This window comes from Streptomyces fulvorobeus (genome assembly GCF_013167895.1).
Taxonomy (GTDB): Bacteria; Actinomycetota; Actinomycetes; order Streptomycetales; family Streptomycetaceae; genus Streptomyces; species Streptomyces fulvorobeus.
This window is the reverse complement of sequence record NZ_BLWC01000001.1, coordinates 574,392-630,581: the sequence shown is the minus strand read 5'-3', so window position 1 is coordinate 630,581 and position 56,190 is coordinate 574,392. Positions and strand designations below refer to the sequence as shown.

The following is a 56,190-nucleotide window of genomic DNA, read 5'->3' as shown; positions in this document are numbered from 1 at the left end:
GCGGCCCCCACAGCGGCTCCACCGGAATACGCACCGCGTCCAGCAGCGTCATATCGCTCGCGTACGTCAGCGCGCAGGTGTGCACGAGCGGGTCGTCGCCCAGCGGGCCGACCGCCCGCATCCACACCGCGCTGCGCGGGTCCGCGTCCTTGATCTCCTCCTGCGTCCAGCGCAGCCGGTCCACGTAACGGATGTCGAAGGGCTGGCGCCTGGCCATCCGCTCCAGCGCCTCCGGCAGCGCGCCCAGGTGCTCGCGTACCTCATCGGCGACGGCCGGCAGCTCGTCCGGGTCCGGGACCACGCGGGCCGGCGGCAGCTGGTGCTCGAAGCCGCCCTCCTCCGGACGGTGGAACGAGGCCGTCAGATTGAAGATCGTCCGGCCCTCCTGCACGGCCGTGACCCGGCGGGTGGTGAAGGACCGGCCGTCCCGAACCCGCTCCACCTGGTACACGATCGGCACCCCGGGACGTCCGGGCCGCAGGAAGTAGGCGTGCAGCGAGTGGACCGGGCGGTCGCCGTCGGTGGTGCGGCCCGCCGCCACCAGCGCCTGCCCGGCGACCTGGCCGCCGAAGACCCGCTGGAGGGACTCCTGCGGGCTGCGGCCCCGGAAGATGTTCACCTCGATCCGCTCCAGGTCGAGCAGGTCGACCAGACGCTCGGCCGGGTTCGTCATACGGTTCGTCTCCACTCTCGAAGGCGGTTCAGGTCACAGCTGACCCACGGAGGTGACCCGGACGACCGCCCGGCCCTCCTCGTCGGAAGCGGCCAGGTCGACCTCGGCGCTGATGCCCCAGTCGTGGTCCCCCGCCGGATCGGCGAAAGCCTGCCAGACCCGCCACAGACCGTGCTCCCGGTCCTCGTCGATCTTCAGCAGTTTCGGCCCCCGGGCGTCGGGACCGGTGCCCAGCTCCTCGTGCGCGTCCCAGTACCCGTCCATCGCCTCGCCCCAGGCGTCCTCGTCCCAGCCCGACCCGCCGTCCAGCTCACCGAGCTCGCGGACCCGGTCCAGTGCGGCCAGCTCCACCCGGCGGAACATCGCGTTGCGGACCAGGACCCGGAAGGCGCGCGCGTTCGCCGTGACCGGCTTGACCTCGTCCGCCCGCTCCTGCGCCTGCTCGGCGGTCTCCACCTCCGGGTTGGCGAGCTGCTCCCACTCGTCCAGCAGGCTGGAGTCCACCTGGCGCACCAGCTCGCCGAGCCAGGCGGTCAGATCCTCCAGGTCCTCCGACTTCAGGTCGTCCGGGATGGTGTGCTCAAGTGCCTTGTACGCGCCCGCCAGATAGCGCAGGACGATGCCCTCCGTACGTGCCAGCTCGTAGTGCGAGGTGAACTCCGTGAAGGTCATGGCCCGTTCGTACATGTCCCGGACCACCGACTTCGGCGACACCGGGTGGTCGCCGACCCACGGGTGGCTCGTGCGGTACACCTCGTACGCGTGCCACAGCAGCTCGCTCAGCGGCTTCGGGTAGGTGACGTCCTGGAGGAGCTCCATCCGCTCCTCGTACTCGATCCCGTCCGCCTTCATCTGCCCGACCGCCTCACCCCGCGCCTTGTTCTGCTGGGCGGCGAGGATCTGCCGGGGGTCGTCCAGGGTGGACTCGACGACCGAGACCATGTCCAGGGCGTACGACGGTGACTCGACGTCCAGCAGGTCGAACGAGGCCAGCGCGAACGTGGACAGCGGCTGGTTCAGCGCGAAGTTCTGCTGGAGGTCGACGGTCAGCCGTACGATCCGGCCCTCGGCGTCCGGCTTCTCCAGCTGCTCCACCACACCGCCGTCGAGCAGCGAGCGGTAGATGGCGATGGCCCGCCTGATGTGACGCAGCTGCGCCCTGCGCGGCTCGTGGTTGTCCTCCAGCAGGTGCCGCATGGCCTCGAAGGCGTTGCCGGGGCGTGCGATCACGGAGAGCAGCATCGTGTGCGTGACCCGGAAGCGCGAGGTCAGCGGCTCCGGATCGGACTGGATCAGCTTGTCGAAGGTGGTCTCCGACCACGCGACGAAGCCCTCGGGGCCTTCTTGCGGACCACCTTGCGCTTCTTCTTCACGTCGTCGCCCGCCTTCTTGACGGCCTTCTCGTTCTCGATGACGTGCTCGGGGCCTGGGCGACGACGAAGCCCGCCGTGTCGAACCCGGCCCGCCCGGCACGGCCGGCGATCTGGTGGAACTCCCGGGCGCGCAGCGTGCGGACCCGTGTGCCGTCGTACTTGGTGAGGGCGGTGAACAGCACGGTGCGGATGGGGACGTTGACGCCGACGCCGAGGGTGTCCGTACCGCAGATCACCTTCAGCAGCCCCGCCTGGGCGAGCTTCTCCACCAGACGGCGGTACTTGGGCAGCATCCCCGCGTGGTGCACGCCGATGCCGTGGCGTACGTAACGTGAGAGGTTCTGGCCGAACTTGGTGGTGAAGCGGAAGCTGCCGATCAGGTCGGCGATCTTCTCCTTCTCCTCCTTGGTGCACATGTTGATGCTCATCAGGGACTGCGCCCGCTCGACGGCCGCCGCCTGGGTGAAGTGCACGATGTAGACGGGGGCCTGGCGGGTGTCGAGCAGTTCGGTGAGCGTCTCGGTGATCGGCGTCAGCCGGTACTCGTAACTGAGCGGGACGGGCCGGCTGGCCGAGCGCACCACCGAGGTGGGGCGGCCGGTGCGGCGCGTGAGGTCCTTCTCGAACATCGCGACGTCGCCGAGCGTCGCCGACATCAGCACGAACTGGGCCTGCGGCAGCTCCAGGATAGGGATCTGCCAGGCCCAGCCGCGGTCCTGCTCCGCGTAGAAGTGGAACTCGTCCATCACGACCTGGCCGACGTCGGCGTACCTGCCGTCGCGCAGCGCGATCGAGGCCAGTACCTCGGCGGTGCAGCAGATGACCGGGGCGTCGGCGTTGACCGAGGCGTCGCCGGTCAGCATGCCGACGTTCTCCGTGCCGAAGAGCTTGCACAGGTCGAAGAACTTCTCCGAGACCAGCGCCTTGATCGGCGCGGTGTAGAAGGTGACCTTGTCCTGGGCCAGAGCCGTGAAGTGTGCCCCGGCGGCGACCAGACTCTTCCCCGACCCCGTGGGCGTGGAAAGGATCACGTTCGCCCCGGAGACCACCTCGATCAGCGCCTCCTCCTGAGCCGGATAGAGGGTGATGCCCTGGGTTTCGGTCCATGACGAGAACGCCTCGAAGAGGGCGTCCGGGTCGGCGGTCGGGGGCAGCTGATCGATGAGGGTCACGCCCCCATCTTGCCTGTCTTCCGCCCGGATGAGGGAACCGGACGATCAGCTGAAGATCACGGGCGGTACGCTGCCCACGCAACTCGGCCGTCCCGTACGGGCCATGGCCATGCAGGATCTACGGGGGCGGAACGACCATGATGGGACCGGCACACTCTCTGTCAGGGGCAGCGGCCTGGCTGGGGGTGGGCGCGGCGGCCGCGGCCGCCGGCCGGCCGATGCCCTGGCCCGTCCTGGTCGTGGGCGCCCTGATCTGCGCGGGCGCCGCGCTCGCCCCCGACCTCGACCACAAGTCCGCGACCATCTCGCGGGCCTTCGGGCCGATCTCCAAGGGCCTGTGCGGGATCACCGAGAAACTCTCGTGCGCCGTCTACAAGGCGACCAGGGGACCCGGCGACCCGCGCAGGAGCGGCGGCCACCGGACCCTGACCCACACCTGGCTGTGGGCCGTGCTGATCGGCGCCGGCGCCTCGGCGGCGGCGGTCACCGGCGGCCGGTGGGCGGTCCTGGCGCTCCTCTTCGTCCACCTGGTGCTCGCCGTCGAAGGACTGCTGTGGCGGGCCGCGCGGATGTCCAGCGACGTCCTGGTGTGGCTCCTGGGGCGACCAGTGCCTGGATTCTGGCCGGTGTCCTGGACAAGGCGGGCAACGGCTCCGACTGGCTGTTCACCGCCCCGGGCCAGGAGTACCTGTGGCTCGGACTGCCCATCGTCCTGGGAGCGCTCGTCCACGACATCGGTGACGCGCTGACCGTCTCCGGCTGCCCGATCCTGTGGCCGATCCCGCTGGGGCGCAGGCGCTGGTACCCGATCGGACCGCCCAGGATGATGCGGTTCAGGGCCGGCAGCTGGGTGGAGCTGAACGTGCTGATGCCGGCCTTCATGCTGCTCGGGGAGTGGGCGGCGCCGCCGCCCTCAACGTCATCTGACGGTCCGCCCGCCCGCCCTCTGCCCGTACCGGGCGAGCGGCGGGCGGCGAGCCGTAGGACCATGACTGCATGCTGCTTGCCCGGCTCGCCCGTGTGTCCCTGGAAGTCGCCGCGACCTCGGCCCGGTCCCGGAAGGTCGCCCTGCTGGCCGACCTGTTCCGGGACACCGCACCGCAGGACGTCCCGATCGTCATCCCCTACCTCTCAGGCCGCCTTCCGCAGGGGCGGCTCGGCATCGGCTGGAGCACGCTGGGCGACCCGGTGCCGCCCGCCGCCGAGCCCTCCCTCGCCGTGGCGGAGGTGAACGCCGAGCTGACGGCCGTCGGAGCGATGTCGGGCGCGGGTTCCCAGGCCGGCCGCCGCGCACGCCTCCAGCGGCTCCTCGGTGCCGCCACCGCCGACGAGCAGCGTTTCCTGCGGGCCCTGCTCACCGGTGAGGTGCGTCAGGGCGCCCTGGACGCCGTCGCCGCCGACGCACTCGCCCGGGCCGCCGGTGCGCCGCCCGAGGACGTACGGCGGGCGGTGATGCTCGCCGGTTCGTTGCAGGCGGTCGCCCGGGAGCTGCTGGCGCGCGGGCCGGAGGCGCTCGGCGCGTTCCGGCTGACCGTGGGCCGCCCCGTCCTGCCGATGCTCGCGCACACCGCGGGATCGGTCATCGAGGCGCTCGGCAAGCTGGGGCCCTGCGTCGTCGAGGAGAAGCTCGACGGCATCCGCGTCCAGGTACACAGGGACGGCGACGAGGTCCGCCTGTACACCCGGACGCTCGACGACATCACCGGGCGACTGCCGGAAATCGCCGCGGCGGTACGGGACTTCCCCGGTGAGCGGTTCATCCTCGACGGTGAGGTGATCGCGCTCGGCGCGGACGGCCGGCCCCGCCCCTTCCAGGAGACCGCCGCCCGGGTGGGCTCGCGGCGCGATGTCGCCGGGGCGGCGGCCACCGTGCCCGTCGTACCCGTCTTCTTCGACGCGCTGTCGGTCGACGGCCGTGACCTCCTCGACCTGCCCTTCACCGAACGTCACGCCGCGCTGGCCGGACTCGTTCCGGAGCGGATGCGCGTCCGCCGGGTGCTCGCCGCGGACCCGGCCGACGCAGGTACGCGCGAGGCCGCCGACGCGTTCCTGGCCACCACGCTGGCGCTGGGGCACGAGGGCGTGGTGATCAAGAAGCTTGACGCGCCCTACAGCGCGGGCCGGCGCGGGGCCTCCTGGCTGAAGGTGAAGCCGGTGCACACCCTGGACCTCGTCGTGCTCGCGGCCGAATGGGGGCACGGGCGGCGGAGCGGGAAGCTCTCCAACCTGCACCTCGGAGCGCGCGGGCCGGACGGCTCGTACGTGATGCTCGGCAAGACCTTCAAAGGGCTCACCGACACCATGCTCGCCTGGCAGACCGAACGCCTGGGCGAACTGTCCACCGGCGACGACGGCCACGTGGTGACCGTACGCCCGGAACTCGTCGTCGAGATCGCCTACGACGGCCTCCAGCGCTCCACCCGCTACCCGGCCGGTGTCACGCTGCGGTTCGCCCGGGTCCTGCGCTACCGCGAGGACAAGCGGCCCCAGGAGGCGGACACCGTCGAGACGGTCCTCTCCCGGCGGACCTGAGCGAACCGGGTCCGCCGGGAGAGCGGGACTTTCACCACACGCGCTGGTACGGCGTCAGTGGCGGATCACGGTCGCGGCCGTGTGCTCGCGGACCTGCTCCGGCGTGAGATAGGTGTCGGTGTACTCGAAGTCCTTCAGCGTCGCCGGACTGCGGAGCTGGAAACCGGTCCGTACGAAGTCGTCTCCGGCGATGGCGTTCAGCATCCAGTTCGTCATGACCCGGGTCTTGGCGACGTTCGTCCGCAGCGCCGACCAGTGATAGCCGCGGGCCACCGCCTGGGCGGGGAGACCCTTCAGCTCGATGCCGAGCGGCTTGGAGACGGCGTCCCGGCCACCGAGGTCGACGACGAGACCGAGGTCCTTGTGCTCGTACCGCGCCAGCGGCGTGCCGCGCAGGGACGCGATCAGGTTGTCGGCCACGGTGCGGCCCTGGCGCAGGGCGTGCTGGGCCGTGGGCGGGCACACCGCGCCGTCGCCCTTCGCCAGATCGGGCACCGCGGCGGCGTCGCCGAGGGCGAAGACCCCGTCCGAGCCGCGCAGGGAGAGCTCGGGCGTCACGGCGAGGCGGCCGCGTACCGTCTCCGCGCCGAGGGTGGCGATCAGCGGGCTGGCGGCGACGCCCGCCGTCCAGATCAGCGTGCGGCAGGGCAGGACCCTGCCGTCGGTGAACGTCACCCGCTCCGCGGTCGCCTCGGCGATCGAGACGCCGAGCGAGACCTCGATCCCGCGCCTGCGCAGGATCTTCATGGCGTCCCGGCCCAGCTTGTCCCCGAGTTCGGGCATGAGCTTCGGGGCGATGTCGATCAGATGCCACTTGATGAGCTTGGGATCGAGCCTCGGATAGTGCCTGAGCGCGCTGGTGGTGAGCCGTTGCAGACAGGCCGCGGTCTCCGTACCCGCGTACCCGCCGCCGACCACCACGAACTGGAGCCGTGAGGCCCGCTCCTCCTCGTCCTGGCTGGCATCGGCCAGATCGAGCTGGGCGATCACGTGGTCGCGGATGTAGGCGGCCTCGGCGAGGGTCTTCATCCCCCGCGCGTGCTCGACGAGTCCGGGGATGTCGAAGGTCCGGGTGACGCTGCCCGCGGCGAGCACGATGTAGTCGTACGGCTCGTTCACGATCTCGTCAGTGATCTTACGGACGACGCAGACCTTCGCGTCGGTGTCCACTCCGATGGCCCCGCCCGGCACGATCCGGGTGCGGTGGCGGCGGCTGCGGCGCAGCGAGACGGCGACCGACTGGGGGGTCAGTACGCCGGCGGCGACCTGTGGGAGGAGTGGCAGGTAGAGCTGGTACGAGAACGGGGTGACAAGGGTGATCTCCGCTTCTCCGGGGGTCAGCCTGCGTTCCAGTCGGCGTACGCACTCGACGCCGGCGAAGCCGGCGCCGACAACGAGAATCCTGGGTCGTGCCACGGTGTGCGTCCCTTCTCGGTCCTACGCGGTCCTGTCCTCACCTGCCCCTTATTCCGGGTGGGTCACTTCTCATCCTTACCGGAGGCATCCGAGTTCGCCTCCTGACGGTGCTGCCGGCAGCGATCCGGGTCGCTGCCGACAGCACCGGCGCCACCGTCAGGGCGGGTGCGGCCCGGGTGCGGCGGGGTCGGCTCAGCCGTGCCAGGACCGCCACAGCGCCGCGTAGGCGCCGTCCGCCGCGACCAGCTCGTCGTGGCTGCCCAGCTCGCTGATCCGGCCGCTCTCGACGACCGCGATCACATCCGCGTCGTGCGCGGTGTGCAGCCGGTGCGCGATGGCCACCACCGTACGGCCGTCCAGGACCCTGGCCAGCGAGCGCTCCAGATGCCTGGCCGCCCGCGGGTCCAGCAGCGAGGTCGCCTCGTCGAGCACCAGCGTGTGCGGATCGGCGAGCACCAGCCGGGCCAGCGCGATCTGCTGGGCCTGCGCCGGAGTGAGCGCAAGCCCGCCCGAACCGACCTCCGTGTCCAGCCCCTTGTCCAGGGCCTTCGCCCAGCCGTCCGCGTCGACCGCGGCGAGCGACGCCCACAGCTCGGCGTCGTCGGCGCCGGTACGGGCCAGCAGCAGGTTGTCCCGCAGCGAACCCACGAAGACGTGGTGCTCCTGGTTGACCAGGGCGACGTGCCGGCGTACCTGCTCGGCCGTCATCCGGGACAACGCCGCTCCGCCCAGGGTCACGTCACCCGTGCGCGGTGCGTAGATCCCGGCGAGCAGCCGGCCCAGCGTGGACTTGCCGGCCCCGGACGGGCCGACCAGCGCGAGACGCGTACCCGGAGCCACGTCCAGAGTCACCTCGTGCAGGACGTCGACGCCGGCCCGGTAGCCGAAGTGGACGTCGTCCGCCCGCACCGCGCGACCGTCCGGGCCGATCGTGTCGTCCCCGCCGTCCGGCTCGATGTCGCGCACACCGACCAGCCGGGCCAGGGAGACCTGGGCGACCTGCAACTCGTCGTACCAGCGCAGGATGAGACCGATCGGGTCGACCATCATCTGCGCCAGCAGCGCGCCCGTCGTCAGCTGACCGACCGTGAGCCAGCCCTCCAGGACGAACCAGCCGCCGAACATCAGCACCGCGCCCAGGATCGTCACATAGGTGGCGTTGATGACGGGGAAGAGCACCGAGCGAAGGAACAGTGTGTAGCGTTCCCAGGCGGTCCACTCCTTGATCCGCCGGTCCGACAGCGCGACCCGGCGGGCGCCCAGACGGTGTGACTCCACGGTGCGGCCCGCGTCGACGGTCTCGGCGAGCATCGCCGCGACGGAGGCGTATCCGGCGGCCTCCGAGCGGTACGCCGAAGGCGCCCGCCGGAAGTACCAGCGACAGCCGGCGACCAGGACCGGCAGGGCGATCAGGACGGCCAGCGCCAGCGGCGGGGCCGTCACCGTGAGCGCGCCGAGGAGCAGGCCCGCCCACACCACACCGATCGCCAGCTGCGGCACGGCCTCGCGCATCGCGTTCGCCAGCCGGTCGATGTCCGTGGTGATCCGGGACAGCAGATCGCCCGTCCCGGCGCGTTCCAGGACGCCCGGGGGCAGCGCGACCGAGCGTACGAGGAAGTCCTCGCGCAGGTCGGCGAGCATCTCCTCGCCGAGCATCGCCCCGCGCAGCCGCATGGTCCGCGTGAACACGGTCTGTACGACGAGGGCGAGGGCGAACACCGCCGCGGTGCGTTCCAGATGGAGTTCCGTGACCCCGTTCGACAGGTCCTCGACCAGCCCGCCCAGCAGGTAGGGACCGGTGATCGAGGCGATTACCGCGACCGCGTTCACCGTGATGAGCACCGCGAACGGCTTGCGGTGACGCCGCAGCAGATCGCGGACGTAGCCGCGAACGGTCGTCGGTGTGCCGACCGGCAGGGTCGTCGCCGACTCCGGGGCGGCCGGGTCGTACGCCGGTGGTGCGACGCCGATCATGCCCTCTCCTCCATCTTCTCGGTCCCGTCGGCCCGTGCGGCCTGTACGCATGCGTCCCGAGCGGCCAGGGCCGGGATCTCGTCCTCGGTCTCGCGGGTGACGACCGCCCGGTACCGGGGCTCGCCACGCAGCAGCTCGCGGTGCGAACCGACAGCCAGGACAGCGCCGCCGTGCACGAGCACCACCCGGTCGGCGAGGTCGAGCAGCAGCGGCGACGAGGCGAAGGCCACGGTCGTACGCCCGTGGCGCAGCCGCTTGATGCCGGCGGCCACCCGCGCCTCCGTGTGCGAGTCGACGGCCGACGTCGGCTCGTCGAGCACCAGTGCCTCCGGGTCGGTGACCAGGGAACGGGCCAGGGCGAGCCGCTGGCGCTGGCCCCCGGAGAGCGAACGGCCGCGCTCCGTGATCCGGGTCCCCATCGGGTCGCCCTCCGTGTCGGGCGAAGCCTGTGCCAGCGCGTCCAGCACGTCACCGCACTGGGCCGCCGCCAGGGCGTCCCCGGCGCTCACGAGACCGGAGGACGGCACATCGAGCAGCTCGCGCAGGGTGCCCGAGAGGAGGATGGGGTCCTTGTCCTGCACCAGCACCGCCGCCCGGGCGAAGTCCAGCGGCAGTTCGTCCAGCGCCACGCCGCCGAGCAGGACGGAGGGCACCTTCGGCGCCGGCGCGGTGCCGTCGCCCGACGCGTCGTCCTTCGTCTGCACGTGCCCGCCGAGCCGTTCGGCCAGCCGGCCCGCCTCGTCCGGATCGCCGCAGACCACCGCGGTGAACAGACCCCGCGGAGCCATCAGACCGGTGGCCGGGTCGTACAGGTCGCCGGCCGGGGCCATGCCCTCGATCGTGGACGGCTGCGCGCTGCGGTGCAGCGACAGCACCCGGACCGCGCGCTGCGCGGACGGCCGGGAGAAGGAGTACGCCATGGCGATCTCCTCGACGTGCCGCAGCGGGAACAGCATCAGCGTCGCCGCGCTGTAGACGGTGACCAGCTGGCCCACCTCGATGCGGCCGTCCCGGGCCAGGGCCGCTCCGTACACGACCAGGGAGATCAGCAGGATTCCCGGCAGCAGCACCTGGACCGCCGAGATCAGCGCCCACATCCGCGCGCTGCGGACCGCGGCCTCGCGGACTTCCTGGGACGCGCGCCGGTAGCGGCCGAGGAAGAGCTCCTCGCCGCCGATGCCGCGCAGCACCCGCAGGCCGGCGACCGTGTCGGAGGCCAGCTCCGTCGCCTTGCCCGCCTTCTCGCGCTGGACGTCGGCGCGCCGGGTGGCGCGGGGGAGCAGGGGCAGCACGGCCAGGGCCAGCACCGGCATGGCGACCGCGACGAGCACGCCGAGTGCGGGGAGGTAGAGGACGAGGCCGACACAGATCAGTACGAGGGCGGTGGCCGCGGCGGCGAAGCGTGAGAGCGCCTCCACGAACCAGCCGATCTTCTCGACGTCACCCGTGGAGACGGCGACGACCTCGCCGGCGGCGACCCGCCGGGTGAGCGCGGAGCCGAGCTCGGCGGTCTTGCGGGCGAGCAACTGCTGTACCCGCGCCGCGGCGGTGATCCAGTTGGTGACGGCGGTGCGGTGGAGCATCGTGTCTCCCACGGCGATGAGGACGCCGAGGGCCACGATCAGTACGCCGGCCACCACGAGGCCGCGGCCCGAGCGGTCGATGACGGCCTGGACGGCGAGACCCACGGCGAGCGGGAGCCCGGCGATGGCGCACTGGTGGAGCAGGCCCCACGCGAGGGCCTTGAGCTGTCCCGCGAGCTGGTTGCGCCCGAGCCAGAGCAGGAACCGTGGACCTGACCGGACGTCCGGATCGCCAGGATCTGCATACGGAAGATCGCGAATCTGCATGACGTCCCAGGGCTCGGAAGGGCAGAGGTCCGTGGACCTCGCGGAATCGTGAAACGGGTGGGGGGACCAAACCGTGCAAGGTTCGCGTCCTGCCCCGGTCCGAGGCAAACGATTTTCCGCTGCCGGGCCGTGCGCGGAAGGGGTTGCGGCCGGGCCGTCCGCTCCGGCGCGAGTAGTACCGAGTGGTACCGGTGGCCGGTCGCCCGGTCCATGGCGATCTCGCGCATGCGGTACGCACAGCAGTGCCATGACCGGTCCCCTCAGCAGTGCGGCGCTGCCCGCCGTTTCAGCAGCGGCGCTCCGGCATCCCGTCGACCAGGGCGGACAGCAGGCCGCCGAGCACCTCGCGCTGGCCGGCGGTGAGTGGGGCAAGGATCTCCTCCGCGGCTGCCCGGCGCGCGCTGCGCAGGGACCGCAGCGTGGCGAGGCCCTCGTCGGTGATCTCGACGCGCACGACCCGGCGGCTGGCCGGGTCGGGTGCGCGGCGCACGCGGCCGCTCGCCTCCAGGCCGTCGACCAGGCTGGTCACGGCGCGCGGAACGACGTCCAGTCGGTGGGCCAGATCGGCCATCCGGGGCGGGCCGTCGTACTGGGCGACCGTGCGCAGCAGCCGGAACTGGGCGGGTGTGATGCCGACCGGCTCCAGCTGACGGCTCTGGATGCGGTGGAGCCTGCGGGTGAGCCGCAGCAGTTGCTCGGCCAGCAGGCCGTCGGAATCGTGGGAGTCCATGAGGGAACGATATCAGGACTCCGTTCATTGTGAGTACAGGTAACAATGAGCTATGCTCTTCTACGTCACACTCCCGAACGTATGGTTAAGGAGCCCATGAAACCCGACGAACCAGCCTGGACACCCCCGCCACGGGACGACAGGCAGCCGCCCGCCGAGCTGCGCCGCATCTTCCGGCTCTTCCGTCCCTACCGCGGCCGCCTCGCGGTGGTCGGCCTGCTGGTCGGCGCCTCGTCGCTGGTGTCGGTGGCTTCCCCCTTCCTCCTGCGCGAGATCCTGGACACCGCGATCCCCCAGGGCCGCACCGGCCTGCTCTCGCTGCTCGCCCTCGGCATGATCCTCACCGCCGTGATGACCAGCGTCTTCGGCGTGGTGCAGACCTTGATCTCCACGACCGTCGGCCAGCGCGTCATGCACGATCTGCGGACGGCCGTCTACACCCAGCTCCAGCGGATGCCGCTGGCCTTCTTCACCAGGACCCGCACGGGCGAGGTGCAGTCCCGCATCGCCAGTGACATCGGCGGCATGCAGGCGACCGTCACCTCGACCGCGACCTCGCTGGTCTCCAACCTGACCGCGGTCATTGCCACCGTCGTCGCCATGCTCGCGCTCGACTGGCGGCTGACCGTCGTCTCGCTGCTTCTGCTGCCGGTCTTCGTATGGATCAGCCGGCGGGTGGGCCGGGAGCGCAAGAAGATCACGACGCAGCGCCAGAAGCAGATGGCGGCCATGGCGGCCACCGTCACCGAGTCCCTCTCGGTCAGCGGCATCCTCCTCGGCCGCACCATGGGCCGCTCGGAGTCGCTCACCAGGAACTTCGCCGAGGAGTCGGAGCGCCTCGTCGGCCTCGAAGTGCGCTCCAGCATGGCCGGGCGCTGGCGGATGTCGACGATCGGCATTGTGATGGCCGCCATGCCCGCCGTCATCTACTGGGCGGCCGGGATGACGCTCCAGTCGGGCGCCACCGGCGTCTCCCTCGGCACGCTCGTCGCCTTCGTCTCGCTCCAGCAGGGCCTCTTCCGGCCCGTCGTGAGCCTGCTCTCCACCGGAGTGCAGATGCAGACGTCCCTCGCGCTCTTCCAGCGGATCTTCGAGTACCTCGACCTCACGGTGGACATCACCGAGCCGGAGAAGCCCGTGCGGCTGGAGAAGATCCGCGGGGAGGTCGCCTTCGAGGACGTCGACTTCAGCTACGACGAGAAGAGCGGCCCCACCCTCAGCGGCATCGACGTCACCGTGCCCGCGGGCAGCAGCCTGGCCGTCGTCGGTCCCACCGGTTCCGGCAAGTCGACCCTCAGCTACCTGGTACCCCGGCTGTACGACGTGACCGGCGGCCGGGTCACGATCGACGGCGTCGACGTGCGGGAGCTGGAGTTCGACACCCTGGCCAGAGCGGTCGGCGTGGTCTCCCAGGAGACCTACCTCTTCCACGCCTCCGTCGCCGACAACCTCCGCTTCGCGAAACCGGACGCCACTGACGAGGAGATCGAGGCGGCGGCCCGCGCCGCACAGATCCACGACCACATAGCGGCCCTGCCAGAGGGGTACGACACCCTCGTCGGTGAGCGGGGCTACCGCTTCTCCGGCGGCGAGAAGCAGCGACTGGCCATTGCCCGCACCATTCTTCGCGATCCTCCGGTGCTGATCCTCGACGAGGCGACGAGCGCCCTCGACACGCACACGGAACACGCGGTGCAGTCGGCGATCGACGCGCTCTCCGAAGGGCGCACGACGCTCACGATCGCGCACCGGCTCTCCACGGTCCGCGGCGCGGACCAGATCATCGTCCTGGACGCCGGCCGCACGGCGGAGCGCGGCACCCATGAGGAACTGCTCGCCCAGGGCGGCAGGTACGCCGCCCTGATCCGCCGCGACACCCACCTGGCACCGGCTGCCACCCCCTGAGCGGGACGGCCGCCGGATGCTGGCCACCGTGTCATTCCGCGCCTTGCCGGCCTCCACGGCTCCGGCGCTCAACGGCCCACGCCCGAACGACTCGCGTGCGGCCCGTGTCTCGGCGGTGAGGTGCAAGATCAAGGCATATGTCCGGGTTAACGTACCCGTATGGTCAACGAGCCCCCGGGCGCCCCGCCCCGCCGCGGAATCCGCCCGACCAGGCGCGGGCGCCTGGTACTGCTCATCGGCGCCGCGCTCGTCGTGGCAGCGGCCGTGCTGGTGCCGCTCCTGCTGCTCGGGCGGGAGGAGCCGAGGGAGGAGCCCCGGCTGCTGGTGATTCCCGAGGGGTGGCGTGCCTCCCAGGTATACGCGGCGGCGGACAAGGCCCTCCGTCTGGCGCCGGGCAGCACCCGGAAGGCGGTGGACAGGGCCGGGCTTCCCCTTCCGGCCGCAGCCGGCGGCAATCCGGAGGGCTACCTCTTCCCGGCGACGTATCCCGTCGACGACGACACGACACCCGAGAGCCTGCTGCGCTACATGGTGGAGACGGCGGCGAAGCGGTTCGGCGCGGACCACATCACGGCCGGGGCGCAGCGCAACAGCGTCTCCGTCTACCAGACGGTGACGATCGCGTCGATCGTGCAGGCGGAGGCGGACACCGGCTCCGACATGGACAAGGTGGCCAGGGTGATCTACAACCGGCTCTCCCGGGACATGGCTCTCCAGATGGACTCGACGCTCAACTACGCGTTGAAGCGCTCCACCCTGGACACCACCTCGGATGACACGAGGATCGACAGCCCGTACAACAGCTACGCACGCAAAGGGCTGCCACCGACCCCCATCGGGAACCCGGGGGAGCAGGCCATGCGGGCGGCGATCAATCCGCCGAAGGGGCCGTGGCTGTACTTCGTCACGGTCGGGCCGGGGGACACGCGCTTCACCGACAGTTATGACGAACAGCGGACCAATGTCGAGGAGTTCAACCGCGGACGGCGCTCCGCCACCACGGGCTGAGCGGGCCGCCCCGCCTCAGGCCGGAACCGGAACCGGAGCCGGGTGCCCGGCCCCGTCCAGCAGCCGCTTGACCGCCCGGACCGCCGCCCTCCCCGCCCGGTTGGCGCCGATCGTGCTGGCCGACGGGCCGTACCCGACGAGATGGACGCGTGCGTCCCGTACCACCTGAGTGCCGTCGAGCCTGATGCCGCCGCCGGGCTCGCGCAGCTTCAGCGGCGTCAGATGGCCGACAGCCGCCCGGAAACCGGTCGCCCACACGATGACGTCGGCGTCGACGCTCCGGCCGTCGTCCCAGGCCACCCCGTTCGGGGTGATCCGGTCGAACATGTCGATCCGGTCGAGGACTCCCCGCTCCCGGGCATCCCGGACGGCCTCGGTGAGCGGCAGCCCGGTCACGCTCACCACGCTCCGGGGCGGAAGTCCCTGACGTACCCGGTCCTCCACGGTGGCCACGGCGGCGCGCCCCTCCTCCTCGCCGAACGGTCCGTCGCGGAACACCGGCGGCCTGCGCGTCACCCAGAACGTCCCGGCCGCCACCTCCGCGATCTCCATCAGATGCTGGGTGCCCGAAGCGCCGCCCCCACGACGATCACCCGCTGCCCGGCGAACGCGCCGGGCCCCGGATAGTCGGCCGTGTGCAGCTGACGGCCCCGGAAGGTCTCCTGTCCCGGACAGCGCGGCCAGAAGGGCCGGTTCCAGGTGCCCGTGGCGCTGATCAGGGCCCGCGTGGCGTACGCGCCTTCGGAGGTCTCCACGAGCAGCCGTCCGCCGTCCCCCTCCCGGACTGCGCTCACCTCCACCGGCCGGTGCACCCGCAGGTCGAAGCGGTGTTCGTACGCGTGGAAGTACGCGCCGATCACCTCGGACGAGGGCCTGCCGGGATCGGCGCCGGTCAGCTCCATCCCGGGCAGGGCGTGCATGCCGTGCACCTTCCCGTACGTCAGCGAGGGCCAGCGGAACTGCCAGGCGCCGCCCGCCCGGGGCGCGTGATCGAGGACGACGAAGTCGCGGTCCGGCTCCAGCCCGGCTCGCCGCAGGTGGTAGGCGCTGGACAGCCCGGCCTGCCCCGCGCCCACCACGACGACAGCCGGCTCACGTGTCCCGAAGTTGTTCACGCTTCTACCAACTCTGCCGGAGTCCCGGATCTTCCCGCGCGACCAGAGGTGCCGCCCTGCCGGAAGGGTGCTGCCCGCGACTGCGCGGTCCGTTTCCCGTGCCGGGAGAATGGGAGCCATGTCGGAAACCTTCACCACGCGCGTCATCCACATCGCCACCGGAGCGACCGAGACCGTCACCGACCTGACGGCGGAATGCGAACAGTTCCTCGCCTCCGCCGCCCACGGCGGGGACGGCCTCCTGAACATCTTCGTCCCGCATGCGACGGCCGGCATCGCCGTCCTGGAGACGGGCGCGGGCAGCGACGACGACCTGCTGGCCGCGCTCCACACCCTGCTTCCCGCCGACGACCGCTGGCAGCACCGCCACGGCACTCCGGGCCACGGCCGCGACCACGTACTCCCGGCCCTGGTGCCGCCCCACGCCACGCTGCCGGTGATCGGCGGACGACTGGAGCTGGGCACGTGGCAGTCCGTGTGCCTGGTCGACACGAACAAGGACAATCCCGACCGTCAAGTGCGGCTGAGCTTCCTGGGCTGACCAATCGCTTCGGTGGCTATCGAGGCGGGCTCACGCGGAACAGCCCTGGCCCCGGAGAATCCGGGACCAGGGCTGTTCCGCGCGGTGCGGGGGAGGCAGCTCGATGGGCGCCCGCCCGCGCCGGGTTTCCGCCGGCGTCGTCAGCGTCTGCGGGAAGGGCGGTTGGCTCCGACCCCGGCGACGTGCAGGGCAAGGAGTGCCAGGCCCACGAGCATGATGTTCACCGAGGAGAAGAGGTCGTTGGTGGCGATGTCCGCTGCGTTGATCAGGAAGGCGATGACGAACAGGACGGCTGCGGCGATGCCGAGCATGTGGTGCTCCTTTCGAAGGGCGTGAGATGCGTGTGCCCGGACATTCCAGGGACAGACCCCGTTTCCGCTCCGGCTTCGGGACGCCTGCCGGGTCCCCCGGGATGCGGCGTGCGGGGCACACGCTCAGTGACCCCCGCAGGGCTTCCCCCGGATGGCTCCCACAGCCCTGGCCGACCGCTTGACCGTCCTCGGGCGGGGTAGCGAAGTGGCATGGCCACTGACAGAACATCTACCGCCGGGAGCGGTTACGTGCAGCCCGAGGTCGACGTCCGGGCGCTGACCGAGCTGCTCGACGGTGAGTACGCCGAAGTCCGCGACCTTGTCCGGACCAACCTGGTGGCGTACGCCTCCGTCCTCCAGGAGGCCGAAGAGCTCGGCGTCGACGCGTTCCGCGAGCGGGTGCGCGAGATCGTGGTCGAGATGGCCGCGACGGGCCAGACCGGCATGGGTTTCCCGAGCGGATACGGCGGGGGCGGCGACCTCGGGGCCTCGATCGCCGCGTTCGAGACGCTCGCCTTCGGTGACCTGTCGGTGCTCGTGAAGGTCGGCGTGCAGTTCGGCCTCTTCGGCGGCGCGATCCTGCACCTGGGCACCGAGCGTCACCACGACGCCTATCTGCCGGACCTGATCACCGGTCAGCTGATGGGCTGCTTCGCGATGACCGAGACCGGGCACGGCTCCAACGTCCAGGCGCTCGGCACGCTCGCACGGTACGACGCCGCCCGCCAGGAGTTCGTCATCACCACCCACGGCGACCAGGCGCGCAAGGACTACATCGGCAACGCGGCCCGCCACGCCGAGCTGGCGGTCGTCTTCGCCCAGCTGGAGGTGGGCGGGAAGGCCAAGGGCGTGCACGCGTTCGTGGTGCCGGTCCGGGTCGGCGGCGAGGTGGCGCCCGGCGTCCGGATCGAGGACGACGGCCGCAAGATGGGCCTCAACGGCGTGGACAACGGGCGCATCTGGTTCGACGGTGTGCGGGTGCCGCGCGAGGCGCTGCTCAACCGGTTCGCCGACGTCACCGCCGAGGGCGTGTACACGAGCCCGATCGAGAACCCCGACCGTCGCTTCTTCACCATGCTCGGCACGCTGGTGCAGGGCCGGGTGAGTGTCGGCGGCGCCGGGGTCAACGCCGCCAAGGTGGCCCTCACGATCGCCACGAAGTACGCCGTGCGGCGTCGGCAGTTCCCCGCGACGCCGGACGCGGAGGAGCAACTGCTCCTCGACTACGGCCTGCACCAGCGGCGTCTGCTGCCGCTCATCGCGCGTACGTATGCGCTGCACTTCGCACAGGACGTCGTGCGTACGCAGCTGCACGAGATCTTCTCCGGCATCGAGGACGACGCGGACGCACGGCGCCGGCTGGAAGCACGGGCCGCAGGCACCAAGGCACTCGCCACCTGGCACGCCACCCGGGTGATCCAGGAGTGCCGTGAGGCGTGCGGCGGCGCCGGCTATCTCACCGTCAACCGGTTCGCCGCCTTGAAGGCGGACAGCGACATCTTCACCACCTTCGAGGGCGACAACCACGTCCTGCTGCAACTGGTCGCCAAAGGGCTGCTCACCCACTACGCGAGCGAGTTCGAGGATCTGGACCAGCTCGGCATGGTCCGCTTCGTCACCAGCCTCGCCGTCGAGACGGTCATCGAGAGGACGTCCGCCCACAAGCTGCTGGAGCGGGTACGAGACCTGCTGCCCGGCGGCGACGAGTGGGACCAGGAAGCCGGCCTGCTCGACTCGGAGTACCAGCTCGCCATGGTCCGCTACCGGGAGGAGCACATGCTCGCCGGTGTGGTCCGCAGGCTCAAGCGGGGGATCGACCAGAAGCGTGACCCCGGCGTCGTCTTCTCGCAGGTGCAGGACCACGTCATCGCGGTCGCCCACGCACACGTCGAGCGGCTGGTGCTCGAGGCGTTCGTGGACAAGGTGCGTGCGCTGCCTGACGGCGACAACAAGGTCGCGCTGGGCTTGCTGTGCGACCTGCACGCCCTGTCGACGATCGAGGCGGACCGGGCCTGGTTCATGGAGCACGGCCGGCTGACCGTCCAGCGTTCGAAGGCGATCACCCGTGAGGTGAACGACCTCTGCCGCAAGGTCCGGCCCCTGGCGGTCGGCCTCGTCGACGCCTGGGGCATCCCGGCCGAGATGCTGCGCTCGCCGGATCTGGTGGGCTGACCTCCGGCCGTACGCGGACCGCCATGGAGGACGCCGAGATGAACGCCCGCAGGCAGGCGGAGACGGCGCACTTCTGCGGCCGCGGGCGGGGGACCGCGCAAGGCCGGTAAGGGCGGGCGGGGCAGCAGCACTCCCGGCTCCGGACGTGGTCGCACCGAGTCAGGCGATCACGCACCGCTCGCGGACCGCGGGCTCGCCGCGAATCGCGGACCCGCGCTGGTGGGGGCGGTGACTGGGTGATTGGCGGAGCCGATCCGGGGCACGCTGATGCGGCAGATGCGGTAGGGCCCCCTGCGCCCAAAGGTGCGGCAGGGGCCGAGTGGTGCAGGAGTGGCAGGCCGGTGACGTTTGTCCGAGCCTGTAAGCAGTCGTCCAGTGCGGGAGGTGCCGGTGAGCGTTCCAGAGGCCGAAGTGGGGTCGGTGCACGATCTTCCATGGCCGGGCAGGATGGTCTGTCTGCCCGGTGTGTACAGCCCGCAGGCCGACAGCCTGCTGCTGGCGGCGGCGATGCGGCGTGAGGGCATCCGGCCCGGCATGGAGGTTCTGGACCTCTGCACCGGCAGCGGACTGCTGGCACTCCACGCCGCGCGCCTGGGCGCCCGCGTCACCGCTGTGGACATCAGCCGACGGGCTGTGGCCTCGGCCCGGCTGAACTCCGCGCTCACCCGTCTGCCCGTGTCCGTACACCGGGGAGATCTGCTCTCCGCGGTGGAGGGCCGATCGTTCGACGCGGTCGTCAGCAATCCGCCGTACGTGCCCGCGCCGAGCGCGGCACCGCCGCGCCGGGGTGCCCGACGGGCCTGGGACGCGGGCCTCGACGGGCGGATCGTCGTGAACCGGATCTGCGACGAGGCCCCCGCGGTGCTCCGCCCCGGCGGGCTGATGCTGATCGTGCACTCCGCCCTCAGCTGCCCCGAGGAGACCGTGCGCCGGCTGTCGCGGGCCGGGATGGAGGCATCGGTCAACGACCGGATCGTCATCCCGTTCGGGCCCGTGACCCGCAGCCGGCTCGCGTGGCTTCGCGCGCGCGGCCTGCTGGCGACCCATATGGACAAGGAAGAGCTGGTGGTCATCCGTGCCCGCAAGCGCTGAACCCCCGCGTCGCGTGGTGGTGGAACGAGACGGCCCGATCCTGGTGGAGGGGCCGGTCGAAATGACGACGGACGAGGGGGAGTCGGTCGTCTCCGACCGCTTCGTCGTGGCGATCTGCACCTGTCGCCGCAGCCGCATCCACCCCTGGTGCGACACCAGCCACCGCCGCAGGAAACCCGCCGAGGAAGGTGAGGACACATCGCCGTGACGCCCAGCCCTGAAGCACACACCCACCGTCCGGAGACCGAGCCCGCTCTCCCGGACCCCCGGGGACCACTCTCCGAGCGCGTTCTCGCCGCTCTGGCCGGGCGGCCGGGGGCGCTGCCGTCCGAGGACGAGACAGCTCGCGCCGACCCGTACGGAGACGATCTCCAGCTTCTCCTGTACGTCCTCTACGAGCTCCACTACCGCGGCTTCGCGGAGGTGGACGAGGCCCTGGAGTGGGAGCCGCGGCTGCTGGCGGTCCGCGCCGCCGCCGAAGACGTCTTCCTGCGCGCGCTGCGCGAGGGCACCACGGGCGGAAAGGACGTCGAGGAAGCGGTGGGCGCGCTGCTTCTGGAGCCCGTCGGCGACGACGGCCACAGCGTCAGCCACCACCTCCAGCGCGAGGGCACACTCGAACAGCTCCGTGAGTACGCCGCGTTGCGTTCGCTCTACCACCTGAAGGAGGCGGACCCCCATGTGTGGGTGGTGCCGAGGCTCCGGGGCCGGGCGAAAGCGGCCATGGTCGCCGTCGAGTACGACGAGTTCGGTGCCGGCCGGGCCGAGAACATCCACGCCCGGCTGTACGCCGACCTGATGGCGGACCTCGGTCTGGACCCGGCGTACGGCCGTTACCTGGAAACGGCCCCCGCCGAGGCCCTGGCGACCGTGAACCAGATGTCCCTGTTCGGTCTGCACCGGCGCCTGCGCGGTGCGCTGGTCGGCCATTTCGCAGCCGTCGAGATCACCTCCTCACCGGGGTCCCGGCGGCTGGCGAAGGCGTTGCGCCGCGCCGGGGCCGGGGCCGCCGCGCAACGGTTCTACGACGAGCACGTGGAGGCGGACGCGGTCCACGAACAGGTCGTGCGCCGGGACGTGATCGGTGGGCTGCTGGAGGACGAGCCGCAGCTCGCACCGGACATCGTCCTCGGCATCGAGACCACGGGCCTGCTGGAGGACCGGCTGGGGGAGCACCTGCTGGCGAGCTGGCGCGGTGGCCGCACCGCTCTGCGTACGCCGCCTTCCGCGTCCAGCTGAACCGCCGGTCCACCGAACCTCTGAACGTCCTGTTCGGAGATCCTCGGAGTTCAGAGATCCTCGGCCGCCGCGCGTCCACCGGCTCCCAGCAGGCCGGTCGGGGAGAACTCCGAGCGCGTCAGCTCCTGCCGCGAGTAGCGGACGACCACCCCGGGCAGGGCGGCGCGCACCACCTGCACGGCCCGCAGCCACCGGGGTACGTAGACGGTGGCCGAGCGCCGCTCCACGGCCCGCACCAGGGCTTCGGCCACGTACCCGGCGGGGTAGATCTTCCGTGCGGGCGGCGGCATGTGCGCGCGCAGCTCACGCAGGACGGCGTGCTGGTCGGCGTCCCGGATCATGTCCGTGTCGGTCCAGTTGAGGTACCCGGTGCCGACGCCGATCCCCCGGGACTCCACCTCGGCCCGCAAGGACTGGGCGAAGGACTCCACCCCTGCCTTCGACGCGCAGTAGGCGCTCATCATCGGCGCCGCGCCTATCGAGGCCAGGGACGCTATCTGCAGGTAGTAGCCCCGGGTGCGGAGGAGCTGGGGGAGGAAGGAGCGGGCCGTGACGGCGCTCCCCACGAGATTGACCTCGATGACGCGGCGCCAGGTGACCGGGTCGGATTCGAGGAAGGGGCCGCCCTCCGCCACCCCCGCGTTGGCCACCACGACGGAGGCGTCGCCCAGCGTGCGGCGTACCTCTTCGGCCGCGTCGGCCATCGCCGCGTCGTCCGTGACGTCGACGTGCCGGTAGAGCGCGGGAGCGGGCAGCGCGGCGGCCACCGCGGCGAGCGACTCCTCCTCCAGGCCGAGCAGGGCCACCCGGGCCCCCCGCGCGGCCAGCGCCGTGGCGACGGCCGCGCCCACCCCACGTGCGGCACCCGTCACCACGGCGGTACGGCCCCTGAGCACATGCTGTCCAGCGGTCATCGGAGTCTCCTCGCGGTCGAGCGGTCGAGCGGTCGGTCGTCTCGCGGTCGTACCTGCCGGTCCGCCGCCCTCCCGTCCCGCGCCGGACCTCCCCATGGTTCCAGCGCGCGTAGCCGCGCGCATTGCGGGGGCGGCGGGGTCAGGAGGCGGCGGCGGGGAGGCGACCGTCTCCGGCGTCCTGTCCCACCCCGTCCTCGTTGTCGACGGCCTAGAACTCGATCGTCTCCGCGGTCCGGATGGCGGCGCTCATGTTGCGTTCCATCATGTGCAGAGCCGCCTCGGCCAGATCCTTGTGGATATGGGCCACCGAGTCCTCAGGAATGCTTACCCGCAGATGGCGGATGTGTGCGTCGAGAGCGGAGTACAGCACGCACTGCTCGGTGACCTGGCCGCAGAGGACCACGTGATCCACGCCCAGCTGCGAGAGCAGATAACCGAGCGGTGTCTCGTAGAAGATGGAGTGCCTGGCCTTCACGACGAACAGGGAATCGTCGTCCGGGAGTACCGGTTCGACCAGTTCCGCGTACCTGCCGGACAGCGCGGTCTCGACGATCTCACCGTGGTGGGACCGCCATTCCCCGAAGTTGTCGTTGACGTAGATGACGGTGACGCCCTCCTCACGGGCGCGTTCGATGAGGCGGGTCACACGTGGCAGCGCGGTCCGCACGGACGGGAGCAGGAGTTCCGCGTCCGGGTGGTCATAGGTATTGATCATGTCGACGACGACGAGAGCGCTCTTTCCCATGACTCCATGTTCCCATCGTGCCGCCCGGCTTTCCGGATGGAATGCACTCTCGCCCTTCACGTTTTGCCGTTGTTCTCCGGGGAACCCGGCACGCGTCCGTAGCGGGGGAAATCGGCGACCGACCGTGGAAAGCGAGCCGCACCATGCGCGCACTGACTTATCAGGGAAAGCGGGACGTCCGGGTCGAGACCGTCCCCGACCCCCGGATCCAGGACCCGACCGACGTCATCGTGAGGATCACCTCCACCGGGATCTGCGGTTCCGATCTGCATCTCTACGAGGTGCTCGGCCCCTATCTCGATCCCGGTGACATCCTGGGCCACGAGCCGATGGGTGTGGTGGAGGAGGTCGGCCCGGAGGTGACCGCCCTCGTCCCCGGGGACAGGGTCGTCGTCCCTTTCAACGTCTCGTGCGGCCACTGCTTCATGTGTGACCAGGGGCTCCAGTCCCAGTGCGAGACCACCCAGGTGCACAAGTACGGCACGGGTGCCTCCCTCTTCGGCTACACGAAGCTGTACGGCCAGGTGCCGGGGGGACAGGCGGAGTTCCTGCGGGTCCCGTTCGGCAACACGCTTCCGGTGAAGGTCCCGCACGGGCCGCCGGACGACCGCTTCGTCTACCTCTCGGACGTGCTCCCCACCGCGTGGCAGGCCGTGGAGTACGCCGCCGTTCCGCCCGGAGGCTCGGTCACCGTGCTCGGTCTCGGCCCGATCGGAGCGATGGCCGCGCGGATCGCGCTGCACCGGGGCGCCGAACTGGTCGTGGGCGTGGACCTCGTACCCGACCGGCTGAACCGGGCGAGCGAGTACGGGGTGAAGTGCCTGGACCTGCGCAGGCACGGCAAGCACCTGGGCGACGCCATCCGTGACCTCACCGACGGGCGGGGCACCGACGCGGTGATCGACGCGGTCGGCATGGAGGCGCACGGCGCGCCCGTCGCCAAGGCGGGGCACGCGGCGGTCGGGATGCTGCCCGACGCCCTCGCCACCCGCCTGATGGAGACCGTGGGCGTGGACCGGCTGGCGGCCCTGCACACGGCGGTCGACGTGGTGCGCAGGGGTGGCACGATCTCGGTGTCCGGGGTGTACGGCGGGGCCGCCGACCCGATGCCCCTGCTGACCATGTTCGACAAGCAGATCCAGTTCCGCATGGGGCAGGCCAACGTCCTGCGCTGGGTGGACGACATCCTTCCACTGCTCACCGACGACGACCCGCTCGGTGTGGACACCTTCGCCACGCATCGGCTGCCGCTCGAGGAGGGCCCGCAGGCGTACGCCACGTTCCAGAAGAAGGCCGACGGCATGATCAAGACCCTGCTCGTGCCGTGAGACGACGACGCGGCCGGGCGCGCACCCTCCTTGGGTTCTAGTGGTCCTCGCAACACCCCAGCTCCGGGGATGCGATGGACTTCAAGATCCGGGGGATCCGGACTGCTCAGGAGCCGAGGAAGCCGCTGCGTGAGCGGGAGGAATACTTCCGGCTCATGCAGCAGGGCTTCAGCAACGGGCACGCGTGCCAGTCCGTCGGCATCAACACGAAGGCCGGGCGCCGAAGGCGCAACGGTCGCAGCGCCGAGCGCAAGCAGAAGGCGGCACCCCCGGTTCGGCCGGTGGTGCCGCCTTCTGGTCCGTCCAGGTATCTGGGCGGGGCGGACCGGGTCTGCATCGCCGACCGGTTGCGGGAGGAGACGACGGTGCGTGCGATCGCCGTAGAACCGGGCCGCAGCCCGTCCACGCTCAGCCGCGAGATCCGGCGCAACCGCACGAACGGGGCCCGCGGACCGTGGCACTGCCGGCCCCGCGCCGCCCAGGCCCGCGCCGATGCGCGACGGCCACGCCCCAAGCCGGGGAAGATCAGGCAGAACCCAGAACTGCGGGACTTCGTCCAGGCGGGCCTGAACCAGCGGTGGAGCCCTGAACAGATCTGCCAGGCTCCGCGGATGAGCTTCCCCGACCGGCCGAAGATGCACGTGGTCCACGAGACCGTCTACCAGGCCCTCTACGTCCAGGGCCGGGGTGAACTGCGCCGCGAGGCCGCCCGAACCCTGCGTACGGGACGCACCCGCCGCAAGCCCCAGCGGCAGGCCAACTGCCGCCAGCCGCGTTCAAGGACCCCATGGTCACGATCAGCGACCGGCCCGCCGACGCAGAAGACCGGGCGGTTCCCGACCACTGGGAAAGGGACCTGATCATCGGCAAGGACGGCGCCTCGGCAGGCAGGACGGGGAGGTGCTGACGCTGCTGGGCGACAAGGACCTCGTGTTCGCGGGCAGCTTCGGCAGCAGCGCGGAGCAGCAGTGGCAGGTCGAGGTCCTTACCAACGACAACGTCACCCTGGCCAACCCGGCGACGGGCAAGTTCGTCGGCCCCGAAAGTAGAGGTGCCGGTAAGAACCCTGTCACCAGCCGCGAACGACGGTGATCAGTCCTCTGACCTAGAGGGCCGGGGCAGTTCCGCCGTGCTGGTGGTCTCGGCGAGTGCTAGGCGGCCGCCCTTCAGCTCGGGTACGTAGTTGTAGATCGCGTTCCTGGAGACGCCGAGGAGCTTGGCGATCGAGGTGACGGTGTTCTCCGGGCGGCGAGTAGGTCGCGGGCGTGACGTACCTGCTCCTCGGTCATCGCCGGCGGGCGGCCGAGCCGGGCACCGCGGGCGCGGGCGGCGTCCAGACCTTCGTTGGTGCCCTGCACGATGAGTTCGCGGATGAACTCCGCCAGGGCCGCGAACACGTGGAAGACCAGGCGCCCGCCGGGCGTGGTCGTATCGAGCGCCTCGTGCAGCGAGGTGAAGCCGACGCCACGCTTGCACAGGCCGGACACGATCGCGATGAGGTCCTGGATGGAGCGGCCGAGCCGGTCCAGCGACGGGACGACGACATAGCCGCCGATCGCCGGTTACCCAAACCGGCCATCCTGCGCTTGGCCCCTGCCCCTATCGCCTACGGAGAGCCCATCCACAGCGCACCGCTCAAACAGGTAGGTCCCCGCCGCCACAACCGAGGAGTACGCGCTCCGCCCCGGCGGCGCCCAGGGCTGTCCATGGCCGAGGTCGCTGAACTCGAACGCGACAGCCAGCGGCAGCTCGCCAGGGCGGCCTGGCACGACTTCAAGGACAGCCGGATGCCCACCGGCCCCGGCGCTCACCGCGGCTTTCGAGCAAGTCGACGCCCAGCTCGTCCAGACGCCGCCGGGGCCCCCGCACACGTCCTGGACGCCGACCAGCAGCTGGTCGATCTGCTGCGACCGTATGCCGAGCGGCTGCATGTCGGTTCCTTTCGCACCGTTTCCATGATCCGCTGCACCGGCCGCCGGGCTCCCGCAATGCCTTGGGTGCAGACGTGTGGGCCCCGACCTCAGTCACGGTCGGGGCCCGCACGGACAGCTCAGCAGCGGGGTCAGCTCGGCTGGTCGCCGGTGTACCGGAAGATGTCGCCGTTCTTGTTGACGTGCCAGGCGGTACCGTCCGCGCCGGCGGCGATGTCGGTGGCGGTGCCAGGGATGTTGATCCACGGGCTGGCGTCGTTGTTGGTGTACCGGTAGATGGCTCCGGCCGCGTTGACGCCCCACACGTTGGTCCGGGAGCCCACCGCGATGCGGCTGAGTCCGCCGGTGATGTTCTTCCACGGGTTCGAGCCGTCGTGGTCCCCGGTGTAGCGGAAGATCTGGCCGCCGCTGTTGACGCCCCACACGGTGCCGTCGACACCGGCGCCGATGTCGCTCAGTGCCCCAGGGATCTTGATCCACGGGTTGGCGTCGTGGTTCGTGTACCGGTAGATGGCACTGGCGGAGTCCACCCCCCAGACGTTCGTCCGGGAGCCCGCGTCGATGCGGACGAGGCTGCCGTTGATGTGCGTCCACGGATTCGACGCACCCTGGTCTCCGGCGTACCGGAAGATCTGGTTGCCGCCGTTGACGCCCCACACGGTGCCGTCCGCGCCCGCGCCGATGTCACTCAGCCCGCCGGGGATGTTGATCCAGGGGTTGGCGTCGTAGTTCGTGTGGTGGTAGATCGCGCTCGCCGCGTTCACACCCCACACCGTCGTCCTGGACCCCGCCGAGATTGCCGAGAGACCGCCCGCGACCTTCACCCAATCCGCCATGCCGAACACCTTTCCTCGAACCGTTGGTGCGGCCATCCTGCGCGATCGGATAAGGCAATAAGACGCGTGAACGCTTGTCCTAATAGCAAACAAGTCAGTAAGTCGAGGTTTCCGCTCCCACTGGCTTGCAAGGCAAGGGAGGCAACGGCCTGACGGGCGTCCTTTCGACCGGAAGAGCTGTCCTCCCCCGGGGGATCGACAAGATCACCAGTGCGTGTATCCCCTCGGCCGGTCCGACGGTGCGGCTTTGCAGAGACCGGCAAACGCTAGGGCGTGAACGGGTCACTGCCCCCAGGGCGGCCATCCGCCCCTCGATCCGCCGGACTGTTCCTTGACGGCTGTGCGCGACCCACCTCACGCAAATAGCCCATGCCCCGGGATCGTGGGATCACCGGACCCCGCTGTTCCTCCCGCAGATGCGGTTTCAGTGCAGCGACCGGACAAGACCACCAGCGCCGGAAGCTGGCGCATCCGTCCTGCCGGGCGGAACATAGCCGCCGATCGCCGGTTACCCGAACCGGCGATTCTCCGGACCATTGTTCCTCCCACCGCTACACGTCCACATTCAGTGCGGGGAGGACCGCATACCCCTTCCTCAACGCCTACGGAGAGCCCATCCACAACGCACCATCTCCCACCCCCTCTCACCCCTGCCCGGGGTCCGGAGCGCAAGAGTCGGCCGCCGCTACTCACAGCGACCACCAAAAGCACCCGAGCGGAGCGTTATGTTCATGATCGGCACCCGCACACGGTGCTCATCGCGCGCGGAATCCCCCGTTTCCGCAGGAAGCCGTGCTCAGCAGACTGCGGTCCCTACACCTCCACGTCCAGCCGCTCCAGGGGACGGACCGCCGGGCCCTGGAGTACCGCGCCGTCGACCCCGAAGCGCGAGCCGTGGCAGGGGCACTCCCAGGAGGTCTCCGCCTCGTTGAAGGCCACCAGGCACCCGAGGTGCGTACAGCGGGCCGACACGGCCCGCGGCGTACCGTCCTGGTCGCGGTAGACGGCGCAGCGGCGGCCGTTGAGGCGTACCACCGCACCCGTCCCCGGGGCGATGTCGACGACCGAGTCGACGTGGGTGACCTTCAGGCGGTCACCGGCGAAGTGCTTCGCCACCTCGGCCTGCATGCCGAGCAGGGAAGGGGCCTCCCGCAGGGTGCTGCCAACCCGCCGCGGGTCGTAGAGGCCGGCCCACGGCAGGGGTTCTCCCGACCCCGTGATGAGCGAGGCCAGCAGGCGGCCGGAGAGGACCCCGCCGGTCATCCCCCAGCCGCCGAAGCCGGTCGCCACGTACGTGTGACGGGCACCGATGTGGAACGGGCCGACGAGCGGCACGGTGTCGCTCGGAGCGTTGTCCTGTGCTGCCCAGCGGTACGCGGTGGGTCCCACCGGGAAGCGCTCGTGCATCCAGGCGTCCAGCCGGAGGAACGCCTCGCGGGGGTCGCCGGTGCCGGGGGTGAAGCTCTCCCCGGTGACGATGAGGAGCCGCTTCCCGTCGCCGAGCGGTGTCGAGCGGACGGAGCGCTTGCCTTCGTCCTCGGTGATGTACATGCCCTCGGGCGCCCGGTCCGCGTCGATGGGCGCGGCCACCACCAGCTCCCGGTTCGGGGAGAGGCGGGTGAAGAGCATCGCCCGGTCGAAGACGGGGTAGTGCGTGGCGACGACCACGTCATGGGCGGTCACCGAGGCCCCCGACTCGGTCGTCACCCGGCACGGTGAGCCCTCGGACAGGCCGGTGACCCGGCTGCGCTCGAAGACGAGCCCGCCCCGCTCCACCAGGTCGTCGACGAGGGCCAGCAGGTACTTGCGCGGGTGGAACTGGATCTGCCCGTCCAGCCGCACCGCCCCCGCGACGTCGAAGGGCAGCTCGGTCGAGGTGACGTACGACGCGGCGAGACCGGCCTCGGCGGCGGCTTCGGCCTCCGCCTGGACCGCGCCGCGGGACGAGGGGTCGGCGGCGTAGGAGTAGGCGCTGACCCGTTCGAGGTCGCAGTCGATCTCCAGCTCGCGGACGATGTCCGCCACCCGCTCCACCGCGTCCTGCTGCGACAGCGCGTAGAGCCGCGCTCCTTCGACGCCCCGGGTCCGGCGCAGCTGGTCGTAGACCAGTGAGTGCAGCGCGGACACCTTGGCCGTGGTGTATCCGGTGACTCCGGACGCGATGCGGTCGGCCTCCAGCACGGCGACCCGCCGGCCCGCCCGCGTCAGCTCCCACGCGGTGCTCAGCCCCGCGATCCCGCCGCCCACCACGGCCACGTCCACCTCGATGTCCTCGGTGAGGGGTGCGCGCACGGGACTTCCCGTGCTCTCCATCCAGAACGATTCGTCCTGTCCGGGCAGCGGGCTCGGATGCGTCATGGTGTTCTCCCAGGTCGGTGTCGGTTCGGCCGGCGAACTTTGCGAGTGCCCGGCTCGGTCGGCGGCACACTCCGTGAGCTTCCACCCGATGTGGTTTCCGCCCGGTTTCAGGTTATTTCCCTCGGCGACTGGATACCCGGCGGGAAACGCCCGGGCCGACGGGGGAGCCGCAGCCACCGGGGCTGCGGGGACGCCGGCCCGGCAACGGCAGTGAGCGAGCGATCCATGGCACCAGATCCGCCCCCGGCAAACGCGTCGTGGTCACGGGGGCCACCGGCAACGTGGGGACCAGTGTGGTCACCGCACTCGCCCGGGACCCCGAGGTCGGCTCCGTCCTGGGCCTGGCCCGCAGACGGCCGAAGCTGTGGACCGAGGGCGTGCGGTGGGAGACCGTCGACCTCTCGGAGCCCGCGAGCAGCGGTCCGCTGAGGGACCTGCTGCGCGGCGCGGATGCCGTGGTGCACCTGGCGTGGCGCTTCCAGCCGACGCACGATCCCGTGGTCACCTGGCAGAGCAACGTGCTCGGCTCCATCCGGGTCTTCGAGGCGGCTGCCGACGCGGGCGTGCCCGCGCTGGTGCACGCCTCGTCCGTGGGCGCCTACTCGCCGGGTCCGAAGGAGGAACCCGGCGTCGACGAGCAGTGGCCCACGAACGGCTGGCCGGACGCGGCCTACTGCCGGGAGAAGGCGTATCTGGAGCGCGTTCTCGACACCTTCGAGCTGCGCCACCCGGAGATCAGGGTGGTCAGGATGCGGCCCGGCTTCCTCTTCAAGGAGAGCGCGGCGAGCGAACAGCGCCGGATCTTCGCCGGCCGGTACGTCCCCGGCGGCCTGTTCAGGCCCGACCTGCTGCCCTTCGTACCCGATCTGGAGGGCCTGCGTTTCCAGGTGCTCCATACCGACGACGCCGCCGAGGCGTACCGGCTCGCGGTGCTCGGGGACGCGCGGGGCGCGTTCAACCTGACGGCCGACTCCGTGACCGACGCCCGGCAGCTGGCCGAACTGTTCGGTGCCCGAGTCGTCCGTGTGCCCCGGGCCCTCGTGCGGACCGCACTGGCGGCCGCGTGGCAGGCACACGCCGTACCGGCGTCCCCGCATCTGTTCGACGCCGTGCTGCGCCTGCCGGTGCTCGACAGCACGAGGGCACACGAGGTACTGGGATGGCGGCCCGTCCACACGGCGGCCGAGGCGCTGACCGCGTTTCTGAAGGGTGTACGTCAAGGGGCGGGCGAGGACACCGCCCCGCTGGCAGGCAAGCGGGTGGGCTGAACCGACCGGGTGGGGTGACAGAAGGGGAGTAGCGATGAACGTGGCGAAGGCGGCGTACAAGCCGGTCGGCCTGGTCTTCGGGTCCGTGAGCGGCCTGGTGGCCGGGGCTCTCTTCAAGTCCGTGTGGAAGCACGTGAAGAGCGAGGAGGACGCGCCCGACGCGACGGACGAGCACCGGCAGTGGCGCGAGATCCTGCTGGCGGCGGCGGTCCAGGGCGCGATCTTCGCGGCGGTCAAGGCGCTGGCCGACCGGGGCGGCGCGACGGTCATCCGCCGGCTGACGGGAGCCTGGCCGGGCTGAGGACAGGGCGTACGGGAGGCCCGGGGCGGTGCTGTCCGCCCGGGCCCCCGGACCTCCCGTACGCCTGGCGGCCTACTCGCGGCAGAGGCAGAACGGATGGCCCGCCGGGTCCGCGTACACCCGGAATCCGCGTTCGCCGTCCCGGTCGTCCACGTCCAGCGGTGTCGCCCCGGCGGCGAGCACCTGCTCCTCGGCCCGGTCGATGTCCGCCACGTCGAAGTCCAGATGGGCCTGCTGTGAGTTGCGGTCGCCCCGGGGCCACTCCGGGGCCCGGTAGTCGGCGGCCCGCTGGAAGGCGATCCGGGCGCCGCTCGGAACGTGCAGGTCGTACCAGTCGTCGCTGTGCTTCTTGACCTCCCCTCCCAGCACCGTCCGGTAGAAACCGGCGAGTGCCGGCGGGTCGGGGCAGTCGAGAGCGACGAGGGAGTAGGTGGCGATGGGCATGTCCGTCCTTCCGTCCGTGGGTCTCGTCGACAGGGTCCGCCGACAGGTTCAGGGGCCTTCGCCGTCCGCGCGGACGCGGACCGTGGCCGGCGTGGGTCGGCGGGGTCAGGGACGCTCTTCCCCGCCTCGTCACGATGGTTCGCCGGCATACGGCTCGCCTTCCCGGCGCCCTCCCGGCCAATCCCGCTCACGGCAGCGGTGTACCGCCGGTCGCGTTCATGATCTCGCCCGTGATGAACGACGCGTTGGCCGAGGCGAGGAAGACATAGGCGGGCGCCATCTCGGCCGGCTGCGCGGGGCGCCCCAACGGGCTCTGCTTCCCGAACTCCGTGGTGTCGGGCATTGTCGCCGGGATCAGCGGTGTCCAGACGGGCCCCGGCGCCACCGCGTTCACACGGACGCCGGAGGAGGCCAGCATCTGCGCGAGCCCCTGCGTGAAGGTGACGATCGCACCCTTCGTCATCGCGTAGTCGAGCAGATGCGGGCTGGGCTTGTACGCCTGCACCGAGGTGGTGTTGATGATCGAACCACCGGCCGGGATGTGCGGCAGTGCCGTCTTGCACAGCCAGAACATGCCGTACAGGTTGGTGCGCACCACCCGGTCGAACTGGTCGGTCGAGATGGCGGCGATGCCCTCGGGCTGAGACATCTGGTACGCGGCGTTGTTCACCAGGATGTCGATGCGGCCGAACTCCGACACGGCCCGCTCGATCAGGGACCTGCACTGCTTCTCGTCCCGGATGTCACAGACGACGGGCACGGCCTTGCGGCCCTCGCGCTCCACCAGCCGGACGGTCTCCTGGGCGTCGTCCTCCTCGTCGGACAGATAGGTGAACAGGACATCGGCCCCCTCACGGGCGAAGGCGAGGGCGACCGCGCGGCCGATCCCGGAGTCGCCTCCGGTGATGACCGCCTTGCGGTCGAGCAGGAGCTCATGGCCCCGGTAGGAGTCCTCGCCGTGGTCCGGCGGCGGGTCCATCGGCCCCGTCCAGCCCGGATGGTCCTGTTCCTGCTGCGGGAAGTCGGGCTGCGGGAACCGCCGCGTCGGGTCCTGGGGCTGTCCGCTGTCGCTCGTCACGGTGTCCTTCTCCTCGATGGTCGACGGATGGGCGAATTGCGTGCTGCCCGAGTTCCCAGGAGACGGCGGAACAATCACCCCGCTCGGGTGAACGGCGAACAAAACGCCCCCGCGCACGCCCTCGGAGAGGATGGGTCGACAGCACGGAACGGGGGACCCGGAGGGCACGCAGGCAGCGACCCCCAAAGGAGCTGACATGTCCAACCCGCAACCACCGGAACTGCGCCGCAGCGGAAAGGGCGGCGGCCGCCCGCCCGAGCAGCAGCCCGATCACCCCTGAGCACGGCTGGAAGCCAGGCGGCGCCCGCAGGAACCCGGCGGGCGCCGCCCCGTACCGCGACGCGTCGGCCCGGACACCGGCCTGAACCCGGCCGCTGCGCGGAGCAGGGGCGGTGCGGCGCGGCGACCTGGCTGGCCTCGCTCTCACACGGAGGCGGTCAGGAGGTCTCCCCCGCGCGGTCGCGCCGGGCGAGCAGACGTTGGGCCGAGCTCAGTGCCGCGGCGGTGCCACGGGTCGCACGGATCGCGGCCCGCGCGGCATTGGCGCCGGGGGCCCCGTGCACCCCGCCGCCCGGATGTGCGGAGGCCGAGGCCAGATAGAGGCCCTTGACCGGGGTCTCGGGCCGCCCCGTGCCGGGCACCGGGCGGAAGAACAGCTGCTGGTGCAGCGCGGCGGTGCCGCCGTTGATCGCCCCGTCCCGCAGGTTCGCGTCGGCCTCCTGGAGCTGCGGCGGCGCCATGACACGCCGGGCGCGGACCCGATCGCGGAAACCGGGGGCATACCGCTCGACCTGCTGTTCCACCCGGTCCGCCATGGCCTCCCGCTCCCGGGTGCCCCACTCCCCGGAGAGCCCGTCCGCTCCCGCGTCCGCCTTCACCTGCCGGGGCACATGGGTGTACGCCCACGCCGATTCGGTGCCCAGCGGCGAACGGGTCGCATCCGACGTGGTCATCTGGCCCACCAGGCAGAAGGGGCGGTCGGGGATCAGACCGCGGGCGATCTGCGCGGCGAACCGCGTCAACTCGTCCACCCCGTCCGCCAGATGCACCGTGCCCGCCGTCGCTGCCTCCGGGGAGCTCCAGGGGATCGGCCCGTCCAGCGCCCAGTCGACCTTGAAGGTGGCGAAGTCCCACTGGAACCGCCGCAGATCGTCCAGGACCCGCGAGGGCAGGTGCTCCGGGGCGAGCAGTTCCCCGTACAGAGCGGGCGCCGACACATCGGCGAGCACGGCCTTGCGTACGGGAACGGCTTCCCGGGTCGCCGTACGGACCCCCACGGCACGGCCGCGCCGCACGACCACCTCGGTCACCCGCTGACCGCACCTGACCGATCCGCCGCGCCCCTCCAGCCGCCTCACCAGGGCCGCGGTGAGCGCACCCGCCCCGCCGACCGGGACGGGGAAGCCGAAGAACTGCCCCAGCATGGACATCAGCCAGCCGTAGCCGCCGCTTCCCGCGGCCTCGGGGGCCAGGTCCGCGTGCAGCGCGTTGCCCGCGAGCAGCAGCCGGCCGCCGTCCCCGGCGAACTCCTCCTCGCCGAGCCGGCGCACCGGCAGGATCATGCTGCGGGCCAGCCTCAGCCCGCCCACTCCGCGGAGCCGCGCGGCCAGCGCTGCGGTGGAGCGGACCGGCGGGAAGGGGGCGAACAGCGCGCTCACCACGTCGCTGCCGAGCCGGTCCCAGATGTGGCACAGGTCCAGCCAGCTCTGCCCGTCGCCCGGCGCGAACTCCTCGAGCCCCGCGGCGGTCACCGCCCGGTCGCGGTCCAGTACGGCGCACCGGCCGTCCAGCAGGGGATGGGCGAGCACCCGCGGCGCGTGCGTCCAGCGCAGCCCCTCGCGGCCCAGGTCGAGCCGGGAGAGGACGGGCGAGGCGGCGGCGAGGGGATAGAAGGAGCTGAAGAGGTCGCTGACGTAGTCGGGGTGGACGCCCTGGTCGCTGCGTACCGCGCCGCCCGGCACGCTCGCGGCCTCAAGCACCTCCACACTCCAGCCCGCGTCGGCCAGCAGGTTGGCCGCGACCAGACCGTTGGGGCCGCTTCCGATCACCACCGCGTCGACCATCGCGGCTCCCTTCGTCGCAGGAACGGCGGCCGGGCCGTCATTCGGCCGAGCCCGTGCCGGCGCGCGCGCCGGACTCTGTCGTCCAGGATTCGACCACCCGCGCCAGCCGTGCCAGCATCGCCCTGTGGCGGAGCTGTATGGCGGCGTCTATCAGAGTGTTGTGGAGCATGCCGCCGGGCCCGCGCAGCGGGTGCTCGTCGAGGAGCACCAGGGTCTTGTCACCCCAGGGGCGGATGTCGAAGGAGATGCGCGCGCTGCCCAACGGCCCGCTCTCCGCCTCCAGTTCGAGCGCGCGCGGCCGGTCGATGCGCCGGACGACGGTACGGCCCGTGAACTCCTTGCGGCCCAGACGCACGGTGTACGTGATCGCCGATCCGGTCTCCGGCCAGGTGCCCGACTCCCTGCGGGACTCGCTCGTGCCCACGACCCACTTTCCGTACAGCGTCTCCTCCTCAAGCACCGCCCACAGGGCGGAGGGCGGTCGGTCGATGATGTGGTGCCGGACGGCCATGGGTCCTCCTGGCTGGTCGGATCGGATCGTGGGGCCGGGCCGCGTTCACCCGGCCCCCTGCATGACCTGCAGGCGCAGTTGCTCGCAGGACTGGCTGAGCAGGCGGGAGACGTGCATCTGGGAGATGCCGAGCGTCTCCGCGATGCTGACCTGGGTCATGTCACGGAAGTACCGGAGATACAGAATGGTGCGCTCCCGCTCGGGCAGGCGGCGCAGCCCTGGCTTCACCGCTTCACGGTCCACGGCGATCTCCATCGCCTTGTCCCAGCAGCCGAGCGTGTCCCCCAGGGAGAACCCGTCGTCGGCGCCCGGCAGATCGGCGTCCAGCGACAGGGTGCTGTAACTGTCGAGGGCCTCCATGCCCAGCAGTACGTCCTCCTCGCTCAGGCCGGTCTCCGCCGCGATCTCCGCACACGTGGGGACGCGTCCTTCGCCGCTCTGGGTCAGCTCCCGGCGTGCCACCCGGACCCGGTTGCGCAGATCCTGGACACGCCGGGGCACATGGACGTCCCAGGTGTGGTCCCGGAAGTGGCGCTTGAGCTCTCCCACCACCGTGGGCACGGCGTACGTCTCGAACGCCTTCCCCCTGTGCGGGTCGTAGCGGTCGACGGCTTTCACGAGTCCCATCGCCGCGACCTGGCGGAGGTCGTCCATCGCCTCCCCCCGGTTGCGGAACCGGGTCGCCAGCCGATGGGCCATCGGGAGCCAGGCGCAGACCGTCTCCTGGCGCAGCTGGTCCCGTTCGGGTCCGGGCGGAAGGGTACGCAGTCGGCGGAACGCGAGGTCGGTCGACGGGGTGTCGGCGTACGAACGCTCCCTTACGGAAGATGCGTCAGCCATGGTGGTCACTCCTCGACGGTGATGCCTTCGGTCACGTCACCGCGGGAGCGCGGACCTGGACAGGGGCGCCCAGAGTGCAACTCCCACGGGCGTACCTCTTGTCCGAAGCACGAACACACCTATACCCGCCCAATTATAGACCAAACGTGTGATCGCGATCTTGGGAACCGGAGGGTGGCACCATGCCGGGGCGCCCGGATTCCGGGGCCCTCAGCCCGTCCTGCCCGCCCTGATCGCGGACCGCAGGACGAGCCGGGTGGCCGGCGGCAGAGGAACCCCGTGATAGCTCTCGACGAGCTGATGGGCGAGGTCGCGGACCCTGACGTTGCTGTGCTGCGAGGCGTGCACCAGCGTCCGCCACGCCTGCTCACCGGTGCAGGGGCCCAGGGCCATGAGGATGCCGCGCGCGGTGTCGATGACGGGCCTGGAGGCGAGCGCGGTGCGCAGCCCCTCGATCTCGCACCGCAGCGACTCGACGCTCGGCTCGTCCGGCGACGTCGGCGGGGTCCGTACGGGGGCGCTGGGCGAGATGTGCCCCCGTACGTCGGGTGCCAAGGAGTGGTGGTCCTGCATGGGTCCGTCCCATCGCCCTTCCTCACTCTCCCGCCTGCCTGCGTGCGGGTGTCGTCGACGCGGGCCCCGTCCCGGTCGTGGCGGCCGGGGCGTGGTGCCGGGCCTGCCCTTTCACGGCAAGGAGCCTAGGAGCGACGCGTACCCGCAACGGGCATCGACACGCGTGCCCTCGCGTTGCGCCCGGCCTGCGGCAGCGCCCCACCCGCGGCGCCCCGGTGCCTGCGAGGGCCCGAAGGGGGCTTGCGGATGTGCGGGGGTCAGGCGCCCTCGGGTGCCTTGGCGTCACGCTCCGCGTTCTTCTCCTTGATGCGGACGGACTCCTTGCGGACCTCCGCCTGGGTCGCGCGCTCCTTCTGCAGCCAGTCGGGGCTGTCCTTCTTGAGCGCGTCGATCTGCTCCGTGGTGAGCGCCTCGGTGACACCGCCACGCGCGAGGCCCGAGATGGAGATGCCCAGCCTGGCCGCGACGACGGGCCGGGGATGCGGGCCGTTGCGTCGCAGTTCCAGCAGCCACTCGGGCGGATCGGCCTGGAGCTCGGTCAGCTCGGTGCGCGAGACGACACCCTCCTGGAACTCGGCGGGGGTGGCTTCGAGGTACACACCCAGCTTCTTCGCCGCTGTCGCGGGCTTCATCGTCTGGGTGTTCTGGTGCGACGTCATGGTGTCAAGACTATCGAGCATGTGCGCCACCTCCGACCACGACCGGTAACCTGGCGGGGTGACAAGCCCGGAAGTACGCCCCTCGTTCCGGCTCGCGTACGTTCCGGGAGTGACACCCACCAAGTGGGTGCGTATCTGGAACGAGCGACTGCCCGACGTCCCGCTGACCCTCGTGGCGGTGGCCCCCGCCGAAGCCCCCGACGCCCTGCGCGGCGGCGCTGCCGACGCCGGATTCGTGCGGCTGCCCATCGACCGCACGTCACTCAGCGCGATCCCGCTGTACACCGAGACGACCGTGGTCGTGGTCCCGAAGGAACACCTCGTGGCGGCGGTGGACGAGGTGACCGCCGCGGATCTGGCCGACGAGATCGTGCTCCACCCCCTCGACGACACCCTCGGATGGGAAGACGGCCTGCCGGGCAGGCCCGCCCTGGAGCGCCCCGCCACGACGGAGGACGCGATCGAACTGGTGGCGGCCGGGGTCGGCGTGCTCGTTGTCCCGCAGTCGCTTGCGCGTCTGCACCACCGTAAGGACCTCACCTACCGACCCCTCCTGGACGCTCCCGAGTCGCGGGTCGCGCTGTCGTGGCCGGAGGAGGAGACCACCGATCTGGTGGAGGAGTTCATCGGAATCGTCCGCGGGCGGACCGTGAACAGCACCCGCGGCCGTGCGCCGACCCCGCCGCAGCCCAAGGGCAAGCGCACCGAGACGACGACCGCCAAGCGGAAGCAGGCCGCCGGCAGGCCGTCGGCCGGCAAGAACCCCCGGGGCGGCTCGGCGAGTACCAAGGGCGCCAAGGGCACCAAGGGTGCCAAGCGGGGCAAGCCCCGCCGTTAGGGGTGTCCGCCGGAACCGACCGTGCCGCGCCTGTACCCCTTGTTTCAGTTTTTGCGGGTGTGTACTTCTTGGGTGAGTTGGGGCAGGACGGTGTGGAGGTCGCCGATGATGCCGTAGTCGGCGAGGTCGAAGATGGGGGCTTCGGGGTCTTTGTTGACGGCGATGATGGTTTTGGAGGTCTGCATGCCTGCGCGGTGCTGGATGGCGCCGGAGATGCCGGAGGCGATGTAGAGCTGGGGGGAGACGGATTTGCCGGTCTGGCCGACCTGGTTGGTGTGGGGGTACCAGCCGGCGTCGACGGCGGCCCGGGAGGCTCCCACGGCTGCGCCGAGGGAGTCGGCGAGGGCTTCGATGACGGCGAAGTTCTCCGCGCCGTTGACGCCGCGTCCCCCCGAGACGACGATCGCGGCTTCGGTCAGCTCGGGGCGTCCGGTGGACTGGCGGGGGGTGCGCGAGACGATGCGGGTGCCGGTCGCGGCGGGGGTGAAGGTGACGGTGAGGGTTTCCACCGTGCCCGGGGCCGGGGCCGGCTGGACGGGGGCGGAGTTCGCCTTGACCGTGATCACGGGGATGCCGTGGGTGATACGGGACTTGGTGGTGTAGGAGGCGGCGAACGCGGCCTGGGTCGCGACGGGGCCCAGGTCACCGGCTTCGATGTCGATGGCGTCGGTGATGATCCCCGACCCGGTGCGCACCGCGAGGCGCGCGGCGATCTCCTTGCCCTCGGCCGAGGAGGGCACCAGCACCGCGGCCGGGGGCTGGGCCAGGGACTGGCAGGCGGCGTGCAGGGCATCGACCTTGGGCACCACCAGGTAGTCGGCGAACTCCGGGGCCTGCGCGGTCAGGACCCTGACCGCACCGTGCTCGGCCAGCACCCCCGCGGTCTCCGCCGCCCCCTCACCCAGCGCCACCGCCACCGGGTCACCCAGACGCCGGGCCAGCGTCAGCAGCTCAAGCGTGGGCTTACGGACAGCACCGCCGACATGATCGACGTAGACAACAACTTCAGCCATGACAAAGATCTCCAGCCAAAAGAGAAGGGGAACAGACGGGGCACACGGGGAAGACGGGGCCAACGACCCAGACGCCGGACAACCGGGACAGCCGGGGCGGCCGTTTGGGGGTTAGATGAACTTCTGGGTGGCGAGGTATTCCGCGAGCTGCCTGCCGCCCTCACCCTCGTCCTTGACGACCGTGCCCGCCGTGCGGGCCGGCCGCTTGACCGCGGAGTCCACGGCCGTCCACGCACCCGCCAGACCCACCTCAGCGGCGTCCAGCTCCAGATCCCGAAGATCCAGCGAGTCCACCGGCTTCTTCTTCGCCGCCATGATCCCCTTGAACGAGGGGTAACGGGCCTCACCCGACTGGTCGGTCACCGAGACCACCGCCGGCAGCGACGCCTCCACCTCCTCCGAGGCACTGTCACCGTCACGCCGCCCCGACACCACACCGCCCTCCACCTTCACCCGCGAGAGCAACGTCACCTGCGGCACACCCAGACGCTCCGCCAGAACCGCCGGAAGCACCCCCATCGTCCCGTCCGTCGACGCCATCCCCGCGATCACCAGATCAAACCCCGCCCGCTCCACCACCCGCGCCAGCACCAGCGACGTCCCCATCACATCACTGCCGTGCAACGCCTCATCCTCCACATGCACCGCCTTGTCCGCACCCATCGACAACGCCTTGCGCAACGCATCCTTCGCATCCCCAGGCCCCACCGTCACCACCGTGACCTCACAACCCTCCACCCCACCCGCAATCTGCAACGCCTGCTCCACCGCATACTCATCCAACTCCGACAACAGACCATCCACACCCTCACGGTCCACCGTCAGATCATCAGCAAACCCCCGATCACCCGACGCATCCGGCACAAACTTCACACACACAACAATCCTCAAACTCACGCCGACTCTCCTAGCTGATGCGATTCGTTGTGACGACGATATGGTACTCAGTACCCTCTTGCAAGGTACGTAGTGCCAATCGACGCTTCCCGGTGTTACGTTCCCGGCATGACTGAAGCGCGCAGAGGACGCAGGGTGGCAGCAGGCCCCGCGTCCGGGAGTTCCCCCGTGAAGGCGCCCATGCGGGAGGCGCTTGCCGAAGCGGCCTTCCAGCTCTTCCTGGAGCGCGGTTTCGAGCGGACCACCGTGGACGACATCGTGGCGCGGGCCGGGGTGGGGCGCCGCTCCTTCTTCCGGTACTTCCCCTCGAAGGAGGACGCGGTCTTCCCCGACCACGAGCGGTGTCTGGCCGACATGACAGCCCTGCTGGAGCGGGGTGACGACCCCGACCCGGTCGGCGCGGTGTGTGACGCGGCGAGACTCGTGATGCGGATGTACGCGGCGAACCCCGAGTTCTCCGTACAGCGGTATGGGCTGACGCAGGAGGTGCCGGGGCTGCGCACGTACGAACTGTCCGTGGTACGCAGATACGAGGGCACGCTCGCCGGCTATCTGCGCCGGCGCTGGGCAAAGGCTCCTGACGGCGGGCTGCGGGCCGACGTGGTGGCCGCCGCGGTGGTGGCCGCGCACAACAACGCCCTTCGTTCGTGGCTGCGTTCGGGCGGCGAGGGGGACGCTGAGGCCGCGGTGGACCACGCCCTCGGTCTGGTGCGCGGCGTATGGGGGGAGCCGGACGGGCCCGGAGGCGGTGAACCGGCCGCGGAGCACGTCGGCGCGGCGGAACGGGAGAAGGCGCCGTTCACGCTCCGGGGCGGCGATCCGGACGTGGACCCGGAGGGCGACGTGATCGTCATGGTCGCCTCCAGGAAGGCCCCGCTGTGGCGCGTGGTGCAGAGCGTCGAGGCGGCCATGGCGGCGGGCTGAACACGTTACGGCACTCAGTACCTTTACGACTCGGCACGCAGTGCCATAGGGTGCGGAGCGCCGCGCGATGGTGCGGCGCTCACAGCCGAGTGCAGGGGGTCCAGACGTGTCCCAGCCAGGAAGCGGCACCGCTACGGCGGCGCGTGAAACAACCGGAATCACCTACCAGCGCTGTCGCTGGTGCGGCACGGCGTCCTTCCGCCGGCTCCTGTGCCCCGTATGCCAGTCGAGCGACCTTCGCACGGAGGTGAGCGAGGGCCACGGCGTCGTCGTCCGGTCGACGGTGGTGCACCGTTACACCGAGTACGCGCGCAACGAATCCCTGGTCCGGTTCCCGGAGGGCTTCATGTTCCGCTGCCGCGTGATCGGGACGCCGCCCCAGCTGATCTGGCCGGGCGCCCGGGTGCGTCCGGCGGCGGGCGCCGACCTCAGCACCGGCGAGGTCGTCCTCGAAACCGTCGAGCAGGTCGAACGCGACCCCTGGCGCTGAACTCCCGTCCGCGTGAACGGCCTTCACCCACTCCGTGTCAGCCGGGGACCAGCACGACCCAGATCTGTCCGCGCGCGAACGTCATCGGCCGGCCGTCCCTGGTGGTGTACTCGGTCGCCGACGCCGCGCTGTCCCGCTTCCAGGTGACGTCGTACGCCTTGCCGTCGCGCAGTGCGACCGCCGAGCCGGACCCCACGGTCTCGGTGAAGGGTGAGGTGTTCCCCCAGCGGTCCCGGAAGCGGGACGGGCCGAGGGTCACGTCCTGTACCAGCACGGTGCCCGCCGCCAGCCTGTCTCCTGCGGCGGTGCGGGACGGCTTGCCGTCCATGGTGACGAGCCACTTCTGCTGCCCGGGCGACCAGGTGAAGGTGAACCGGGCCGACGGGTAGCTCACCGTGCGCGCGTCGGCGGGTGTACCCCCATCGGGCGCCGGGGCGAAGCGGAGTCCCACGGCCTCGGCCGCGTTGACCCCCGTCGCCTTGTGGGGGAGTTCCGCCGGTCGCAGGTAGAGGTTGTGCGGCGCCGGACGGCCGCGTTCCCTGACGTAGGCGTTCGGTGCCTTGGACGGTGGCACGGCGTCGAGCGGAGCCGCCTCGATCGACGGCTGCAGCGCGGACTGGGCGCCCGAGTACGCGAGCGTGGGTCCGTCGAACTGCCGGAGCAGTTCCAGGTCCGTTTCGCGGGCGCTCCGGACCGGGCCGATGACCGGCGGGACGGCGGAGGAGTAGACGGCGAGTATGCGGCTGAGCCCGGCCTCCACCTGCTCCACGTAGACGAGATCGGCCTTCTCCAGCCCGGTGGGCGGTCTGGCGGGCGCGACGTTGTCGATCTTCACGGCGAGGACGTCGGCGCGTCCCGCCGGCGTATCCGGGCTGCCCGGCGGGGGAGAGGCGCCCCCTCCCGCCTGGCATCCGCAGACCGCGGCGACGAGGAGAGCGAGGAGGAACGCGAGGACGGTGACGCGCGTGGCGGCCTGTCTCCTCGGTAGGGAGGTGTGCATGGCGGCCGCCCCTTCCGAGCCGGTTCCGGCCAAGGACGCCGGCTCATGTCCGCTGCGGCGAAGACTCTTCCGTCCATCATCACGCAGAAGACCCGGCAGGAGGTTCCGCCCGGACCCGGATCATCGCCGGGCCCGACCGTACGCACCGGGCCCGGGCGGGAGCGCACACCCGCCCGGGCCCGGCAGCGGTGGCCGCTACCGTCCGCCGGCCCCGCCGTCCGTCTCGCGACCGTCCTGCTCGCTCCACGCCAGGAGCCGCTGCGCCTTCTGCCGAAGCCGTACCCGGTGCTCTGGGTCGGACGTGCGCTCGGCGGCCTGGCTCAGCTCGCTCGCCTTCTGACGCATGTGCTGGTCACGGCCCGAGGGTCCCGGTATGGCGCGCATGATCACTCCTGGGTTCATGGAGAGCGGACAGTGCCAGGGAACCAGCCTCCCGCCATGACTGCACCCGGTGAGGTGACGCTCGGTGATCGGGCGTGGTCAGGGCCGCCCGCCCTCGCCCTGGGCCGGCGGAGGGCCGGTGGCCGACGCGACGCAGAACACCGCACCGCCGGGGTCGCGCAGGGTGGCACCGTCCTCGCGGGCCGAGATCCGGCGTTCCAGCACCCGGCCGCCGTGCCGGACCGCGGTACGCACCGCCGCCTCCACGTCCCGTACAGGGAAGTGCACGTTCCAGCGCGGTCCGCACCCCGGGAGGGTCAGACTGTCCTTCGAGCCCGCGGTGATCAGGGCCGCCACCCGGCCGTCATCGCGCAGCACCACGTCGTCGTGCTCGTAACCGACCTCGCAGAAGCCCGGACGCTCCGAGGCCCAGTCCAGGATCTCCCCGTAGAAGAGCGCGGCCTCGAACGGGTTGCGGGTCGTCAGGTCCAGCCACCAGGGGCGGTGCTCCCGCCAGGCCCGCCAGTCGGCCACGAGGCGCCCCTGCCAGACCCCGAAGCGCGCGCCGTCCCGGTCGGCGGCGACCGCCGCCCGGCCGATCGGGAAGTCGATGGGTCCGACAGCGAGGGTCCCCATGCGCTCCCTGATCCGCGCGGCCGCCTCGTCGGCGTCCGGGACGGCGAAGTACGGCATCCAGTCGTTGGCGATGCGCAGGGCGTCCGTCAGCTCCGCCAGACCGGCCGTCGGAACGCCGTCGTGGAGGGCGACGCCGAACTCCTCGCCCAGGTCCGTACCGCGGAAGGTCCATCCCAGCACGGCCCCGTAGAACTCCCGCGACGCGGCCAGGTTCCGGGTGGTGAGACTTACCCAGCACGGCGCTCCCATACCCGAGGCGTCCGTGGTGGACCTCTGCCGAGCAGAGCGCCGCGGCGGAGTCTCCTGTGGTTGCGAGCCGATCACGGGCGTACACCTCCAGAGCGGACCGGTGCGACGCCTGCCCGGCCCTCGGGGCGCCCGGAGCGCGGGGATAGTCGCGTCCGCGGACGCCGGTCGGCGCGGTGGCCGCCAGTCGCAGGGGGCGACGCCGCCGCGTCGGGGCTGCTGCCATGAACTTGTGCGTCGGTGGCCGGCCGGGCCCTCGCGGAAGTCCGGTGCGCGGCGCGGCCGGTCCTCGCCGACCATGCTGCCCGAAGGCGCGGTGCGGGGCCACTCCTGCGCCCTCTCCTCACCGCGTCATCCCGGGTGGCGTGCGCGGTGGCCGCAGCCTCAGCCGGTGTGCTGCCTCTCCGCGGCCTCGACCTGGTGCAGGGTGCGCCCCGTACGGGCCGAGCGGGCGTGGTACGGGTCGGGGGTGCCGGGCCTGTCGTGGACCGCCTGGTCGTCGTCGGCCTTGACCAGCAGCCAGGCGACATGGCCCGGCCCCTCGTCCCCCACCCGGAAACGAGTCAGGGCGAACTCGCCGTGGAGCTTGGCGCCGTCGAGCCAGAAGGTCGCATGGCCGCGCTCCAGGGCCTCCTCGAACGAGACGCGCGTGCCCCGCTCATCATGGCTGAGCGGCCGGTAGGTGCCCTGGTCCCAGACGATGACCGTGCCGCCGCCCTGTTCGTCCGGCGGGATGACACCCTCGAACTCCTGGTAGGCCAGAGGGTGGTCCTGCGTCGGTACGGCCAGCCGCTTGTCCCGCGGATTCTCCGAGGGCCCCCGGGGCACCGCCCAGGACTTCAGTACGCCGTCGACCTCCAGGCGGAAGTCGAAGTGCATGCGGCGCGCGTCGTGGATCTGCACCACGAAGCGGGGTGCGCCACCGTCCGAGCCGCTCCCGTCCTGCCCCGGACCCGTAGGGGTCCGCCGTACGTCGTCGGTGTCCACGCCAGCTCCTCCCGCCTGCGGCTTCCTCCTCCTCCCACTCTGCGGTCCGGGGCGGCCGCCCGCACGGTGGTGCGCCGGGTCAGCCGGTGTGCCGCGCGAGCACCGCGTCGGCCCCGGCGCGCGTCGGATGCCACCACGTGGTCACCGGTTCCCAGACGCGGATTCCGTCCGGCGCCGCGAGAGAAGCGGCCTCGAACGTCCGGCCTCGGTGCGCGGGGTGCCCGGCCACGGTCACCGCGTCGACCAGCCGCAGCTCGGTCGAGGCGGGGTCCAGCGTGCGTACGGCCGCGTACGCGGACCCGCCCGCCGCCAGCCGGTACGGCGCGCTGCTGGTCTCGGGCACCGGCAGCGCGGCGCCGTCCAGGTCCCCGAAGTTCACGGTGGGAATCCGGTCGACGGCACACGGCCGATGGCCCTGGTTGGTGACGCTGATCAGGACCACGTCAGGGGCGGCGGACGAAGCGGCGGCGGCCACCTCGACGGCGCGTTCGGCGCAGACGGCGGGGCCGGGTGTCGCGGCGGCGGGAGCGCCGGAGGTGGCCAGCAGGGCGAGGACGGCGGTGAAGGAAGCGGCGAGAGCAGGACGGATACGCATCGGAATCCCCGTTCATCGGCGTGGGCGTCGGCACGCGCGGCAGGTCATGCCCGGCGTGCGCCCGACCAGCATCCACCGCGCACCGGCGCTCTGCCGGGCAGGACGCGCTCGGCCGGCCATCGGTTCCTGCGCAGGCGCCCCGGCCGCGCCTCAGTCGTCCTCGTGTCCCTTGTCCTTCTCCCGGTCCTTGCCCCCGCCCCGGCCCTCTTCGTGGCCCTCGTCCCGCCCTTCGTCCCCGGGGGAGCCCTCCTGCGGTACGGACTCCTGCGGCACGGCGTCCCCGGCCGGCGCGTCGGAGGGCGGGACTCCGGGGAAGCTCCGTCCCCGGCCGGGGTCTCGGGCCCCGTCGTCGACGTGGGGTCGCCGACCGGTGTCCCGGCCGAGCTCGGGTCCGGAGCGAACAGGACCATTCCCAGGTACACGGCGGCGATGAAGGCGGCCGTACCCGCGATCGCACTGGCCACCCGGGGCCTGCGGCGGATCGCCTCGCGGGTGCTGCGTCTGCGGACCGGCGCGGGGGCCCGTCTTCGGCCGGTGGCCTGCGGCAGCCGGTACGTAGTGGGGCCCGCGGACCCGCCGGCCGTGTCCGGACCCGGCCGGCGGGTACCACCGGAGACCGGCGAGGTGAGCGGAGTCCGGGCCGGGGGACCCGCCGGCGCCCGCACCGGCCCGGCGGGGGCGACCTGCGGGGGCAGGGGCTCGGGGTGTCCGCGCCAGGCGCCGGCGCGGAACCAGTCGGAGACCTGCTGGGCGCCGGGCCGGTCCTCGGGCTGCTTGGCGAGCAGGCTCAGCAGATACGCGTCGAACGCGGGCGAGATGTCGACGCCCCGCTGCCGCAGCGGCACGGGCGGGGTGTCCACGTGCTGGTAGAGCGTCGCGGTCGCCGTATCGGAACGGAACGGCGGGTGGCCGACCAGGAGTTGGTAGATCACACAGCCCAGTGAGTACATGTCCGACGCAGAGTCGGCCGTGCGGCCGAGAGCGCGCTCCGGGGCCAGATAGAGGCTCGTGCCCACGATCTGCCCGGCGGTGGTCAGGGCCGTGGCGGGATCGTCGACGAACTGGGCTATCCCGAAGTCACCTATCTTGAGCGACCCCTCGCCATCCAGCATGAGGTTCCCGGGCTTGATGTCGCGGTGCACGACACCCTGCCGGTGGGCGGCGGCGAGCCCCGCGGCCGCCTCGCCCGCGATCCGGGCCACCTGCTCCGGATGGACCGTCTCCTGGGTCGCGAGCAGGTCGCTGAGGCTCATGCCCTCGACCAGCTCCATCACGAGGTAGAACCGGTCCTCCCACGCCCCGAAGTCGAACACCGCCACCAGGTGGGGGTGGCTCAGCCGCGCGGCGGTCTGCGCCTCCAGCCGGAACCTGGCGGCCGATGACGCGTCGTCACGGTCGCCCAGGAGCAGCTTCACGGCGACGGCCCGGCCGAGCACTTCGTCCGTCGCGCGCCACACCTCGCCCATGCCGCCGCGGCCGATAGGGGATATCAACCGGTACCGACCTGCTACCAGCACCTGTGCACCAATCTCGAACTGTGGCCCGCTTCGACAGCCGCGGAGGCGACCTCATCGGGCTCATCTCGATCAGGATGAGGAAGGGATGCGCGGCTGGACCAGGATATCGGCCTGTGGGACCGCAGTTGGCACCGGTGACCGCTGCCCTGGGGGCGGACGCGCTGGTGGCGGCGGCAATCAGCCAATCGGCGCGGCGTCCGCCGGGCCGCTCCCGCCGAGAAGCCAGTCGTACGCTGCCCGGGCCGTGAACGCACGCTGCCCGCCGGGGAAGAGCAGATCCGCCGCCAGGAACGCCGGATCGTCAGCCGTCTCCGGCACGTAGGGAATCGCCAGGCAGCGCATACCCGCCGCACGCGCCGCCGCCGCGCCGGGCGGGGCGTCCTCCAGCACCGCGCAGCCGGCCGGCTCCGCTCCCAGCCGCCGCGCGGTCTCCAGGAACACGTCGGGCTCCGGCTTGCCGCGCGGCACCTCCTCCGCGGAGACGTACAGGGGGATGTACGCGTCGAGGCCGGTGACGGCGAGCACCGCCCCGATCGCGGCCCGGGACGAACCGGAGGCCACCGCCATCGGGACGCCGGCGCCGTGCAGTTCCTCCACGAGTTTCCGCATCTCGGGGAAGACCTCGGTCGAGGCGCCGGCCAGTTCCAGATAGAGGGCGTTCTTTCCGGCCAGGAGTTCGTCGACCGGTGCCTCGATCCCGTACTCGGAGCGCAGGGCGGTGAGGGTCTCCCGGGTGCCGATCCCGATGAAACGGGTGTGCTGCTCCCAGCTGAAACCGCTCACGCCGTACCGGGCGAGGAGGCGGCGGCCGGCCTCGTAGTAGTTGGGCTCGCTGTCGACGAGTGTGCCGTCGAGGTCGAAGATGACGCAGGGAACCTGGGTGTGCGGTGAACTCATGGCCCCAGCATGCCGGGCCGGTGGTCAGCCGGCGCCGCCGGCCGCCCGTCCCACCGCTTCGACCAGAGGCAGCATCCGGTGGGCCACCCGTTCGCGCAGTGCCACCTCCGTCCGGGTCCTGACCACGCCGGGAAGCCGGATCAGCCGCTGGATCACGTCCTCCAGATGCCCGTTGTCGCGGGCGACGACCCGGGTCAGCAGGTCGCCGCCGCCCGTCGTCGAGAACGCCTCGATGATCTCCGGTACGGCGCGGAGCGCGTCGCCCACCTCGTCCAGGTGCCCCTGGGTGACCTCCAGGTGCACGAAGGCGAGCACCGGGTGGCCGAGGGCCGCGGGGGAGAGCGCCGGGCCCGTACCGGTGATCACCCCGTCCCGCTCCAGGCGGTCGAGCCGGGCCTGGAGCGTGCCGCGGGCGATCCCCAGGACGCGCGCGTACTCCCGGGCGCTGGTGCGCGGCTGCTCGATCAGCAGACGCAGGATGCGGGTGTCGAGGGCATCGACGGCCATGGTCCGTTGGCCCCTTCCTGGTTCGGTGAAAGCCGGTGCGACTGTACCAATGGCTCAGCCTTTTCCGGTCGAGTTGAGCCACTGTCCCGCAGGGTGTTCTCCTGGAGGTATCCATGGCGCCGCGCAGCGCCGGACGGCGAAGGCGCCGCTTCCGGTTTCGCGGCGCCTTCGGCGTTCACCAGAGGGTGTTCCTCCAGTCGAAGGGGGCGGTCCGACCGTCGTGAAGAGGATGTTCGTGGCCCCTGATCCGGGGCTTCTGCGACTGCGGGTCTCGCTGCGTGCCGTACTCGGGGTCGGTCTGGCCGTTTGCGCGGCCGAACTGGCCGGCCTGTCCCTGACCGCGTCCATCACCGGAGGGCTCGCCGCGCTCCTCGCGATGTTCACCGTCGGTGACGCCACCGTCCGAAGGCAGGCGGTCACCACCGTGCTGCTGCCGGTCGTCGGATCCCCCGTCCTCGCGCTGGCCAGCACCCTGCACGGCCAGCCGGCGCTGCGGTCCCTCAGCTGGCTCGCCGTCGTCTTCGCCGGGGTGTACGCCCGGCGATGGGGCCCGCGCGGCCACGCGCTCGGCATCTTCGGCTTCATGATGTTCTTCAGCACCCAGTTCCTGCACGCCGTCCCCGCCCAGCTCCCCGAGCTGTACGGAGCGGTCGCCCTGGCCCTGGCGGCGTCCTGCGCCGTACGGTTCGGCGCCTGGTGCGTCGAGCGGCGCACCCCGCCGCCCGCCCAGCCCGCTCCGCTCACCGGCCGGGGCCTCGCCAGGCCGACCACCCGCCAGGCGCTCCAGGCGACGGCGGCCTGCGCCGTCGCGCTCGCCGTCGGTCTGCTGCTCTCCCCCGACCGCTGGTACTGGGCCGTCGGCACCGCCTGGTGGATCTTCGTGAACACCGCCTCGCGCGGCGAGACCCTCGTGCGCGGCTTCCGCCGGGTCGTGGGCACCGTCGCCGGGATCGCCGTGGGTCTGCTCGTCGCCGTACCCCTGGACGGCGCCGTCGTGCCGACCGCCGCCCTCGTCGCCGTCTGCGTCTTCGGTATCTTCTACACGGCGGCGCCCTCGTACAGCTGGATGACGTTCTTCGTCACCGTGATGGCGGGCCTGCTGTACGGGCTCCTCGGCGTCCTGCACCCGGGCCTGCTCTGGCTGCGCTTCGAGGAGACGGCCGCGGGCGCGCTCGGCGCGGTGCTCGGGGTCGCCCTGATCCTGCCCGTCACCACGCACGCCACCACCGAAGCCTGGATCCAGCGGGCCCTGCACTGCGTGCACCGCTGCACCGGTGTTGCCGCGCTGCGGCTCGCGGGTGACGAGCGGGCCGACCCGACACCGCTCGCCGCCGAGCTGGAACTCCTGCTGGGCCGGGCCCGGCTGTCGCTGGCCCCGCTCCTGCATCCCGTCAGCCCGCTCCGGGCCCGCAAGGCCCGGGCCCGGCAGGTGATGGAGCTGCTCGACGTGTGCGCCCGTGAGGTGCGCGGCCTCGCCACCGTGGCCGCCGACCCGGCCGCCTCCCACGACGCCCGGCTCACCGCGGCCTGCCGGCGGGTCGAGGCGGCCGTGCAGGCCCTGGCCCCTCCAGGACAGGTCCTCACGGACCGGCTGGCCGTCCCCGCGCAGGCTCCGCACCACCACCCGGGCGCCGAGGCCGCGCTCGCCCACCTCCACGCCCTGGAGAGGGCGCTCGCCGATCTCGCCGCGCCCCTGCGGACCTCGCCCCGCGCCCCGCTGGTCCCGGCCTGACCGGCCGATACTCTTGATTGGTCTAGACCAAAACACTCCGCCTGCTACCGTCGGCCCGAAGATCGGGAACAGACGGTGAAGAGGGGTAGCGCGATGAGCGGGAACAGCGCCGGACGGGCGTTCATTGGGTCGTTCACCTCGGCGGGCGGGCAGGGGATCACCGCCGCCGCCGTGGACCGGGAGACGGGCGCGCTGACGGTGGTCGGTGCCACCGACGCCGTCCCTGACCCGTCGTACCTGGTGAGCGGCGTGGGACCGGGCGGAACGGTGCTCTACGCGGTCAGTGAGACCGCGCGGGGCGCGGCAGCCGCCTTGGACGTGTCGGCGGACGTTCCGCGCCTCCTGGGCGCCCCGCAGGACGTCCGTGGCGAAGGCCCCACCCACTTGACGCTCGCCGCCGGACACGTCGTCACGGCGAACTACGGCTCCGGCAGTGTCAGCGTGCTGCCCGTGCTGCCCGACGGCTCACTCGCGGCCGCCGCCTCCGTACTCACGCACGAGGGTAGTGGTCCTGACGCCTCCCGCCAGGCCGAACCGCACGCCCACCAGGTGGTGGCCGATCCCTCGGGCCAGTGGCTCCTGAGCGTGGACCTCGGCACCGACTCCGTACGCGTCTGCGTCATCGATCCGGCGACGGGGGAGCTGCGCCTCCACGGCGAGACGGCGCTCAGCCCCGGTACGGGACCGCGCCACATGGTCTTCCACCCGGCGGGCCGCTTCGCCTACGTGCTGGGTGAGCTCGAACCGACCCTCACCGTGTGCGCCTGGGACGCGGCCACCGGGGTCCTCGAACCGCTCTCCACCACCGCCGTGCTGCCCGAGGACGTGAGCGCCGAACCCGGGACGCGGACGTACCCGTCCGAGGTGGTCGCCTCGCACGACGGGCGCTTCCTGTGGGTCGCGAACCGCGGACACGACAGCATCTCGGTCCTCACCCTGGACGTGACGGGCGAGAAGGTGTCCCTGGCCGCGACCGTGGGCTGCGGGGGGCACTGGCCGCGTGACCTGGCCCTCGACCCCACCGGGCAGTGGCTGTACGCCGCCAACGAGCGCTCGGGCAACGTCAGCTGGTTCGCCGTGGACGCCGCGACGGGTATGCCGGGCCACGCGGGCTCGCTGGACGTCCCCGCGCCCTCCTGCGTGACGTTCGCCTGACCCGGAAACGGAGACGGCCGGTGCGCCTGGGACCGGAGAACTCCGGGGCCGTGGCGCACCGGCCCGATGCCGTGCCCCGTCTGCCGGTCAGTGCGCCGGGGCGCCCTGCACCCCCTGCGGGGTGGCGGGGGTGATGCCGAGCGCCGTCGCGTACAGCGAGAGCACCAGCTTGCCGATGGCCGGGTACGCGCCGAGCGGCTCGGCCGTCGCGCAGCCGGCCTCCCTGGCCGCCGCTTCCAGCAGGCCCGGGTCGATCTCCGGGCCCACCAGGTACGGCGCCAGCGCCAGCTGGGCCGAACCGGAGCTCTGCAGCTGCTCCGCGATCGAGGCGACCGATCCCTCCACGTCGAGGGCGGCGGCCATCACCGGCACCGCGAGGCGCGCGGCCAGCAGCATGCCGGTGATCCCGGCGGCCCGCACGGCTTCGTCGCCGCCCACGGTGGCCAGCACGATGCCGTCCGCGGCGGTCGTCACGGTGAACAGCCTGGCGCGGTCGGCGCGCGCCAGCCCGGCTTCCGAGAGGCGCACGTGCAGCGCCTCCGCGAGCAGGGGGTGCGGACCGAGCACATCGGTCAGCTCCACCTGCGTACCGCTGTCCATCACGGCCTGCCGTATCCGCCGCATGAGGGCGTTGTCGGGCCCCGCGAGGAGCGGCACCACCACGGCGGACGGGCCCTGGGGGACGGCGACCTCGCGGCCGGCGGCCACGGCCTGCTCGTAGCGCGCTCCGCGCTCGGCGGCGGCGTGGGCGAGTACGGCTGAGAGAGCGGGGAACTCGCCCCCGTCGCCGTCGAGGTACCCGATCCTGGCATTGAGCCCGGGAAGCTCGGAGCGGGCGATGCTGATGACCTCCTCGGCCAGGCTGCGCGTGGCCGGGGAAGGGGTACCGGGAACGGCGAGAACGAGCGCGGCAGCGCCCTCGGGTGCGACCACGGGCTCCGGGCGGCGGTGCCGTCCGGACTGGCGAGGTCGCGGCATTCGTACAGGCAGGCCGGAAGCGGGCCCAGTGGGGGTGCTCATGGCGCCGCATGCTACTGGTTTTGGCTCCCTCTCTGTTCGGGGAGGGTCCCATCAGGCGTTATCTGCCCACTAATGTCCGTTGAGTGGCATACCAGTCAACTATCCCGATCTGTCGGGCGGCAAGGCTTCCCGAATGACTGCTCGTATCCCTATTCGGCACCCGCTCGGCGCGCCTGCCCGGCCGTGGTCGCGCCCGGGACCGCCGAGGACGCCGCCGGCCCCGGCACGAACAGCAGGGTCGGATGGAGCGGCAGCCCAGGACCGGAGCCGGCGAGCGCCCGGGCGATCCCGAGGGAACCGCTCAGCGGATCGCCCGCGGCGGGTACCACCGCCGCCTGGGGCACCTGCCGCGCCAGCTCCTCCCGCAGAGGTACGAGGAGGGGATCGCCCATCTTGAACAGGCCACCGGTCAGGGCCAATTCGAGCCGGCCTGTCCCCTCGGGGGCGGCCTCAGGGCACACCGCGGCGGCCGTCCCGGCGATGTGGACCGCGGCCTCCCGCAGGATGCCGGCGGCGAGCGGGTCGTCACCGGCGCACGCGGCTACCTCGGGGGCGAAGGACGCGAGGAGCGCCGGCCGGTCCGCGCGCGGATAGAGCAGCCCCGGCAGGTCCGTCGCCGGACCGAGGACCGCCACCAGCCGGGCGAGCAGCGCGGCGGAGCCGCCGCGCCGCCCGTCGTGGGCGCGCATCGCCGCCTCCAGCCCGGCCCGCCCGATCCAGGCGCCACCGCCGCAGTCACCCAGAAGATGTCCCCAGCCGTCTGCCCTGCGCCACTCCGACAGATCGGTCCCGAGCGCGATCATGCCCGTTCCGCCCGCGACCACGGCTCCCGGCCGTCGGCCGAGAGCGCCCGCGTACGCGGTCACCGCGTCTGCGGCCAGTGCCACGCGCCCGACCCCCAGCCGGGATGCGAGCGCACCGGGCAGCTCCGCGCGCAGCCGCTCACCGAGTGTCGCCATCCCGGCGGCCCCGATCGCGAGAGCGGCGATCCCGGCGGGGGAGTGCGCGCCGCTCTGGTCCCCGCCCGTGGCCCGGTCCAGCAGCGCGCGGGCGGCGGGGAGCAGCTGGGCCAGCAGGTGGCCGGCGTCGATGCCGCCGGGCCCCGTCCGCACCGGTTCGGAGCAGGTCACCGCCGATACGGGCCCCTCCCTGTCGACCGTCCCGAGCGCCACCCGCAACCCGGAGCCGCCGGAGTCCACGCCGATGACGAACCGGTCCGGGGGAGGCGTCACGGCAGTCGCCAGTCCACGGGCTGGGCCCCCTGGCGCTCCAGCAGCTCATTGGTCCGGCTGAACGGCCGTGAGCCGAAGAAGCCCCGGTCGGCGGACATGGGGGAGGGGTGGGAGGACTCGATCGCCGGGCAGTCACCCAGCAGGGGGCGCAGATTGCCGGCGTCGCGTCCCCACAGGACCGACACCAGCGGCGTGCCCCGGGCCACCAGTGCGCGGATGGCCTGCTCGGTGACTTCCTCCCAGCCCTTGCCGCGATGGGCGGCGGGCCGCCTGGGCGCGGTGGTCAGCGCCCTGTTGAGCAGCAGCACACCCTGTTGCGCCCAGGGCGTCAGGTCGCCGTTGGAGGGCCTGGGGAGACCCAGGTCCGCGTGCAGTTCCCGGAAGATGTTCTCCAGGCTGCCCGGCAGCGGACTGACGTCGGGGGCCACGGCGAAACTGAGACCGATCGCGTGTCCCGGAGTGGGGTACGGGTCCTGACCGACGATCAGGACCCGTACGTCGTCGAACGGTTGCTGGAACGCCCGCAGGACATGGGGTCCCGCGGGCAGATAGGTGCGCCCCGCGGCGATCTCGCCGCGGAGGAAGTCGCCCATAGCGGCGACGCGTTCGGCCACGGGCTCAAGGGCTCGCGCCCACCCCGGCTCGACGAGTTCTTTCAACGGTCTTGCTGCCACGGGCCGCACTCTACTGGTGACAGGGCCACACCGATCAACCGACCTGTGAAGGCGCCGTCGACAACCGCACCGCCGGCCCGTCAGCCGATCACCGCGGCCCGCACACACAGCACGTCCGGCAGGTGCGAGAAGAGCTGCTGCCAGGTGTCGCCGTCGTCGGCACTCGCGAACACCTCGCCGTTGCGGTTGCCGAAGTAGACGCCCGCGGGGTCGGCGTCGTCCGTGCAGAGCGCGTCGCGCAGGACGGTGCCGTAGTGCGCGCCCTGCGGGAGGCCGGCGGACAGCGGTTCCCACGTACGGCCCGCGTCGCTCGTACGGAACACCCGGCAGCGGCGCTCGGCCGGTACGCGGTCGGCATCGGCGTTGATCGGGAAGATGTAGGCCGTCTCCCCCCGGTGCGGGTGCGCGGCGGCCGCGAAGCCGAAGTCGGACGGCAGACCGGCCCCGATGTCCGTCCACGAGTCCCCGGAGTCGTCGCTGCGGAAGACACCCCAGTGGTTCTGGAGGTAGAGCCGGTCCGGATCGGCCGCGTCCCGCGTCACCTTGTGGACGCACTGGCCGAACTCCGGATCGGGGTCGGGCAGGAAGACCGCCGACACGCCCTTGTTCGCCGGGGCCCAGCTCTCGCCGCCGTCCTTCGTCCGGAACACGCCCGCCGTGGAGACCGCGACCGTCACCGCCCGGGGGTCCCTCGGGTCGGTCAGGATGGTGTGCAGCCCCTCGCCGCCCCCGCCGGGCACCCACTTCGAGCGGGTCGGGTGCTCCCACAGCGGCCGGACCAGCTCGAACGACTCGCCGCCGTCCTCCGAGCGGAAGAGGGCGGCCGGTTCGGTGCCGGCGTAGACCACGCCCGGCGCCTCGGGTCCGGCCGGATGGAGCTGCCACACCCTCTCCAGTGACGCCTCGGTGAACGGGGGGAACTTCACCGCCGGCCGCTGCGGCTCGATCCAGGTCGCCCCGAGATCGTCGGAGTGGAAGACGGAGGGGCCCCAGTGCGCGCTGTCGCCGCCGACGAGCAGCCGGGGGTCTCCCGGCGGGTGTCGATGGCGATCGAGTAGATCGCCTGGGCGTTGAAGTGCGGGCCGCCGAACTCCCAGGCGCCGTCGCGCCTGCGACCGGTGAAGAGTCCTTTGCGCGTACCTACGGTGAGCAGTACATCGGTCATGACGAAGACCTTCCCGAAGCGCCGTTGAGTCGGATACGGGTCAGTCTGCACCCGGCCACTGACAGTGGCGCGTAGACGCGGTGTCACCGCAGGTGGAAGCGGCGAAGGCGGCAATCCGGAGCGGCACAGGGCAGCCGGTGGCGCGGGGCCGGGACCGGGGAGGCCGTCCGCACGGAGGCTCCTGCCGCGTGCCACCGCGGCGCTGCTGCGCACCGAAGCCCGCCCGCCGTGGTCCCCGCAGGTCACGGCTATGGTCGAGAGCCGGGCGAGGAGGGGAAAGCCATGAGTATCGAGATCGACGACACCGAAGGGCGCCGGATCCCCGTCGAGGTGGTTCCGGGTGCGCTCAGGGTGGGGGTCCGCTTCGCGGCCCGCCCGGAAGGGCTCTCCTGGAGCTGCACCCCGGCGGCGGCCCGGGAGCTGGCCGCCGCGCTCGTCCGGGCCGCCGAGGACGCGGAGCGGCTGTCGTCGGCGGACCCGGTCACCGTCGCGGCGCACGAGCTGCGCCGGGGGACGTGCGGGACGGGGACCGGCTCATGACGGTGGACCACGTCAGGAACGACGGAGCGAGTGCCCACGTGACCTGGCGGTCGGGTGCGGGGCGGAGCTGGACCCAGGCGTACGCGGCCGACGCGGCCATCACCCTGCGGTACCGCAGGCGATCAGAGGACTGAACGGCGGGAGCGGACAGGGCGAGGCCCGGCAGGGCAGCGGTTGTACGAGAGGTTTCGTAATTCGACGATCGTCGTAGTACGGTATCTCTCGTACAAGGCGCGGCGCCGATCCGCCGCGTCAGCCGTGCCCGTCGCATCAGGTGAAACGGAGTCTGTCGTGAGCGCCCTCTTCGAGCCCTACGTCCTGCGATCGCTGACCATTCCCAACCGCGTCTGGATGTCACCCATGTGCCAGTACAGCGCGGAGGTCTTCGGGCCGAACGCCGGGGTCGCCAACGACTGGCACTTCTCCCACTACGCGGCCCGCGCCGCCGGAGGCACCGGCCTCGTCCTCGTGGAGGCCACGGCGGTCAGCCCGGAAGGCCGCATCAGCCCGGCCGACCTGGGCCTCTGGAACGACACCCAGGTCGAGGCGTTCCGCCGCATCACCGCCTTCCTCGCCGCTCAGGGGAGCGTCCCGGGCATCCAGCTGGCGCACGCCGGACGCAAGGCGTCCACCGAGCGCCCCTGGCGCGGCGGCGGCCCGATCGAGGCCGGTGCCCCGGGCGGTGAGGGCTGGCTGCCCGTCGCTCCCAGCCCCGCCGCGTACGACGACGACCGCCCGGCTCCCCGCGAGCTGACCGTGGACGAGATCGGTGAGATCGTCGAGCAGTTCGCC

49 protein-coding genes and 7 pseudogenes (2 of these 56 running past the window's edge) are annotated in these 56,190 nt (G+C 71.7%); 22 read left to right on the top strand and 34 right to left on the bottom strand.

Translation table 11 applies throughout. The features are described 5' to 3' along the window. Positions 1–673: the 5' portion of an acyl-CoA thioesterase gene (locus Sfulv_RS02670; protein ID WP_173310894.1), read on the bottom strand. 200 nt of this gene lie to the left of the window's left edge; 673 of the gene's 873 nt are visible here — the first part of the coding sequence; the start codon lies at positions 671–673; its stop codon lies off the left edge, out of view. A 33-nt stretch (positions 674–706) separates the two neighbouring features. Beyond that, a pseudogene (locus Sfulv_RS02665) lies at positions 707–3,218 on the bottom strand (DEAD/DEAH box helicase). A gap of 137 nt (positions 3,219–3,355) precedes the next feature. On the opposite strand from Sfulv_RS02665, the pseudogene Sfulv_RS02660 reads away from it, so the two are divergent. Continuing rightward, positions 3,356–4,145, top strand: a pseudogene (locus Sfulv_RS02660) (metal-dependent hydrolase). A 69-nt stretch (positions 4,146–4,214) separates the two neighbouring features. Beyond that, on the top strand, positions 4,215–5,750 hold the full coding sequence (locus Sfulv_RS02655) for an ATP-dependent DNA ligase (protein ID WP_173310892.1): 1,536 nt from the start codon (positions 4,215–4,217) through the stop codon (positions 5,748–5,750). Between the two features lie 54 nt (positions 5,751–5,804). Here Sfulv_RS02655 and Sfulv_RS02650 read toward each other — a convergent pair whose 3' ends face one another. From Sfulv_RS02650 to Sfulv_RS02635, 4 genes are all read right to left on the bottom strand, one after another. After that, the gene (locus Sfulv_RS02650) at positions 5,805–7,166 is read right to left on the bottom strand and encodes an NAD(P)/FAD-dependent oxidoreductase (protein ID WP_173310890.1); all 1,362 of its coding nucleotides are present in this window, start codon (positions 7,164–7,166) and stop codon (positions 5,805–5,807) included. Between the two features lie 192 nt (positions 7,167–7,358). Then, positions 7,359–9,140, bottom strand: coding sequence for an ABC transporter ATP-binding protein (locus tag Sfulv_RS02645; RefSeq protein ID WP_173310888.1), 1,782 nt, complete (start codon positions 9,138–9,140; stop codon positions 7,359–7,361). Beyond that, a complete protein-coding gene (locus tag Sfulv_RS02640) occupies positions 9,137–10,990 on the bottom strand; it encodes an ABC transporter transmembrane domain-containing protein (protein ID WP_173310887.1) in 1,854 nt (617 codons plus the stop codon). The genes Sfulv_RS02645 and Sfulv_RS02640 overlap by 4 nt, the downstream gene beginning before the upstream one ends. Positions 10,991–11,276: 286 nt before the next feature. Continuing rightward, positions 11,277–11,720, bottom strand: a complete 444-nt coding sequence (locus Sfulv_RS02635) for a MarR family winged helix-turn-helix transcriptional regulator (RefSeq protein WP_173310885.1) — start codon at positions 11,718–11,720, stop codon at positions 11,277–11,279. Positions 11,721–11,816: 96 nt separating this feature from the next. On the opposite strand from Sfulv_RS02635, the gene Sfulv_RS02630 reads away from it, so the two are divergent. Both Sfulv_RS02630 and mltG read left to right on the top strand, forming a co-directional pair. Then, positions 11,817–13,625: an ABC transporter ATP-binding protein gene (locus Sfulv_RS02630; protein ID WP_173310883.1), complete on the top strand. Its 1,809-nt coding sequence runs from the start codon at positions 11,817–11,819 to the stop codon at positions 13,623–13,625. A 159-nt stretch (positions 13,626–13,784) separates the two neighbouring features. After that, positions 13,785–14,633 (top strand): endolytic transglycosylase MltG, encoded by an 849-nt coding sequence (gene mltG / locus Sfulv_RS02625; protein WP_173310881.1) that lies wholly within the window; start codon positions 13,785–13,787, stop codon positions 14,631–14,633. 15 nt (positions 14,634–14,648) lie between these two features. Here the strand turns inward: mltG and Sfulv_RS02620 are convergent. Then, positions 14,649–15,748 (bottom strand): annotated as a pseudogene (locus Sfulv_RS02620) (NAD(P)-binding domain-containing protein). A 118-nt stretch (positions 15,749–15,866) separates the two neighbouring features. Between Sfulv_RS02620 and Sfulv_RS02615 the strand changes: the two are divergent. Further along, positions 15,867–16,289, top strand: coding sequence for a YjbQ family protein (locus Sfulv_RS02615; protein WP_173310880.1), 423 nt, complete (start codon positions 15,867–15,869; stop codon positions 16,287–16,289). Positions 16,290–16,429: 140 nt separating this feature from the next. Here Sfulv_RS02615 and Sfulv_RS02610 read toward each other — a convergent pair whose 3' ends face one another. Further along, complete coding sequence (locus Sfulv_RS02610; RefSeq protein WP_173310879.1) at positions 16,430–16,600, bottom strand: hypothetical protein; 171 nt, start codon at positions 16,598–16,600, stop codon at positions 16,430–16,432. A gap of 210 nt (positions 16,601–16,810) precedes the next feature. Here Sfulv_RS02610 and Sfulv_RS02605 point away from each other — a divergent pair, with 210 nt between their 5' ends. From Sfulv_RS02605 to Sfulv_RS02590, 4 genes are all read left to right on the top strand, one after another. Next, positions 16,811–18,772: an acyl-CoA dehydrogenase family protein gene (locus Sfulv_RS02605; RefSeq protein WP_173310878.1), complete on the top strand. Its 1,962-nt coding sequence runs from the start codon at positions 16,811–16,813 to the stop codon at positions 18,770–18,772. A gap of 447 nt (positions 18,773–19,219) precedes the next feature. After that, complete coding sequence (locus tag Sfulv_RS02600; RefSeq protein ID WP_173317538.1) at positions 19,220–19,864, top strand: HemK2/MTQ2 family protein methyltransferase; 645 nt, start codon at positions 19,220–19,222, stop codon at positions 19,862–19,864. Beyond that, entirely contained in the window at positions 19,848–20,072 is a 225-nt protein-coding gene (locus Sfulv_RS02595; RefSeq protein ID WP_256668798.1) for a CDGSH iron-sulfur domain-containing protein, read from the top strand. The genes Sfulv_RS02600 and Sfulv_RS02595 overlap by 17 nt, the downstream gene beginning before the upstream one ends. Continuing rightward, complete coding sequence (locus Sfulv_RS02590) at positions 20,069–21,103, top strand: iron-containing redox enzyme family protein (RefSeq protein WP_173310876.1); 1,035 nt, start codon at positions 20,069–20,071, stop codon at positions 21,101–21,103. The genes Sfulv_RS02595 and Sfulv_RS02590 overlap by 4 nt, the downstream gene beginning before the upstream one ends. Positions 21,104–21,153: 50 nt before the next feature. Here the strand turns inward: Sfulv_RS02590 and Sfulv_RS02585 are convergent, their stop codons facing one another. Together Sfulv_RS02585 and Sfulv_RS02580 are read right to left on the bottom strand one after the other, a co-directional pair. Then, positions 21,154–22,017 (bottom strand): short-chain dehydrogenase/reductase, encoded by an 864-nt coding sequence (locus Sfulv_RS02585; protein WP_173310875.1) that lies wholly within the window; start codon positions 22,015–22,017, stop codon positions 21,154–21,156. Between the two features lie 208 nt (positions 22,018–22,225). After that, the gene (locus tag Sfulv_RS02580; RefSeq protein ID WP_173310872.1) at positions 22,226–22,762 is read right to left on the bottom strand and encodes a cysteine hydrolase family protein; all 537 of its coding nucleotides are present in this window, start codon (positions 22,760–22,762) and stop codon (positions 22,226–22,228) included. Positions 22,763–22,905: 143 nt separating this feature from the next. Between Sfulv_RS02580 and Sfulv_RS02575 the strand changes: the two genes are divergently transcribed. The 3 genes and pseudogenes from Sfulv_RS02575 to Sfulv_RS02565 all read left to right on the top strand — a co-directional run bounded on the left by Sfulv_RS02575 (position 22,906) and on the right by Sfulv_RS02565 (position 25,182). Further along, positions 22,906–24,090, top strand: coding sequence for an alcohol dehydrogenase catalytic domain-containing protein (locus Sfulv_RS02575; RefSeq protein WP_173310870.1), 1,185 nt, complete (start codon positions 22,906–22,908; stop codon positions 24,088–24,090). A 74-nt stretch (positions 24,091–24,164) separates the two neighbouring features. Then, positions 24,165–24,976: pseudogene (locus tag Sfulv_RS02570) on the top strand (IS30 family transposase); the annotation flags it as partial. Between the two features lie 14 nt (positions 24,977–24,990). Continuing rightward, positions 24,991–25,182 (top strand): ricin-type beta-trefoil lectin domain protein, encoded by a 192-nt coding sequence (locus Sfulv_RS02565; RefSeq protein ID WP_173310868.1) that lies wholly within the window; start codon positions 24,991–24,993, stop codon positions 25,180–25,182. 74 nt (positions 25,183–25,256) lie between these two features. Here Sfulv_RS02565 and Sfulv_RS02560 read toward each other — a convergent pair whose 3' ends face one another. The 3 genes from Sfulv_RS02560 to Sfulv_RS02550 form a co-directional block, all read right to left on the bottom strand. Continuing rightward, on the bottom strand, positions 25,257–25,577 hold the full coding sequence (locus Sfulv_RS02560) for a recombinase family protein (RefSeq protein WP_256668797.1): 321 nt from the start codon (positions 25,575–25,577) through the stop codon (positions 25,257–25,259). Positions 25,578–26,152: 575 nt separating this feature from the next. Further along, positions 26,153–26,857: a tectonin domain-containing protein gene (locus Sfulv_RS02555; RefSeq protein WP_173310866.1), complete on the bottom strand. Its 705-nt coding sequence runs from the start codon at positions 26,855–26,857 to the stop codon at positions 26,153–26,155. An 813-nt stretch (positions 26,858–27,670) separates the two neighbouring features. Continuing rightward, on the bottom strand, positions 27,671–29,215 hold the full coding sequence (locus Sfulv_RS02550; RefSeq protein ID WP_173310864.1) for an FAD-dependent oxidoreductase: 1,545 nt from the start codon (positions 29,213–29,215) through the stop codon (positions 27,671–27,673). Positions 29,216–29,436: 221 nt separating this feature from the next. On the opposite strand from Sfulv_RS02550, the gene Sfulv_RS02545 reads away from it, so the two are divergent. Then, complete coding sequence (locus Sfulv_RS02545) at positions 29,437–30,483, top strand: NAD-dependent epimerase/dehydratase family protein (RefSeq protein WP_256669225.1); 1,047 nt, start codon at positions 29,437–29,439, stop codon at positions 30,481–30,483. 34 nt (positions 30,484–30,517) lie between these two features. Beyond that, on the top strand, positions 30,518–30,784 hold the full coding sequence (locus tag Sfulv_RS02540; RefSeq protein WP_173310860.1) for a DUF4235 domain-containing protein: 267 nt from the start codon (positions 30,518–30,520) through the stop codon (positions 30,782–30,784). 72 nt (positions 30,785–30,856) lie between these two features. Here the strand turns inward: Sfulv_RS02540 and Sfulv_RS02535 are convergent, their stop codons facing one another. From Sfulv_RS02535 to Sfulv_RS02505, 7 genes are all read right to left on the bottom strand, one after another. After that, complete coding sequence (locus tag Sfulv_RS02535) at positions 30,857–31,228, bottom strand: VOC family protein (RefSeq protein WP_173310858.1); 372 nt, start codon at positions 31,226–31,228, stop codon at positions 30,857–30,859. A gap of 187 nt (positions 31,229–31,415) precedes the next feature. Further along, entirely contained in the window at positions 31,416–32,306 is an 891-nt protein-coding gene (locus Sfulv_RS02530) for an SDR family oxidoreductase (RefSeq protein WP_173310856.1), read from the bottom strand. A 437-nt stretch (positions 32,307–32,743) separates the two neighbouring features. Continuing rightward, a complete protein-coding gene (locus Sfulv_RS02525) occupies positions 32,744–34,369 on the bottom strand; it encodes a phytoene desaturase family protein (RefSeq protein WP_173310854.1) in 1,626 nt (541 codons plus the stop codon). A gap of 37 nt (positions 34,370–34,406) precedes the next feature. Then, positions 34,407–34,880, bottom strand: coding sequence for an SRPBCC family protein (locus tag Sfulv_RS02520; protein WP_173310852.1), 474 nt, complete (start codon positions 34,878–34,880; stop codon positions 34,407–34,409). Positions 34,881–34,925: 45 nt separating this feature from the next. After that, complete coding sequence (locus Sfulv_RS02515; protein WP_173310850.1) at positions 34,926–35,720, bottom strand: SigB/SigF/SigG family RNA polymerase sigma factor; 795 nt, start codon at positions 35,718–35,720, stop codon at positions 34,926–34,928. 210 nt (positions 35,721–35,930) lie between these two features. Continuing rightward, entirely contained in the window at positions 35,931–36,293 is a 363-nt protein-coding gene (locus tag Sfulv_RS02510; RefSeq protein ID WP_173310848.1) for an ANTAR domain-containing protein, read from the bottom strand. A 257-nt stretch (positions 36,294–36,550) separates the two neighbouring features. Further along, on the bottom strand, positions 36,551–36,952 hold the full coding sequence (locus Sfulv_RS02505) for a DUF5997 family protein (protein ID WP_173317537.1): 402 nt from the start codon (positions 36,950–36,952) through the stop codon (positions 36,551–36,553). A gap of 58 nt (positions 36,953–37,010) precedes the next feature. On the opposite strand from Sfulv_RS02505, the gene Sfulv_RS02500 reads away from it, so the two are divergent. Next, positions 37,011–37,790 (top strand): LysR substrate-binding domain-containing protein, encoded by a 780-nt coding sequence (locus Sfulv_RS02500; protein ID WP_173310846.1) that lies wholly within the window; start codon positions 37,011–37,013, stop codon positions 37,788–37,790. Positions 37,791–37,834: 44 nt separating this feature from the next. Here the strand turns inward: Sfulv_RS02500 and Sfulv_RS02495 are convergent, their stop codons facing one another. Beyond that, on the bottom strand, positions 37,835–38,803 hold the full coding sequence (locus tag Sfulv_RS02495) for an electron transfer flavoprotein subunit alpha/FixB family protein (RefSeq protein ID WP_173310844.1): 969 nt from the start codon (positions 38,801–38,803) through the stop codon (positions 37,835–37,837). 111 nt (positions 38,804–38,914) lie between these two features. Beyond that, the gene (locus tag Sfulv_RS02490; protein ID WP_173310791.1) at positions 38,915–39,700 is read right to left on the bottom strand and encodes an electron transfer flavoprotein subunit beta/FixA family protein; all 786 of its coding nucleotides are present in this window, start codon (positions 39,698–39,700) and stop codon (positions 38,915–38,917) included. A gap of 180 nt (positions 39,701–39,880) precedes the next feature. Here Sfulv_RS02490 and Sfulv_RS02485 point away from each other — a divergent pair, with 180 nt between their 5' ends. From Sfulv_RS02485 to Sfulv_RS31385, 3 genes and pseudogenes are all read left to right on the top strand, one after another. Continuing rightward, complete coding sequence (locus tag Sfulv_RS02485) at positions 39,881–40,624, top strand: TetR family transcriptional regulator (RefSeq protein WP_173317536.1); 744 nt, start codon at positions 39,881–39,883, stop codon at positions 40,622–40,624. Between the two features lie 67 nt (positions 40,625–40,691). Continuing rightward, a pseudogene (locus Sfulv_RS31390) lies at positions 40,692–40,850 on the top strand (zinc ribbon domain-containing protein); the annotation flags it as partial. A gap of 21 nt (positions 40,851–40,871) precedes the next feature. Beyond that, positions 40,872–41,114 (top strand): PhlB family protein, encoded by a 243-nt coding sequence (locus tag Sfulv_RS31385; protein WP_371874737.1) that lies wholly within the window; start codon positions 40,872–40,874, stop codon positions 41,112–41,114. A 37-nt stretch (positions 41,115–41,151) separates the two neighbouring features. Here Sfulv_RS31385 and Sfulv_RS02475 read toward each other — a convergent pair whose 3' ends face one another. The 8 genes from Sfulv_RS02475 to Sfulv_RS02440 all read right to left on the bottom strand — a co-directional run bounded on the left by Sfulv_RS02475 (position 41,152) and on the right by Sfulv_RS02440 (position 47,880). Further along, positions 41,152–42,114 carry a DUF3048 domain-containing protein gene (locus Sfulv_RS02475; RefSeq protein ID WP_173310840.1) on the bottom strand — a complete coding sequence of 321 codons (963 nt, stop codon included), beginning with the start codon at positions 42,112–42,114 and terminating at the stop codon, positions 41,152–41,154. Between the two features lie 195 nt (positions 42,115–42,309). Beyond that, the gene (locus Sfulv_RS02470) at positions 42,310–42,498 is read right to left on the bottom strand and encodes a DUF6381 family protein (RefSeq protein WP_173310838.1); all 189 of its coding nucleotides are present in this window, start codon (positions 42,496–42,498) and stop codon (positions 42,310–42,312) included. Positions 42,499–42,594: 96 nt separating this feature from the next. Beyond that, a complete protein-coding gene (locus Sfulv_RS02465; RefSeq protein ID WP_173310836.1) occupies positions 42,595–43,380 on the bottom strand; it encodes a VOC family protein in 786 nt (261 codons plus the stop codon). A gap of 381 nt (positions 43,381–43,761) precedes the next feature. After that, positions 43,762–44,364, bottom strand: coding sequence for a DNA polymerase ligase N-terminal domain-containing protein (locus Sfulv_RS02460; RefSeq protein WP_173310834.1), 603 nt, complete (start codon positions 44,362–44,364; stop codon positions 43,762–43,764). A 79-nt stretch (positions 44,365–44,443) separates the two neighbouring features. Further along, entirely contained in the window at positions 44,444–44,959 is a 516-nt protein-coding gene (locus tag Sfulv_RS02455; RefSeq protein WP_173310832.1) for a DUF4232 domain-containing protein, read from the bottom strand. A gap of 44 nt (positions 44,960–45,003) precedes the next feature. Beyond that, entirely contained in the window at positions 45,004–46,476 is a 1,473-nt protein-coding gene (locus Sfulv_RS02450; RefSeq protein WP_503827468.1) for a serine/threonine-protein kinase, read from the bottom strand. A gap of 177 nt (positions 46,477–46,653) precedes the next feature. Beyond that, complete coding sequence (locus Sfulv_RS02445; RefSeq protein ID WP_173310830.1) at positions 46,654–47,373, bottom strand: HAD family hydrolase; 720 nt, start codon at positions 47,371–47,373, stop codon at positions 46,654–46,656. Positions 47,374–47,397: 24 nt separating this feature from the next. Next, positions 47,398–47,880, bottom strand: a complete 483-nt coding sequence (locus Sfulv_RS02440; protein ID WP_173310828.1) for an Lrp/AsnC family transcriptional regulator — start codon at positions 47,878–47,880, stop codon at positions 47,398–47,400. 229 nt (positions 47,881–48,109) lie between these two features. Here Sfulv_RS02440 and Sfulv_RS02435 point away from each other — a divergent pair, with 229 nt between their 5' ends. Both Sfulv_RS02435 and Sfulv_RS02430 read left to right on the top strand, forming a co-directional pair. Continuing rightward, a complete protein-coding gene (locus Sfulv_RS02435; protein ID WP_173317535.1) occupies positions 48,110–49,612 on the top strand; it encodes an FUSC family protein in 1,503 nt (500 codons plus the stop codon). Between the two features lie 93 nt (positions 49,613–49,705). After that, the gene (locus tag Sfulv_RS02430) at positions 49,706–50,767 is read left to right on the top strand and encodes a lactonase family protein (RefSeq protein ID WP_173310826.1); all 1,062 of its coding nucleotides are present in this window, start codon (positions 49,706–49,708) and stop codon (positions 50,765–50,767) included. Between the two features lie 87 nt (positions 50,768–50,854). On the opposite strand, the gene Sfulv_RS02425 is transcribed toward Sfulv_RS02430, so the two are convergent. The 4 genes and pseudogenes from Sfulv_RS02425 to Sfulv_RS02410 form a co-directional block, all read right to left on the bottom strand. Further along, a complete protein-coding gene (locus tag Sfulv_RS02425; RefSeq protein WP_173310824.1) occupies positions 50,855–51,787 on the bottom strand; it encodes a sirohydrochlorin chelatase in 933 nt (310 codons plus the stop codon). Between the two features lie 149 nt (positions 51,788–51,936). After that, entirely contained in the window at positions 51,937–53,019 is a 1,083-nt protein-coding gene (locus Sfulv_RS02420) for an N-acetylglucosamine kinase (protein ID WP_256668796.1), read from the bottom strand. Continuing rightward, entirely contained in the window at positions 53,016–53,693 is a 678-nt protein-coding gene (locus tag Sfulv_RS02415) for a uracil-DNA glycosylase (RefSeq protein WP_173310822.1), read from the bottom strand. The genes Sfulv_RS02420 and Sfulv_RS02415 overlap by 4 nt, the downstream gene beginning before the upstream one ends. A gap of 80 nt (positions 53,694–53,773) precedes the next feature. Continuing rightward, a pseudogene (locus Sfulv_RS02410) lies at positions 53,774–54,858 on the bottom strand (WD40/YVTN/BNR-like repeat-containing protein). A gap of 282 nt (positions 54,859–55,140) precedes the next feature. Between Sfulv_RS02410 and Sfulv_RS02405 the strand changes: the two are divergent. Beyond that, positions 55,141–55,532, top strand: a pseudogene (locus Sfulv_RS02405) (hypothetical protein). A gap of 157 nt (positions 55,533–55,689) precedes the next feature. Continuing rightward, a protein-coding gene (locus Sfulv_RS02400; RefSeq protein WP_173310820.1) for an NADH:flavin oxidoreductase/NADH oxidase crosses the window boundary here: on the top strand, positions 55,690–56,190 show its 5' portion. It continues 609 nt past the right edge of the window; 501 of the gene's 1,110 nt are visible here — the first part of the coding sequence; its start codon is at positions 55,690–55,692; its stop codon lies off the right edge, out of view.

Bases quoted from the DNA above. Each gene is read 5' to 3' on its own strand.
- Sfulv_RS02425 (WP_173310824.1), bottom strand. From the start codon at position 51,787: ATGAGCACCCCCACTGGGCCCGCTTCCGGCCTGCCTGTACGAATGCCG.
- Sfulv_RS02655 (WP_173310892.1), top strand. From the start codon at position 4,215: ATGCTGCTTGCCCGGCTCGCCCGTGTGTCCCTGGAAGTCGCCGCGACC.
- Sfulv_RS02440 (WP_173310828.1), bottom strand. From the start codon at position 47,880: ATGGCCGTCGATGCCCTCGACACCCGCATCCTGCGTCTGCTGATCGAG.
- Sfulv_RS02470 (WP_173310838.1), bottom strand. From the start codon at position 42,498: ATGCGCGCCATACCGGGACCCTCGGGCCGTGACCAGCACATGCGTCAG.
- Sfulv_RS02445 (WP_173310830.1), bottom strand. From the start codon at position 47,373: ATGAGTTCACCGCACACCCAGGTTCCCTGCGTCATCTTCGACCTCGAC.
- Sfulv_RS02455 (WP_173310832.1), bottom strand. From the start codon at position 44,959: ATGCGTATCCGTCCTGCTCTCGCCGCTTCCTTCACCGCCGTCCTCGCC.
- Sfulv_RS02515 (WP_173310850.1), bottom strand. From the start codon at position 35,720: ATGGCTGACGCATCTTCCGTAAGGGAGCGTTCGTACGCCGACACCCCG.
- Sfulv_RS02580 (WP_173310872.1), bottom strand. From the start codon at position 22,762: ATGGGAAAGAGCGCTCTCGTCGTCGTCGACATGATCAATACCTATGAC.
- Sfulv_RS02485 (WP_173317536.1), top strand. From the start codon at position 39,881: ATGCGGGAGGCGCTTGCCGAAGCGGCCTTCCAGCTCTTCCTGGAGCGC.
- Sfulv_RS02600 (WP_173317538.1), top strand. From the start codon at position 19,220: ATGGTCTGTCTGCCCGGTGTGTACAGCCCGCAGGCCGACAGCCTGCTG.
- Sfulv_RS02635 (WP_173310885.1), bottom strand. From the start codon at position 11,720: ATGGACTCCCACGATTCCGACGGCCTGCTGGCCGAGCAACTGCTGCGG.
- Sfulv_RS02615 (WP_173310880.1), top strand. From the start codon at position 15,867: ATGTCGGAAACCTTCACCACGCGCGTCATCCACATCGCCACCGGAGCG.
- Sfulv_RS02575 (WP_173310870.1), top strand. From the start codon at position 22,906: ATGCGCGCACTGACTTATCAGGGAAAGCGGGACGTCCGGGTCGAGACC.
- Sfulv_RS02435 (WP_173317535.1), top strand. From the start codon at position 48,110: ATGTTCGTGGCCCCTGATCCGGGGCTTCTGCGACTGCGGGTCTCGCTG.
- Sfulv_RS02610 (WP_173310879.1), bottom strand. From the start codon at position 16,600: ATGCTCGGCATCGCCGCAGCCGTCCTGTTCGTCATCGCCTTCCTGATC.
- Sfulv_RS02475 (WP_173310840.1), bottom strand. From the start codon at position 42,114: ATGCACACCTCCCTACCGAGGAGACAGGCCGCCACGCGCGTCACCGTC.
- Sfulv_RS02540 (WP_173310860.1), top strand. From the start codon at position 30,518: ATGAACGTGGCGAAGGCGGCGTACAAGCCGGTCGGCCTGGTCTTCGGG.
- Sfulv_RS02585 (WP_173310875.1), bottom strand. From the start codon at position 22,017: ATGACCGCTGGACAGCATGTGCTCAGGGGCCGTACCGCCGTGGTGACG.
- Sfulv_RS02505 (WP_173317537.1), bottom strand. From the start codon at position 36,952: ATGACGTCGCACCAGAACACCCAGACGATGAAGCCCGCGACAGCGGCG.
- Sfulv_RS02510 (WP_173310848.1), bottom strand. From the start codon at position 36,293: ATGCAGGACCACCACTCCTTGGCACCCGACGTACGGGGGCACATCTCG.
- Sfulv_RS02535 (WP_173310858.1), bottom strand. From the start codon at position 31,228: ATGCCCATCGCCACCTACTCCCTCGTCGCTCTCGACTGCCCCGACCCG.
- Sfulv_RS02430 (WP_173310826.1), top strand. From the start codon at position 49,706: ATGAGCGGGAACAGCGCCGGACGGGCGTTCATTGGGTCGTTCACCTCG.
- Sfulv_RS02465 (WP_173310836.1), bottom strand. From the start codon at position 43,380: ATGGGAGCGCCGTGCTGGGTAAGTCTCACCACCCGGAACCTGGCCGCG.
- Sfulv_RS02495 (WP_173310844.1), bottom strand. From the start codon at position 38,803: ATGGCTGAAGTTGTTGTCTACGTCGATCATGTCGGCGGTGCTGTCCGT.
- Sfulv_RS02605 (WP_173310878.1), top strand. From the start codon at position 16,811: ATGGCCACTGACAGAACATCTACCGCCGGGAGCGGTTACGTGCAGCCC.
- Sfulv_RS02550 (WP_173310864.1), bottom strand. From the start codon at position 29,215: ATGACGCATCCGAGCCCGCTGCCCGGACAGGACGAATCGTTCTGGATG.
- Sfulv_RS02630 (WP_173310883.1), top strand. From the start codon at position 11,817: ATGAAACCCGACGAACCAGCCTGGACACCCCCGCCACGGGACGACAGG.
- Sfulv_RS02645 (WP_173310888.1), bottom strand. From the start codon at position 9,140: ATGATCGGCGTCGCACCACCGGCGTACGACCCGGCCGCCCCGGAGTCG.
- mltG (WP_173310881.1), top strand. From the start codon at position 13,785: ATGGTCAACGAGCCCCCGGGCGCCCCGCCCCGCCGCGGAATCCGCCCG.
- Sfulv_RS02555 (WP_173310866.1), bottom strand. From the start codon at position 26,857: ATGGCGGATTGGGTGAAGGTCGCGGGCGGTCTCTCGGCAATCTCGGCG.
- Sfulv_RS02525 (WP_173310854.1), bottom strand. From the start codon at position 34,369: ATGGTCGACGCGGTGGTGATCGGAAGCGGCCCCAACGGTCTGGTCGCG.
- Sfulv_RS02520 (WP_173310852.1), bottom strand. From the start codon at position 34,880: ATGGCCGTCCGGCACCACATCATCGACCGACCGCCCTCCGCCCTGTGG.
- Sfulv_RS02640 (WP_173310887.1), bottom strand. From the start codon at position 10,990: ATGCAGATTCGCGATCTTCCGTATGCAGATCCTGGCGATCCGGACGTC.